Consider the following 57,423-nt stretch of genomic DNA (forward strand, 5'->3'; position numbering starts at 1 on the left):
CCGGCGTGCCGGCATAATGCGATTCCGCGTTCAGACGCATCGAATCCGCTTGCGCCTCGGCCGCGGTCGGTTCGTCGAGCAGAAGTGCTTCCATCGACCGCTCGTCGGCGCGCGCCGGACCGGCAAAACTGAGGAGAATGCTGGCGCCCAAGAGCGCGGCGATCGTGCGTTTGCGCATCAAAGCCCTCCGTGCCTAACCTTCAGCCGCATCGTGCGGCTAGTCCCTGGTCCAGGCGTTCGTGCGCAGGAGCGCCCGAGCCTCGCGCTCCAGGCCTTGCGCCGCGATCTTGGGGTGACTCAAATAGAACAGCGTCATGACGTCGAGCACGAAGCGGTGCGCGCGCTTACCCGGCAACCGGCGCAGTCGCTCGTCGGCTGCTTCGAAGAGCCGGCGTAAACGCGCGCGCAGGGCGGCGGCACCGCCATACACGCGGCTGAAGTTCAGCTCACCGTGCTCACGGTCTTCGGCCTGATCGATAAAAGCATCGAGCAGCACGTGCAGCGCGCTCACGTACGGGAAGTAGGCGTTGTAGGTGCCGGCGATTGCCTGTGGGCGGTTACGAAAGGCTTCGAAGAGCGGGGCGTAGACGTGGAACTGCGAGCCGGCGGCCGAGGCGAACTCGTGCCAGTCGATCTCGCGATAACGTTCGCGATGTTGCTCGTACCAGCCGACACAGCGGCGTTCGCGCTCTCCGGCGGGATAGTGTTTGTGCGTCTGCATCTCGCCGTAGAGCGCCGCGGCGTGCGCGAAATGCGGCAAGAGCAGATCGAGATGCGGAGCGGCGGAAAGTGCGTGCTGCGTGCGCTGCACGAGTTCGCGCAGGTAGCCGCCGTCCTCACCGGCGGGTCCGCACGCATAGTAGTCGCGCGGCGCAGCCGATGGATCCAGCGCATCCGCAATCGCTCGATGCAGCACGGGAAAGGCTTCGACGTCCACGCCGGGATGGCGATCGCAGAGGCTGTCGAGATAATCGTAGATGCTCTCGAGCGGCGCGACGATGGCCACGTAGGCGCGGGCCGCCTCAGCCGGGAGAAATGTCGCGAGAATGCACGCGCCGGCGACATGGTAGGACTTGCCGTCGACGCTCGCCAGCGCTTCAAACCGCAGTCGATCGTCGGGAATCAGCTCGGCTCGCCGGCGAATCTCTGCGAGGGCCGCGGCCGCGAGCGGCACCACCCGCAAGAGGAACCGCAGCAGGCCGTAGACGGTCCCGGCACCACCGGCGAAGAGCGCACGCAAGCGTTCGGGCGTGCGCAGGACCGAGCGCAGCGCAAAGACGATGTCGCCGAACATGGGCTAACGAAGCACTAGAGGCCGGCCACGAAACGGCCGGGATTCAGAATGTTCTCGGGATCGAAGCGGCGTTTGAGTTCGCGCATCCGTTCGAGGCCGTCCGGCGGCTCGCCCCACACGTTGAGCAGCGCGCGGCCGGGATGGTTGCCGGCGATGACCACCGCGCGCGGTTCGCGATCGTGCAGCGCGTCGTCGAACATCTCGATCTTCGCGCCGAACGCGCGCGCGTCCAAATCGCTGACCCGTACGAGCAAGTCACCGTTCATCGCGTCGACGATCGCATCGAAACGCAATTCGAACCGCGCCGCGAGCGCCTTACATTCATCGGCGCGCGGCGGCGCCTCGTCGGGGAACCCCGCGATCCGATAGGTGACCGAGCGCTCGCCCAGGCACGCGATATAGGTGTCGACGATGCGCTCGAACGATTCGCGCGCACCCGCATCGACGACGCGCGTCTCGGGAACGCCGGCGCGGCCCATTGCCGAGCGCAGATCGCGCGTACCGCGTTCGAGCACATCGAGCGAACCCTCGAGCAAGACCGACATGCGTCCTTCTTGCCCGTCCTCGCCGTCGACCGCGCCGCGGTAACCGTCAATCCAAAAAGCCGCCGACGGCGTCACCGCCAGATTCGGCAGTTGCGCCAGTGCGCGTTCGCGCGTGTACTCGGGGAGACGCAGGTGAAACATGCGAGCCGCTGCCGGCGCGGCGATCGTCTTCAAGTTGACTTGAACGAGCACCGCGAGCGTACCAAAAGAGCCGACGTAGAGCCGGCTCAGGTCATAACCGGTGACGTTCTTGACGACCATCCCACCCGCGCGTGCGATCGTGCCGTCGGGCAAGACGGCCACCGTTCCGATCACGAAGTCGCGCGGACGGCCGTAGAGGTGACGGCGCGGGCCAAGCCAGCCGGCGGCAAGCGTTCCTCCAACGGTCGCATCGGCAGGCTGCGGCGCGTCGAAAGGAACGTGCGTGCCGTGTTTGCTCAGCGTCGTCGCGAGCGTGCGCAGCGTGACGCCGCTTTGCGCGGCGATCGTTAGATCGTGCGGTGCGTCCTCGACGATCGCGTTCAAGTCGAGCGTCGAAAGCGTGACGTCGGCACGTAGCGGTGGGCGCCCCATGCCGCGCAGCGTATTGCCCCCGCAGACGAGGACGCTGCGCCCCTCCCGCGTGCACGCGCCGAGCGTCTCGGCGATCGATTGCGCGGTCATGCGACCGACGCAACCTCGGGGCAGCGCGTCCCGGCCGGAAAGATTTTCTCGGGATTGAAGATCCGTGCCGGGTCGAAAACTTCGCGCACGCGGGCCATCGCCGCCAGGTCCGCGCTCGAATATACGGCGGTCATCGCTTCGCGTTTTTCGTAGCCGATGCCGTGCTCGCCCGAGACCGTGCCGCCGAGGTCGACCGCCATCTGCAGGATTTGATTGCCCGATTCGATCACCGCGGCTACCTGTTTGCGATCGCGTTTGTCGTAGCAGAGCAGCGGATGCAGATTGCCGTCGCCGGCGTGAAAAACGTTCGCGACGACGAGCCCGTTTTCGCCGGCGATCGTTTCGACCGCGTGCAGCGCCTTCGGCAACGTGCTGCGGCGGACGCAGACGTCCTGCAGATAATAGTTCGGAGCCAGTCGGCCCATCGCGCCGGCCGCACCTTTGCGTCCCGCCCAGAGCGCATCGCGTTCGCTTTGCGAGCGCGCCGCCCGCCATGAATTTGCGCCGTGCTCGCGCACGATGTGCGCGATCTCCGATTCGTAGGTATCCATGTCGTCGTTCAGGCCGGCGTGTTCGATCAAGAGGACGGCTCCCGCGTCGGTTGGGTACCCGGCCTTGAAAGCGGCTTCGACCGCGCGTGTCGCGACCGCGTCCATCATCTCGAGCGCGGTCGGGACGATACCCGCCGCAATGATCGACGAGACCGCATCGGAGGCGGCTTCGACGTTGGAGAACGTGGCCAGCCAGACGCGCACGGCCTCGGGCATGCGCGCGAGGCGTACCCACGCGGAGGTGACGAGCCCGAGCGTCCCTTCGCTGCCGACCAGTGCAGCGGTCAAATCGTAGCCGGGACGGTCGATGTCGGTCGTGAAGACTTCGCCCCGGTCGTCGACGATCTCGAGGGCGATCACGTGGTTGACGGTCGTGCCGTATGAAAGACAATGAGGGCCGCCCGCGTTGGTGGCGATGTTGCCGCCGATCGTCGCGATACGTTGTGACGAGGGGTCCGGAGCGTAGAACAGGCCGTCGCTTGCGCTCGCCCGCGACAGATCGAGATTGATCAAACCCGGTTGCACGCGTGCACGCCGGCGGGCGGGCTGATAGTCGAGGATGCGATTCATCCGCGCGAACGAGAGCACGATGCCGCCGTCGATCGGAACGGCGCCGCCGCATAGTCCCGTGCCGGCGCCGCGCGGCACGATCGGTTCGCCGCAGTCGCGCGCAATCTTTACGACCGCGCTCACTTCACGCGTGCTTGCGGGAAGCACGACCGCTGCGGGCAGCCGTCCCTCCGTGTAGGCATCGAAAGCGTAAACACGCAAGTCCTCGGGCGCAGTTTTTACGGCATCCGCACCCAGCGCGTCGGCCAAGCGATCGTGGAGAAGCATCCCGCGGTGGTCTTTGGGTGAGCAGGAAGCGAGGCCTGCCCGCGACAACGCCCAACTGCCGTGTTCTTTTTCCGGCGCAAGCCTGCCGATGCGCCCAAGGGCGAGGGCAAGAGCAAAGCCACGACATCGCAGAAGCGGTCGTCATTTCGTATGCCCGTCGAATTCGACGTGCTCTACACGTTACGCGACCGGCCGGGCAGGCGCCACGGACGTGCGAACGATCTTTCAGCCGGCGGCTTGCGTCTCTCGACCGACGAAGATTTCCTCAAAGGCTCGGTGCTCGATTTGGACTTCCGTCTGCCGGACGAGTTCATCAGCGAACTTTCGATCGAAAAGGAAGTTTTCAAACAGACGCCGTTCGGGCTGCGTCCGGAAACGGTCAAATCACAGCCGAACCCATTCTCGCCGATGCGCATGAGCGCCACCGTGCTCTCGACCTTCTACATCCCGGCGACGAAAACGCTGGCACACGGCACGAAGTTCACCGAGATCGATCCCGAAACGCAAGAAGAGTTGCAGCGCTTCATTCACCTTTGGCAGCTGCACCAAATTCGTTTGCGCGCCGAAGCCATGAAATAAGTTGTTTTGCCTTCGCAAACGTAGGCCGCGGCACCGAGGTCGATGGGGAGCGGCAGCGCTTTTAGCGAGAGAATTCGTCGGGTGATCTACATGGCCCATTTACGGCTATATTTTTGGTTGTAGGATAGAAGCGTGGGCAGACCTGCGCTTACCCGGGGCGGCGCATTAGCAGTGGCTGCGGCAGTCGCGGCGATGGCTAGCTTACTGGGGTGTGGAACTGGTGACTCCGCAACGCCGCAGGCGGGTGGCGTTCCAATTTTCAATGATCCCCGACCACTCTCGACGCCGTCCTCCGGGATGGTCTGGACGTATGTCGACAGCATCGTGGAGCCGTCTCGGTGGCCCCTTCCGACAAGCGGAGTCATATCTCTAGAATACCTTGGTCCCGCGACATATAGGGGCTCGGTCTACGACGAAACGCAAGAGATTGATCCGATTTCATCGGACATGATCGTCGTATATTCCATTTGGAGCGACGGATTTGACGAGAAGGCAGCAGCCAACGCGTTATCGCCTCCGATGCCATGTGCATCGCCTCCCCGCAGTGAGACCATTCTCAGCGCTGCCGCCGATTTCTCCCACGCCCATTCCATTGTCCAGGGTACGGCCGAGTATTACTTTTGCGGTTCGCCAGGCGGTACGCTCGACTGGTCTCTCGTGACGACGGCACAGGCCGGAACGTTGGTGATCGGCGTTCCTGCCGGGAGCTTTGTCGTCTCGACCGTGACGGGCGTGTGGAAATATGGAGCCATTGAGCGCGACTACACGGATTATCTCTACGGAAATGCGCTCGTCGAACGGAAGGCCACCCAATACAACAATGGATCGTTTGATGGGTCGTTCTTGATTCAGCTCGCAAGCGGCCCAACGAACGTTGCAATTCCCGGCCCCTCAACCCTCGGCGCAGACTACTGGTAATAGCCGAACGCCCTAGTTAGGGTCGTTCCGAAGGGAGAACTTCCGATGCGCTTTGCCTGTATCTCCATGCTGCTTTGCACTCTGGCACGCCAAATCGCAGTGGCTTAAAGCCTTACGTCGCGGTGGGGCATTCGCCGCCGGCGATGCCAAGGGGATCGTCAGCGATGCTGAACTCGCCGTATAGCGGGGGGCCTCGATGGATGAACCGGCGCACTCCCAGCGGCGGCGGAGCGTGCGGAAAGGCGAGTACAGCGAAAAACATCGTCGCACGGTGACGCTTGTCGTCCCACGCTTCACCGAACGTCCGAACGTGAGCGTCGGACACGATGCCGTCTTGTACGAACTGTACCGAGCGAGCGTGGCCCAGCGTGACGAAGACGATATTCTTCCCAAATTGGTGCCCACCGCACCCGGTTCGCAATAGGTCTGCCTCCGTGCGCGACATGCACTTGTACGCGCGGTAAGGTATCGGCTGGGAAAACAACCGCGCGGCTCGTGAGCCGAAGATTTGCCGGGAACCTGGTCGACACGCGCCGTGATGGGCCGTTGTGATGCCTACCACGAGAAGCGGCGGGGGATCGGAACCGCCGTGGTGCGCCGCGCAGCCCGCCGCGCACAGCAGCACTGCCAGCAGCGTGCGGCGCACGATCGAGAAGTACAGTCGATACTCCATGCGCGCGACTTTGAGGCAGCGCACGCCCGGGCCACCTCGCGGATTACAAAAGTATTTCGGTTCGGGGGAGACGTCGTATCTGTCTTCGCTTGGGTTCGATGGCCTAGCGCGGATCACAACGAGACGACCTTTTCAGGGTCCCTGACAAATTCCGTGGAAGTTGACGATTCTCGATGCGCGCGCATACTGAGCCACAACGCCATAATAGTCATTGTCGAAGCCGCCACTCGTCTGCTGCGGAGTTCTTCAGGGTGTTCACTAGCGGGTCACCTCCCAGATCCTGTCGCTGCATCCATCGAACGGTCCCGCGGGCGATCGCTGCCCAAATTCAGCCAGCGCAAAGGCAGCAAAGGCCACTACTATTTTCGCCGTTCGCGGGGCGGAGTGCAACGGTATTCGCGGATCTTGATTCTGATGCGTTAGTGCGATCCGAGCAGTTCGCCGGTCACCAGGCTGACATAATACCACATAAGACCACTGCCCGACGTGTACTGCTGACACGGAATGGCGGTCGTTGAGGTGCTTGCCATATCCGGAGCGCAATACCCGGTTGTCGTGGCTGGCGCCGATGGGTCGCTTTCAAAAGTCGCGGGAAGTGAAATCATCGAAGCTTTGCCTGGGCTTCCCCCAAGTGTGCGCCACACACGCGAGTACAGCCGGACGCTGGGGCTTGATATCCAGGGCTGGTTATAGTACTTGACAATTTGGTTGCCATAGAACGTCCACGAGCCGGCATCATCTACCATCACCTCTATCTTATCGCCGTCAATAATATCGCTCGCATGGCGCCAGATAAAAACCCACGCACGAACGTTGTTATACGCTGCATACGCCGGGACACCTGAAATAGGAATAACAACCTGATACGGATAGCCTTGCGTGATGATACCGGGATTGGGGTTGCTGATTTCCCCACCGTAGGAGAGGACGGCGTCCGACGGCATGCCTCCGTTGTTCGCGATCCAGGTCTCCGCGTATTGCAAAGCCTGGCTCTCGCTCACCGCACCGGCAGTGCCGGAGGCAGGCGTCAACGCTACCACTCCTCCACTGGCCACGTAATGCCTTACGACAGCTGTTGATGTTTTATATACGTGTTCATTTGCGGACGGATAGGTCATCGTACCCGTGGGATCGCCGTAGGCGCTCAGCCATTGCGATTCGTTCACAGCTTCCGGAACAAGCGTATATTCTGTGCCATCAACTGCGGTTCCGGAGGTTTGAACCGTACTGACGCCACCCCCGACTGCCTCGTAGAACAGTGGGTTTGTCGCTCCGTTAACGCCGAAATTTGCACCTCCACTTAATTCGATCGCGGCGCTGGCATTCGCTTGCGGTACGAGCATCCCGATGTATGGTGTTTGGTCGGCCGTGCCCACTGCGTCCTCCCAATCCTTGATCGCTGGCTGGTAGCTGCCGATGTCGTTGACCAACGTTTCGAGCCCGCTTTGTCCGACAGCGCTGGTACCATCGCCGACCGTATTAACCTCGCCAGAAAAGCCTAGGATCCCGTGAAGGTTCCCGCCAAATTTCGACTCCCAGCCGACATTCTGGTTGACAACCAGGCAGGAATCGATGATCAGCCAGTTCGGGCCTCCCCAGGAGTTTGGGATCACGCCGCCCGCTGCATTTAGATCGGTAGTGATGGCTATGTTGCTACCGGAAGTTTCGCCATCGCACGCGTAGAGACAAAGGTACGCTTGACCATTGTATGGCACGTATGAGTTGCCGTGTGTGCTTATATAAACGAGGTTCGACGTGTCGCCGAGAATTGTGCTGGCATTTGTATACGTGACGTTCCCCTCGTAGTCGCCATCGGTATCACCGTAACCTAAGTGCCAGCTAGAGTTGTCCATCAGTGGTATTCCGAAGTCGTTAGCGACTTGGTAATAACACGCGAAATCTGTCGAGAGGCAAAATGGAATTTGGCTATTCGAGGCAAAGGCGACCTCGTCGTAGTAGGAAAACGAGCCGGGGGATTGGCCAATTGAGCCGCCAAAGAGGGTGCACCCCCATAGAACTAAAGCCGCGACAGTGAAGGCTCCGAAAATCAACAGCTGCTTGCGCACGAGACTACCTCGCCTAAGAGACGGAGTTCAAAAAAGCGTCGATTACAGATAGGGGGGTCCCAGCTGGCACGCGCGCAACGATGATCGTCCCCCCGATCGTCAATTGCACGAGCCAGTTGTTAGCCGACGCCGCAACGATAAAATACGCGCCGCCTATGTTCGTCGTGCCCTGCTGAATGACTGCGTTCGTCTGATTTGTTGCCGCCGGAGAAGGCACGGGCGACAGCGGCGCTTTTGCGCTTTTTTGTTCGGAAATCGTAAGCGGGCCGAGTGGTGTCGAGTATTCCCTCTGATTTACGTATCCGGTCGATGTCTTAAGAAAAATGGACAAGAGTAACTTGGTGCCCGCCATATGGGGCGAGAAAAGGCGCGTACCGTCGGGCGAGAGCGTGCTGGGGTTCTGGATACTGTCTACCAAAAAATTCGAACCATTTCGTAAGGCTGCCGCTGACGAATCTGCGTCGCCGGTTGCGAGCCCAGGCGCGAGACTGTGATGACCGGCGCATGCGACGAGCGCACACGCGAGCGCGATATCTAGTGCGGGGGCAAATCTTTTCATCGGACCTTCTCCATAGCCCACTGTTGTGGAGCTTGAACGAATCGCCGCAAAGCGAGCTGTCGGAACTCGTTCCAGTGACTTTGCCTTCGGACGAGATTTCCGCAATAGGGCGAAGCGCCCGGCGCTATCGGGTGGAGTTGACCCGCTTTCGCGGAGGATTGCGATTTGGACATCAGGCGGCCTGACTCATGCGCCGCTCAAAGTTGTTGGGTGAGAGATAGCCGAGGGCTGAATGCCGTCGGTGCGGGTTGTACCAACCCTCGATGAAGTCAAAGATCGCGAGCGACGCCTCACACTGCGTTTTGAAGCTATGCTGCACGAGCAATTCGCATTCGAGCGTAGCATTGAAGCTTTCGCACATTGCATTATCGTAGGCATCTCCGACCGAACCCATCGAGGGTCGCACACCGGCCTCGCGGCAGCGAGCGCCAAACGCGATAGAGGTGTACTGGCAACCTTGATCGGAATGATGGATAACGTTATCAGGGTGTCGGCGATAGATCGCCATGTTAAGGGCTTCAAGAACGAGCTCCGTCCGCAAATGGTTCGCCATCGCCCAACCGACGACGCGGCGACTGCAAGCATCGAGTACCACGGCGAGATATAGGAAGCCGCCCCAGGTCGGAATGTACGTGATATCGGCAACCCAGAGCTGGTCGGGGCGATCCGTGCGAAAATTACGGTCGACCAGATCTGGCGCTGGCCTGGCATCGCGACTGCGAATCGTTGTCACAGTCGATTTCCGGCGAGAAGCGCCGAAAATTCCGCGTTCCCGCATGAGCCGAGCGACGCGCTTTCCAGAGATCGCAACGCCGTCGGCGCACGCAGTACAAGAAAGAAAGAGGCCGCCAAGGGCGACACTTAAGATGCGCAAGAACGCGAGCGTTAGACGAAGCATAGAACTCCCCACACCGGAAGGGTGAGACTATTGGTCCGCAGGGCCTAATCTTATGCCAAGCATCTCGAAATTAGCAAGCGGGCCAAAAGTCCCAAGACCGAGTGACTGCTCGGACCCCTCGCGTTACGTGGTTCGGCTCGACGGAACCTCGGCGGCGCCGCAGCGTTACCTAGGCTGCGCGCTACGAAAGGCGCGAATCTACGACCTGCCACTCTGCTCGCGCTTCGGCCTACTCCGCAGTTAGTTCGTCGGACAGATCGCGGCGATCTGCTGCATCCACCTACGTTCCAGATACGACGCAGGACTACTACGAATGGGCGGTGACGACCGTTAGCCTACGCCTTCTCCAAGCCCGACCCCGACTCCGACGCCAAGCCCAAGTCCGACTCCTACACCTAAGCAAATTCACTGCATCACGCCTCGATGTCCGTGCGGCGGCGTCGGCTAAGCCTTCGTCCCGATTGCGGCGGCCTCGGCTCCGCGCCTGCGGCGCTACGCTCGGGATGACAAGTGGGTCAAATCGGCTTGATCGCAACGATCGACCCCACTATTTCGCCCCACTGATCGAGCAATCGATTCGAACGCGGACTGTGCGTTGCGTCGGCATGGCCCTCGAGCAATTCACGCACGGTGCGTGCGTCCTCGGATGCAGGATCGAGCGCCATGCACTCGACGGAGTCGGCGTTGTAGCGGCGCTCGCGCACGAACGATCCGTCGGCATCGTACACGTAGGCGACGCCGCCGGTCATGCCGGCGCCGAAATTGCTTCCCGCCCTGCCGAGTACCAGCACCGTTCCGCCGGTCATATACTCACACGCGTGCTGGCCGACGCCTTCCACCACCGCGATCGCGCCGGAATTGCGCACGCCGAAACGTTCGCCCGCGGTTCCCGCGGCATAGAGCGCGCCGCCGGTCGCGCCGTAGAGTGCGACGTTGCCGAGAATGACCTGCGGCTGAGCGGCACGGCCGATCGCGCCGGTCGCACGCAACACGATCACGCCGCCGCACAACCCCTTGCCGACGTAATCGTTCGCGGTACCGTCGAGCTCGAGCCGCATGCCTTCGGTTGCGAACGCGCCGAAGGATTGACCCGCCGTGCCGTGCAGCGCGAAGCGCAGATCCGGCGTGCGCGGCAACGGTTCGAGCGCGAGCCGGCCCGCCAGGCGAGCACCCAGGGTGCGATCGGCGTTGCTCACGCGCTCGCTGCGATGATACGGCGTTCCCGCGCGCGCTGCGGCGAGCGCCGGCTCGATCCAGGCGCGATCGAGCGGAACCCGGTCGACCGGCCGGTCATTGCGTCCGCCCTGATGGCGAATCGGCCCGTCACCGGTGCGGGCAAGCATCGCGTGCAGATCGAGGCCGCCGTCGTCACGCACCTGATCGATCAGGTCGACGCGTCCGATCGCCTCGTCGATGCTGCGCAAGCCCAGTGAGGCGAGCAGCGCGCGCACGTCTTGGGCGAGGTTGGTGAAGAAGCGCACGACGTGCTCGGGTTTGCCGCGGAACTTTGCGCGCAAGTCCGGGTTTTGCGTCGCGATTCCGGCGGGGCACGTGTTCAGGTGACACTGACGGGCCATATCGCAGCCGAGTGAGACGAGCACCGCGGTGCCGAACGCGAACTCGTCGGCGCCGAGCAGCGCCGCGATGACCACGTCACGTGCGGTCGCAATGCCGCCGTCGGTTCGCAATCGCACTCGTCCGCGCAGCCCATGGTGCATCAGCACCTGCTGGGCTTCCGCCAGACCGAGCTCCCAGGGATTGCCCGCGTACTTGATCGAGGAGAGGGGCGAGGCGCCGGTGCCGCCCGCATAGCCGGCGATCGTGATGAAATCCGCATACGCTTTGGCTACGCCGGCGGCAACGGTGCCGACACCGAGTTCGGAGACCAGCTTCACGCCCACTGCCGCGCTCGGGTTCACGCACTTCAGATCCCAAATCAATTGTGCGAGATCTTCGATCGAATAGATATCGTGATGCGGCGGCGGGCTGATCAAGCCGACGCCCGGCTGCGCGTGGCGCAGGCGCGCGATCAACGCCGTGACCTTGTGGCCGGGAATCTGGCCGCCTTCACCGGGTTTGGCACCCTGCGCGATCTTGATTTCGAGTTCTTCGGCGCGCGCGAGATACGCCGCGGTCACGCCGAAGCGCGCCGACGCAACCTGTTTGATTTTGTTCTCGTACGGCGCGTCCTCGCCGCCCTCGCCGGTGTTCGAGCGCGCTCCGAGTTCGTTCATCGCTTGCGCGATCGTGCGATGCGCCTCGGGCCCCAGGCTTCCGAGCGACATTGCACTGGCAACGAAGCGGCGCACGATCGCTTCGACGCTTTCGACCTCGCCGATCGCGACCGTCGCGCCGGCGGGGCGCAGCGTCACCAGGTCGCGCAGCTCGTGCACGCCGCGTTCCGCGACCGCTTCGGTGTATGCGGTCCAGGCGGCCGGAAGATCGGCGACGGCAGCGCCGCGCGCAACGCCGGCGGCGTGCTGAAGGGCGCGAATCGTTTGCGGCTGCCAGCTATGGATTTCCGCGCGCTCGCCGCGGCGGAAACGAATCCAGCCGTAGTCGGGCAACTCGCCGTCACCGTGACTCCAGGTCTCACGCACCTGCTGCTCGATCTGCGCGAAGGTGCGCCCCGAGAGCGGGGAGGACGCGCCGAAGCAGCGTTCCGCGATCGATTCGTGCAAGCCGATGATGTCGAAGAGCTGCGCGCCGCGGTAGCTGTCGACGATCGAGATGCCGCACTTCGACATGATCTTCGAAATGCCCAGATCGAGCGCGGCGATCGCGCGCATCTCTCCCTCCTCGCCCGCGACGGCGCGCACCGTTTCAAGCGCAAGCCACGGACAGACCGCGCCTGCGCCGTAGCCGATCAAGACGGCGACGTGATGCACGTCGCGGCAATCTCCGGCTTCGACCGCGAGCCCGGTGCGCGTACGCACGCCCCATTCGACGAGCGCGCGGTGCACCGCACCCAGTGCGAGCGCCATCGGAATCGCCGGCTTCTCGGGCGTCGCCATGCGATCGGAGAGGAGCAACAGTTTCGCGTCCGAGCGACGCACCAGCTCCACCGCTTCGATGCAGACTCGATCGATGGCGGCTTCGAGCGTTTCGTCGGCTTCGAGGACACAAGCGATGCGGTCGAGCCCGTGCAGCGCCGCGATCTGCCCGAGCGAGAGCACCGGCGATTCCAGCACGAGCCCCGGCAGCGGAGCGTGCTTGTCGAGCAGGTGCGGCCACGGTCCCAGACGCGTGCGCAGCGAGAACACGCAGGCTTCGCGCAGCGAGTCGATCGGCGGATTCGTCACCTGCGAGAAGCGCTGCCGGAAGTAGTTGTAGATCGGGCGCGGCGCGCGGCCGAGCGGCGCGAGCGGCGTATCGTCGCCCATCGACCAGAGCGGCTCCTTCGCATCGGCGGCCATCGGCTCGAGGATCATCTTCACGTCCTCGCGCGAGTAATTGAAGCGATGCTGCAGTTCCACGAGCTGCTCGGGCGAGAGCGTCCGCGCCGGTACGGGTTCGAGCCGTTCGTCGTCGATCAGCTCGCGATAGGGCGTGTCGTCCTCGAACGCACGCGTCAGCTCCGCATCGAAGAGCACGCGGGCGTTGTAAACGTCGAACGCGATCATCTCGCCGGGTCCCAGCCGTCCGCTGTGCACGATGCGCTCGGGATCGAGATCGGCGATTCCGACCTCCGAACCGGCGACGATCAGGCGGTCGTCGATCGTATACCGGCACGGTCGCAGGCCGTTGCGATCGAGTGCCGCACCGACGAAGCGTCCGTCGGCGAAGGCGACGGCCGCCGGGCCGTCCCATGCTTCGATCACGTCGGCGTGATAGCGATGGAAGAGCGATTCGTTGCGGTCGGCGACCGGCGGCATCAGCATCCGCAGCGACTCGCACACCGTGCGTCCGTGACGGGCGAGCAATTCCGCGACCTCGTCGAGATTCGCCGAGTCCGAGACGCCCGGTGTGAGCAGCGGCTCGAACGCCGAAGGGAGCGAGGCGCGCCGCGCATCCATCCGCGCACGATTGCCCCAAATCGTGTTGATCTCGCCGTTGTGCGCGAGCAGCCGGAACGGCTGTGCGAGCGACCAGCGCGGCAGCACGTTGGTCGCATAGCGCTGGTGAAAAACCGCGAAGGCGCACGTGAACGCCGGATCGGCGAGGTCGGGGTAGAAGCCGGCCAGATCGTAACTCGAACAGAGCGCCTTGTAGACGATGGTCTGGCTCGAGAGCGAGCAGACGTACGCGCCGCATTCGCGCTCGAAAGCCTTGCGCAATAACGAACAACGGCGCTCGATTTCGTCGGCGCCGTTGCTGGAGGTGTGCCCCGCGGATGCTGCCGTTCTTAGCAGCGCCTGCCGTATCGTGGGGAGTCCATCTCGAGCTTTGGGGCCGAGGAGCGACGTATCGATCGGTACGTCGCGCCAGGTAATGCTTACGAACCCATGCTCGGTCGTAAGTCGCGCAAAGGTCGCGGCTTCCTCGTCGGCATGCGCCGGGGTGAGGAACAGCATCGCAACCGCATCGGCGCCGCCGAAGAAGCTGTGTGGAAGCTGGGTTAGGATTCCGACTCCGTCGCTGCTACGTCCGTCGGAGGCCACGGCGCCGCGGTGCCCCAGGCGGGTCAACGCCACCAGCGCGCGGTCGAGCACTTCACGGCTTGGACGGGCGTCGAGCGCCGCGACGAACCCCACGCCGCAGGCGTCGGAGTCATGACGGGAGTCGAGGAGCGTTCCAGCCATGCCCAACTATACGACATGGGCGCGGCTCTTGTATAGTCCAGACCCCCGACGCTTTACCGGGTGGCTAATGCCGCACAGGGCGTGGTCATCGTACGATCAGAGCACGATGACACAGCATAACCTCGCGTTCATCACGGGTCATGCACGCGGGAGCGAACCGTTGGAAGCGGTGCTGCTCTCGCAGATCGAGCGTTTCGTGGCGTTGGGCCGGCGCAACATCGTCATCGTCATGGACACGTTCCCCAATCTCGAGGAAGCAACGATCGCGGCGCTGCAGGGGCTGCTGCGCCGCGCATCGGAGCTGGAAGCTCGCGTTACCTGCGTCGCGCTGGAGGAGCGCATTCAGACCGCGCTGCGCGCGATCCCGCTTGCGCAAGCGCTTACGATCATCAGCCGCGTCGACGAGCTGCCCGGCGCGGCTTAGCCCTTAGCCGCATCGCGCGGCTAATACAGAAGATATTTCGCGCGGACGGTACGGAATTCGTCGAGACGCGGAATCCATTCGCCGATGATGTCCTGGGCGCTCTTGCCGCTCGTGAGACCCGTGCGCAGCGAACTCGTGCCCCAATCGCGATCGAGCGCTGCCGGCTGGCGGATATCGATCGCGTGCGGGGCGGTCTCGCGAACGGCGCAGAGCAGTTCCACCGCGCTGCGCACCGCCTGAAACGTGCGCGGATCGAAGACCACCAGCTCGACCCCGCTCAGTTCTTTGTCTTTCCAAAACCCGGCGATCGGCGACCACGATGCTGCGCGGAAATACACGCCGGGTAAGTCGCGCGCATTCAAGTACTCCGCGAGCGCATCACGGTCGAGTTCGTACGCGCCGGCGTAGAAGAAAGGCTTGGTCGTGCCGACGCCGCCGTTGACGCCGGCGTTGTCGATCAGGCCGGTGCACAAGTACACGAACGTCGTTTGCCAGGTCGGAATGTTCGGCGAACTCTGGATCCATTGCAGCCCGGTGTCGGGCCAGGTCATCGAGCGGCCGTACCCGCGCATCGCAATCACCCGCAGCTTTGCGCCGATGCCGAAGCGTTCGTTGAAAAGGCGCGCCAGCTCGCCGACGGTCATGCCGTGGCGCATCGCGATCGGATAGAGCCCGATGAACGATTCCTCGTCGGGTTCGAGCACGGGGCCTTCGACGATCGCGCCGCCGACCGGATTGGGACGGTCGAGCACCCAGAATTCTTTATCCTGCGCGGCTGCGCTCTGCATCGCGTACGCCATCGTGGAGATGAAGGTATACGCGCGCGAACCGACGTCCTGGATGTCGAAGAGCAGCACGTCGACGTCGCGGAGCATCGCTTCGCTGGGGTGACGCGTGGGGCCGTAGAGACTATAGACCGGCAGCCTGGTCGCCGGGTCGACGTATGACGGCACGTAGGCGCCGGCCGTGCGGTCGCCGCGAAAGCCGTGCTCGGGCGCGTAGATCGCGGTGAGGTGAATTGCCGGATTGCGGCGGATCGCGTCGACCAGCGATTGCAAGCGCGACGTAACGCCGGTCTGGTTGGTGATGACGCCGACGCGCCGCGACCCCAGCTCGCGCCAGGCTTGCGAAAGGAACACCTCATCGCCGAGCGTGACGTTCGCGGCCGGCAGCGGTGCGGCGCGCAGCCCGCCGGGAATCGCGCACAGCGCACCCAAGCTAGCGAGAAAAGATCGGCGCCGCATCGGACTCCAGAATTCCCGCCGCACGCGCTCGGGCGAAGAGCTCTCCTACGGCGGCGATGCCGTCGTCTGCGAGATCGTCGCTGTACTCGTTCACGTAGAGGCCGATGTGTTTACGCATCACCGATTCGCTCATTTCAAAAGCGTGCGCGCGTACGAACGGCATGATGGCCGCTTCGTTCGTCCGCGCAAATCGCAGGCTCGCGCGGATCGCCTCGTCGATAGCACGCATGCGCTCCTCGCCCAAGTCGTTACGCGCGAGGATCGCGCCCAGCGGAATCGGCATTCCGGTTGCCGCCTCCCACCATGCGCCGAGATCGGCAACGCTCACCAGACCGGCCTGCGCGTAGGTGAAGCGGGATTCATGAATGATGAGACCCGCATCGACGTCGCCGCGCGCGACTGCCGGAATGATGTGATCGAAGCGCATCTGCGTGGTACGAGGGCGCGTGCCCAGCGCGAGCCGCAGCAGCACGAACGCCGTGGTGCGCTCGCCGGGGATGGCCACGCGAAGCCCGCGCACGGCCTCGAGCGAGCTTGCGACGCCGGGACGCGTCACGACGAGCGGTCCACATCCGCGTCCGAGTGCGCCTCCCGCGCGCAGGATGCGATAGTTGCGCATGAGATAGGGAATCGCGCCGTAACTCACTTTGGTCAGTTCGTGTTCGGCGCGAGCGGCCGCCGCGTTGAGTTCCTCGATGTCGGCAAAATGCACGCGCACCGGCGGCGCGTTCTCCAACAACCCATTGGTGAGCGCAGCAAAAATGTACGTGTCGTTCGGACACGGTGAGTAGGCCAGCGTGTGCGTGCGTATTCCGCTACTCTGCATGCGCCGGTGCGGTATGGAGGAGATCGAGAGTGGCGTTGAGCACGCGGCGCAGGCCGGCGAGGCCGGCTTCGAAGTCCCATTCACCCTTGGACCGATCGCCTACGATGTTTGAGATGCCTCGAACCTCGATCGCCGGAATTCCCGCAAGTTGCGCAGCCCGCAGAACGGCGAAGCCTTCCATCGATTCGATTTCTGCGCCGCGCGCCCGCAAACGCTGTGCCGTCGCGTCGGTGGTGGTGACTTGCGAGACGGTGATGCCGCGCACCAGCGGAAAGCCGAGTCCGCTGATCGCCTCGATGAGCGGCGCGTCCGATGGTATGCGTTCCGCGAGGAGGTTGCCAAACGGCAGCACCAGCGGCGCACCGCTTTCCAGTTGCAACTCGTACAACTCCTCGCCCACGACGACGCCGTCGCCGACGTGTGCCACGCCGGCGAAGGCACCGGCGATGCCGGCGTTGACGAGCATGTCGTACTGCTGCTCCGCGAGTGCGCGCGCAACGCGCGCCGCCGCGTCGACCGGCCCGATACCGCAGGTCAGGGTTTCAACGCCGGCGCGGGGTCCCAGCCAGTCAAGTTCTTGCGCGGTCGCGCTGACCAATAGAATCATCGTACCCCGATCATCTTATGCGTTTGGAGAGAGAGACGAAAGCGCTTCGGATGCGATTTGGCGTATTCGAGCGCGAGCTCGATGTTCTTGCGTTTGTTGCCTTCGGGCTGGAGCAAAATAACGGGCTTATCGGCGAAGAGCGCGAGATGCTCTTCGGGAACGCGCTCGTCGACGATGAGCTTGGCTTCGTCGGCGCGCACCGCCATGCGCGGATCGACGCGCTCCTTCGGGGAGACGCAGAGCCAGACGTCGCTCGGTAATTCGGTGAAGATCGTGCCGTTCGACTCGATGTGCACGCGCCGACCGTCGCGCCGCAGCGCCTCGATCAGCGCGGGGACATCGGCTTGCGCGAGCGGCTCACCGCCGGTGAGGATCACCATCGGGCACTCCCCGCCGGCGTCGCGAACCATCGCGATCACCTCGTCGACGCCGGCCAAGAATTTCAGCGAGTAATCGGTGTCGCAAAAATCGCAGGCGAGGTTGCATCCGGCGAGACGCACGAACACCGCCGGCGTACCGCTCCAGGTCCCTTCTCCTTGGATGCTGTAGAAAATCTCGGAGAGCTGCAGCACGCGACGCTATTCTCCCGGTCCGAAATCGGACCGACGCAGCACCGCGCAGCTCGTCCCGGTCTCCCAAAGCACGAGTTCGTCGAGTCCGCGCAGCTCTGGTTCGAGACGCCGCCAGATCCACATGACGATGCGTTCGGCGGTCGGATTCTCGAGGAAATCGTTGAGATTTTGGTGATCGAGCGGGTCGATCACTTCGCTGCGAACGATGCGTTTGAGGACGTCGAAATCCTCGATCATGCCGCGCCCCGGACCATCCGATTGTAAAGGACCGCGTACGGCGACCTCTAAGCGATAGGAATGTCCGTGCAAACGGGCACATTTACCGGGATGGAACGGAAGTACGTGAGCCGCCTCGAAGCGGAAGTGCTTTCGGATCTGCATAAGAGAAGACGTGATCGGGTGGTTCGCGCCCGCGGGGAGCGAGTCCGTTGACCTTACGCATCAATCGCGAGGAGCTGGTGGTCTGCGCCGTTACCGGCGAGATTGCGCCCATGCTCGTCAATAGCGGGCTCTACGACGTCAGTTTCGAGGGGCAGCCGCTTATCGTGCCCTCGGTCGGGGGCATTACACCGAACGTGCGAATCGGCGATTCCGCCTTCGCCTTCATGGCCGACCACATCGAACCGGCGGTCAGCGTCAAGCATCCGGACGAGCGCCAGAATACCACGCTCAACGTGCTTTCCTGCATCGGAAACGAGGCCGTGGTTACGTCGGGTGACGCCAAAGGCGAACGCGGACGCGTTACCGGTAAACATGGCGGCGTCGAACATTTGATCGTCGATTTCAGCCCCGAGGTGATGCGCCGAATGACGATCGGCGATCGGATCACCGTGTGGTCGTGCGGGCTCGGCATGCGCCTTCTCGATCTTCCCGACGTGCGCGTGTTCAATTTGGATCCCGAGCTCGTGCCGCGTATGGGCATGGAAATCGCCGGCGGGCGGCTGCGGGTGCGTGTGGCGCGCATGGCGCCGGCTGCGGTGATGGGCTCGGGCTTGGGACGTTCGACCGTGGTGCGCGGTGATTACGACATCCAAACGTTCGACGATGAGTCGGCAAAGAAGTACGGGCTGCGCGATCTGCGGCTGGGCGACGTCGTCGCGATCGTCGACGCCGACAACTCGTACGGCCGTATCTACCGGACCGGCGCGATCTCGGTCGGCGTCGTCGCGCACGGAAGGTCGTTCATGGCCGGGCACGGGCCGGGCATTACGACGATTCTCACCTCGTCGAAGGGCGAGATCGACATCGAAGTCGACCAGTCCGCCAATCTTGCAAATTATTTGCGAACATTTTGAGGGCGGCTGGCCCTCTCTAGGATAGAACGATTCCGAGGGAGGGACCTGATGGAGCACTGGGCGCCCGGCGAGATGGTGTCGGCCGCCATGAGCGGCGGTGAAGCCGAGAGAGAACGCCTCATCGCCGCGATCTGGCCGCGCTGCTTTCGCCTCGCGCTCACGGTGATCGGCGATCGCGATCTCGCGCAGGACGCCGCTCAAGAAGCCTGCGTGATCGTCCATCGGAAGCTGCGCGGTCTTCGCAGCGCGCAGTCTTTCGAAAGCTGGCTGTATCGCATCGTGATGCGCGAGGCATCCCGAGCACGCCGGCGGAATCGCCCGGCCGATGTTCGCGGATACGAAGAATTCCGGGGAGAGGAGCCGGCGGCCGCGATCGACGTGTGGAGCGCACTCGCCCGTTTGGCGCCCGAGCTTCGGGACGTGACGGTGCTGTTCTATTTCCGCGATCTAAAGAGCGATGAGATCGCTTCGATCTTGCGTATACCGCACGCCACCGTGCGAACGCGTCTGGGCCGCGCGCGCGAACGGCTGCGGGCGATCCTTGGCAACTACCTGGATGATCCCAACAGCGAAGCCCGAGAGGTAAAGCAGCATGCACTTTGATTTCGGCGCCGCCGGAAAATCGGCGATGGAGCAGATTCGCGTTCCGGAACTCTCGATCGATCTGGTGCGGATGCGTTCCCGCGAGAGATCGCAGCGTGGTCGCATGCGCGCGCTGCTACTGTACGCGCTCGTCAGCGTATCGCTTATCGGTGTGGGGACAGGGCTGGCGGCTCGATTCTACAACGGCGTGCACATGTGGTTCTACGGCGACAAATTCGCAATAGCCGTGAACTCGCTCGTCATCCAACACAATCCGACGCTGGAGGACCTCCGCGCCGTTGTGAATCGGGCAGCATTCCCGGTCGTGTTGCCGGTCGGCATGCCGTCCGGCACGCGCATCGACCGGATCATGTACGCACCGCTCAATCATCCGAATTCGATCACCATCATATATGGCAATGCGCGCATGAACACCCACTTTGGCATTTCGCTCTTCGACTCCGTTGCGGTCACGAATGGCACGACGGGCTTACCTTCAGGCCTGACGAGCATGGTTCATCCCGCGTCGACGCTCCATGTGTGGACCGTGGGAAAGGAGACCGTTGTGGCGGGTAGACAAGCAGCTCAACCAACGCAAATCGATGAAATCGAGGGTTCGATGATGAGGACATCTCCGCGGGCGAGCCTCGAGGCAACGGAGCCGATGCTCCGGAGCATCATCGTGGAAGGCGGACCAGGTGCGGTCGCTGATGCAGTCGAGCGGTATGCTCCCCGAGGGTACCGCAGCGTTCTCCTCGATCGCAAGTATATCGGCTGGATCCCTTGGCTTGCGAAGCGCGAGAAACCCGGACCCGATTCGCGGATGGCGATTCTAACCGCGATTCCGACGGTACACGGTCAGCCGGACTACATGAAGGCCACGGTCCATTGGCCCAACAAGATCATGCCGAAGTTGGGCGTACGAGCCGTCCGGGCATTCCTGCAGGCTACTCATACCGGGCCGGCGTGCCGGTGCGAGTTGCTGTACTACCGTCCGAATCGTGCGACGTTCGCAATCTGGAAGGTCTCCGTTCTCGATCCGAACCGTGTAGCAAAATTCGTCGTCGACGCGAAGACGCTCGCAGTGAGAGCCGAGCGCTGAGCGCCTCGGGCTACCAGTCGAAGTTTGCGATCGCGTTCCATTGATACGGCTGCGTGCCGTCCCAGTCGAAGAAACATTCTCCGATCGCGCCGGCGGCTTTGCTTGCCTCCAGGCTCGCCGTGATCTCATCGGCCGGCGGATATCCGTTGCGGCCGACCGCGGTCGTCTGTCCGCCGATCGAAATCGGAATCGAGCGGCCCGCGTCGGCGAGCAGCGTGGTGTAATCGCGCTCCATCATCGTGCGGATCAGCGCAGGAGAGAAGTCGGCGTGCCGCGTCATCATGCGCCAATAGGCCATCGGCTGCAGGACGCTCGCGTAGCGCGCGATCTCGCGGAACGGATACATCGATTCGTCGAGATGTTCGAAGAACGGATCCTCGACGGTAGCGACGATGAGATAGCGCGGCCCGACCGCTTCGCGTAGATACTTTTCATACATCCAGAGCGCGTCCAATCCGTTGGGATCGCCGCCCATGAAATCATCGCCGCGTTCGAGGTCGAGCGCGATGCCGCGCAGCGGCGTTCCACTCGCGGTTCGATATTCGATACTTCGCATCGAGGCGGAGAGATCTTCGAAGGTCACCTCACGCGGGACGGCCCAGCCGATCGGAACGATGCCGTGTGCGGCCAGGCCGTCGATGATCGCGTCGATCGTCGGCTTGGCGGCCGGCGGAATCAGCCACTGCGCGCCGTACGTGGTGCGCAATTCGACGTAATGCAAGCGCGCTTTGACCGCCTGGTCGACGATCGCGCTCGGATCGAGCTTGGCGTAATAGTTGTCGTCGAGCGGATTGACCGACCAATACAGCCACATTCCTTTGCCCGATGCAAACGCGTCGCCGGTCGGCACGAGCGGCGCGGGAACGGCGACCGCCGGGAGCTTGGAAACGTGCGCGCCTTGTGTCACCACGTAGCGATAGTGGCCGCCGGGGCGCACGGACGCATCGCGGAAGGTCGACGTGCCGGGCGGCAGCGTGGCCATCACGCGGCGCACGTCGCGCCCGTCGACGCGTACGATGCGCACGGCCTGCACCGCGCGCGGAAACCAGCCGATTTGAACCATGTGCGGGCCGAGCGCCGCCGCGACGACGCGCGGCTGCGGCCAGGAGCGCGTGTCGGTGCGCACCGTCACCGTGCCGAGCGCGGGCTCATTCGCGTGGATCCTCGCGACCACGGGACCCTCGGTGTCGACCAGTACGATCGCGGCCGGCGATCCGTAGCGCATGCGATTTTGCCATTGCACCCTACCGCGGTTCGCGCTCCAATCGAAATCGCTGTTCGCCAGGATCGTCGTCGGTTGACTCATCGCGTCGAAGAAGCGAGCAATCAGCAACAACCGTGCGTTACCGTCGGGATCGAAACCCTCGATCCGCGATTCGACGGTGAAGCGCGCCGCCGGGTTTCCGACGTAGACCGGCGTATCCGGCGTGATCGAGGGCGAGGGAGCAGGCTGGGCGGTCGTCTGTGCAACGAGTACGGCGAGCGCCGCAAAAAGCGAGCGAATCATGCCGTCGTATACTCCCGCGCCAGCTCGCAGGCTTGCTGCAAACGCGCGTCCCCGCGTGCGAGCGCGTACTCCAGTGCGAACCCGGCGTGATGCCGGGCGCGGTAGCGTGCGAACCGCCATGCGCGCTCGTCGACCTCGCCGTAGACCGCGAGGAAGTCGTCGTGGAAGCGCGCGGGAACCATCATGTGCACGGCTGCGAGGTCGACCGCGGGCAAACCCTCGTGCACGTCGCTCCAATCGATCACCGCGCACAGCCGGTGATGGTGGTCGAGCAGCAGATGCCGCGCATAGAGATCGCCGTGCACGACGCACGGCTTGCCGTCGAGGGGCGGTTCATCCACCTGCAGACGCGCCGGGTCCAGCCTTCCGATGTCATCACCGGCCAGCCCCAGATCGCGCAGCGGTCCCGGGTCGACGTCGTGGAGCCGGCGTAGAAACACGCCGAGGTCGTGGGCCAGGTGACGGCGGTCATCGTCGGAGAGGTCGCGCGAACACGCACTGGCGCCGAGCAGCAATTCGTATCCCCCGAACTGCCAGGGATACTCATCGCTCGGTGTGCCGGCGTAAACCGGCCGCGGAATCGGGGGCGCGACCTTCGGCGCAAGCACCGGCAAGATCGCCAACTCCTTGGTCATCAGCGGCGCCGCGATCGTGCGCCGCGGAAAACGAAAGACGAGATGCTCTTCGACCAAATACGCGGCATTGTCCCAACCCGAGCCGATGCGACGCATCGAGGCGCGCGCGAGTTGTGGAAACTGCGCGCCGATCAGACGCCGGGCGAGAACTTCGTCGACGTCGATCTCGGCTTCCCAGGGCTTCATCTTTTTTTATGCGCCCTCGAGCGCGTGCTGCAGGTCGGCGATGAGATCCTGCGGACGCTCGACGCCGATCGAGAGGCGCAGGAGCGAGGGAATGATGCCCATTTCGCGCGCATTCTCGGCGTTGCTCGAGCCGGGCCACATTGCCGCCGGCTGCGCGACCAGCGACTCGACTCCGCCCAAGCTCGCCGCCGAGTTGAAGAGCTGCAAGCGGTCGATCACACGTCGTGCGTCGTCGAAGGAACCGTCGATCTCGATGCTGACCAACCCGCCGAAGCCGCGCATCTGCCGTGCGGCGATCGCGTGTCCGGGATGCGACTCCAATCCCGGATAATAGACGCGCACGACGCGCGGATGGGATTCCATCGCGCGCGCGACGGCGAGCGCATTGGCGTTGTGCCGTTCGACACGCATCTCGAGCGTGCGCAGGCCGCGCAGGAGCAGCCATGCCTCGAAAGGGCCGAGCGAAGCTCCCAAGATATGATGCACGTCCCAGATGCGCGCGATCAGCTCGCGCGAAGAGATGACGGCGCCCGCGATCAGGTCGGAGTGACCGCCGAGATATTTCGTCGCACTGTGCAAGACGATGTCGGCGCCGAAGTCGAGCGGCCGAGTGTTGACCGGCGTCGCGATCGTGCTGTCGATGCTCACCAATGCGCCGCCTTCGTGCGCAATGCCGGCGACCGCTGCGACGTCGGTGACGCCGAGGAGGGGATTGCTCGGCGATTCCAGCATGATCAGCCGCGTGTTGGGGCGCATCGCTGCAGCGAACGCCGTCACGTCGTCCTGCGGCACGAACGTCACCGCGACGCCGTAGCGCCCGAGGATATCGCTCAGCAGCGCCCGCGTGCCGTCGTAGATCACGCGCTGGGCGATTACGTGATCGCCGGCGCTGGTCAGAGCAATCGCCGTCGAGGCGATCGCGCCCATACCCGACGCGCTGACCATGGCCGCCTCGCCGCCTTCGATCGAGGCCAGGATGCGTTCGACCGCGCCGTGGTTGGGATTCCCGTACCGCGTATAGAACCGTTCGAACGTCGGCGTGCGAGCTGCCTGCGCCATCGATTCGGCGTCGCCGAACGCGAAGCTCGAGGTTTGGTAGATGGGCGGCGTTACACCCGCGCCGGCAGCCGCGCTGCGGTCGCCGTGGACGAGTTGCGTTTCGATGCCGAGCTCCGGGCGGTCCATGCTCGCGCTATTCGCGGTCGATCGCGATAGCGCCCGTTGCAATCGTGAGGTCGATTGACGCCGTTCCCTTGCCGATCGTTCCCTGCGCGTTCGAACCGACCGTGCTGCGGGTGATCGAAAGCGGAAAATCGGATTTGATCGCGCCGACCGACGTCGAGGCCGTAACGGCGGCGTCAGTGTTACGCGGTAGGTTCAGACGGATCGCGCCGACGCTGACGTCGAGCTTGATGTGCTGTGAGGATCCGGCAGAGGCCATCGAGACTTCCATCGCGCCCGTGCTGGTCGACGCGTCGAGGTTTGCGGCGAAGCCGGAGGATTTGATCGCACCAACGCTTTCGTCGAGATTCAGGTTGGTGTCGGCAGGGGCATGAATCGTGTAGTCGACCTTGCGGCCTCCCGCGTTGCTGCCGAGGTCGGAGGCGATCACCAGCGTCGATCCGCTGTGCGTCACGGTGATGGTAATGGCGTGGACGTCGTCGAGGGTGTTCCCGCGTTTGCTCGCATCGATCTGCACGCCGGGCTTATTCCAAGCGTCGATCGTGATTTGTCCGACCGGATTGTGCACCTCGATCGTAGCCGGAGCCCGGTTAAACGAGGTGTGATAATCCGCGCTCACCTCGTCGCCGAAAACCGCGCCGATGCAGCCGCCGAGCGGCAAGAGGGCAAAGGCCGTCAATGCCGCGTAGATCGTCAAAAACCGTCTTGGCTTCTTCATATCGGAGAATACGTTTGACGGCCCCGGCCTGTTTCATCGTTTAGGGTTGCGCGAAGGCGACGATCTGGTGATTGTCGCGGTGGCTGGTCCAGAAGCGGGTTCCGTCGTAGGTGAGCCCGCGGGCATCGAACGGAATCGACGCGATGACGCTCACGTGCTCTTTTTCGCTGCGGGCGTCGAGCTTCCAAAATTCGAGATCCTCGAACTCTTCATCGCCGGTAATCAGGTAGAAGCAGCCGTCGACGATCGTCATGCCGATCGGCGTGCGCGCGAGTGAAATCTCGCGTAGGATGTTGCCCTGGCCGTCGAGGGCGAGGATCTTGCGATAGTGCGCTTGCGAGAGGAAGAGGGTATCGCCGTCGAAGGCGACGTGCGAGCCGGTGAGATCCGGGCAAGCGATGCGATCGTTCTTGAATCCGTGGCCGGGAACGAAGCGATAGATGTAGCGATCCTGGTCCTTCTTTCCGTCCCGCTCGTTCTGACCGATTACGACCCGCAGCTCGTCGCCGAGCATCGTCATGCCGAACGGTCCGCCCGGCGCGGGCGATTCCTCGAAGACGGTCCACTTCTTCATATCGATTCCGTAGATGCGATGCGTCTCGCGACTTCCCATCCACAGCGTATTGCCGTCGACGGCAAGGCCAAGCGGTAAGGGCGCGGGCGAAGGCAGGCGCAAGAGTTCTTCGATAACGTGGGTCGTTTCCATTATAGTGTTGCTCCCTCGGCGGTCATGCGTTCGAGACGTTTTTTCAAGTCGGCCAGAAAGCCGCTCGCGACGTACCCGTCGACCACGCGGTGGTCGAGCGAAAGACACGAATTCATCACGTATCGCGGCGCGAACGAATCGTCGTCGCGCACGAGCAGGCGCTTTTCGACCGTCTCCATCGTGATGATACCGGCTTGACCTGCGTTTATGATGGGAGCCGACGCCCAAGATCCGTTCGTGCCGTTGTTGTTGACGGTAAAGGTTCCGCCGGCCAAATCGTCCGCGCTCAATTTCCCGCGGCGAGCTTTATCGATCATCGTGCCGGCGGCAAGTGCCAGACCCTTGATCGAAAGCTTGTCGGCGTTCTTGATGACCGGCACCACCAGCGTCGCCGGCAGTCCGATCGCGATCCCGATGTTCACGTCCTTGTTGACGTAGATTCCAGCTTGCCCTGAGCTTGTCGAAGGGGTAAACTTTGCGTTCATCAGCGGGTATGCCGCCAGCGATTCAACGACCGCACGGATGAAGAAGGGCAGTAACGTGAGTTTGTAGCCCGTCTCGCGCTCGAAGCGGTCCTTTTCGCGCGCGCGCCATTTCCACACTCCGGTAACGTCGATCGACGCCATCGTCCATGCGTGGGGCGCCGTTTGAACCGACTCGACCATGCGTTCGGCGATGATGCGACGTGCTTGAGTCAGTGGAACGAGCGTGCCTGGAATCGGTTCGGCATAGGTTGACGTACCGGACGCCGGCGCCGGAACGGTTGCGATCGCGTGACCGACGGCTGCGGAGGGCCCCATCCGCGCCGCGCTGAGCACGTCGTCGGCGGTGACGCGCCCGTTCGCGCCGCTTCCGCGCAACGTGCGAATGTCGATATGATGCTCGCGCGCGAGCTTGCGTACGGCGGGTGAGGCTTTACGCAGCGCGTCCTCTCCGGCCGCGTCGGGCTCGAGTCCGCCGGGCGCTCCGTACGAGCTCGGGATCACGCCTTCGCTGCCGCCGCGCGCCGAACGCCCGTTGGTCTGTGGCGGCGCGCTCGCGGGCTTGGCCGCCGCGGTTTCGAGCTGCGGAATGTTGAAGCCGGGAATCGGATCCTCTTGCACGCTGTTGGCCATCGCGGCGTGGGTCGCGGGAGGAGCGGACGCGGACTCGGGCGCGCGGGCGGCCGCCGCGCCGGCTTCCTCGATCACCGCGATCGCGGTGCCGATCGGCACGGTGTCGCCCTCTTTGACCAAGACTTCCTTGATGACACCGGTAACCGGCGAAGGAACTTCGGCGTTGACTTTATCGGTCGAAACTTCGAGAAAGGCTTCGTATTTCTCGACGGAGTCGCCGACTTTCTTCAGCCACTGCGCGACCGTGCCCTCGGTGACGGTCTCGCCGAGCTGCGGCATCGTAATTGTGGTTGCCATCTAAAACCTTACCATCTCTCGCATCGCGTCGGCCATCTTGGCGGGCGACGACATGAACTCGTGCTCGAGCGGCTCCGCATATCCCATCGCCGGAACGTCGGGCCCACACAGGCGCCGGATGGGAGCATCGAGCGCGAAGAGTGCTTCCTCGGCGACCATCGCCGAAATCTCGGCGCCGATACCGCCGAACTTATTGTCTTCGTGGATGATCAACAACTTGCGCGTCTTCTCCACGCTGTTCAGAATCGTCGCCCTGTCCATTGGCCGAATCGAGCGCAGATCGATCACTTCGACCGATATCCCTTCACTTTCGAGCGCGCTTGCCGCATCGAGTGCCCAGTGCACGTAGAGACCGTACGAGACGACGGTGAGTTGCGCGCCTTCTTTGACGACGTTGGCTTTGCCGATCGGAATGGTGTAATGACCGTCGGGGACCTCGCCCTTGACCAGACGGTAGGTTTTTTTGTGCTCGAGAAAGAGGACGGGATCGGGATCGTCGATGGCTGCGTTGAGCAGACCTTTGATATCGGCGGGGAACGCCGGCGCAACGATCTTCAATCCGGGCACGTGGTAGAAGAGGGCTTCGATCGAAACCGAGTGCGAGAGCGCCCCGCGCACGCCGCCGCCGTACGGCGTGCGGATCACCAGCGGACAGGTATATTCGCCGTTGCTGCGATAGCGCGTCTTGGCCGCCTCGCCCACGATCTGATTGAACGCCGGATAGATGAAGTCGGCGAACTGGATCTCGGCGATCGGGCGCAGGCCCTCCATCGCCATGCCAATTGCGATGCCGACGATCGAGGCTTCGGCGATCGGCGTATCGATCACGCGCTGCGGACCGAACTCGTTGACGAAGTCCTTGGTGATGAGGAACACGTTTCCGCGCGCGCCGACGTCTTCGCCCAGGATGATCGTGCGCTCGTCGTTCTTCATTGCTTCGTACAACGTTTCGCGTACGGCTTCGACGTTGCTCAGGACTTTCGATCCGGCGGTTACTGCCACGGTTGCCACGCTCCTTCGTACACGTTTGTATACAGATCCGAAGGCTCCGGGAACGGCATCGCCTCGGCCTTGTCGGTCGCCTCGTTCGTTTCGCGCAAGACCTCTTTCTTCAGCGTCGCGACGTCGGCTTCGGTTACGACGCCGGCGTCGACTAGCAACGCTTCGAAGCGCGGCACCGGATCGTCCTTTCGGTGCTCGGTGACCTCTTCGCGCGTGCGATACGTCATGTCGTTGTCGTCGGTCGAGTGCGCGAGGAAGCGGTAGCAGGTGCCTTCGAGCAGCGTCGGTCCGCCGCCCGAGCGTGCGCGCTCCATCGCTTCGTGAACGGCGGCGTAGCTCTCGATCGGATCGAAACCGTTGAAGCGCTTGCCCGGCATGCCGTAGCCGGCCGCGCGTTTCCAAATTTCGGGCTGAGCCATCTGCCGGTCCAGTGGCGTCGAGATTGCCCAAAAGTTGTTCTCGACCAGCATCACCAGCGGCAGTTTGTGGACGGCGGAGAAATTCATCGACTCGTGCCACTCGCCTTCGCTCGTCGTGCCGTCACCGCAGGTGACCAGCACGGCGCGTCCGCCCTGGCCGCGATACTGCAGCGCGTAAGCGGCGCCGACCGCGTGCGGGATGTGCGCCGCCAAAATCGACGAGAACGACAACAGGCCGGCGCGTTTGGATGAATAGTGGTTGGGAAATTGACGGCCGCCGTTGTGATCGGCGGCCCTTGCGAAGATCGAGAGCATGATTTCATACGGGCTGAGCCCGATACCGAGCGCCAGGCCGAGATCGCGGTAATAGGGTGCGAGAATGTCTTTGCCGCGCGCGAAGGCCATGGCAGCACCGGCTTGTAACGCTTCATGTCCCTCGCTGCCGAGTGCGAAGGGGACTTTCCCTTGCCGGTTGAGCTGGAAGCCGCGGTTATCGAGTTGCCGCTGCAGGAACATGTTGCGAAGCAGCTGCCGAAGCTGGTCGTCGCTAAGTCCACGACGATCCAGCCCCTTGGCCTTCGTGTCGGTTTTTGCCATGTCGGTGCCTTCGTTTGTCCGGGGAGCGCGCCCCTCCATAGTGCGAGTGGCTCAAGGGAAATCCTCTTGCGCAGGGCGCCCCGGGCGGAGCAGCGGAATCTGCGCCATCGTGAGTCGCTGGTTTCTCGTTCTCGGTTGCTTCGTTGTGCTCGCCGCAGCGTGTGCGGCGCGAGCTCAGGCGAACGTGGTTGAGTTGTGTCCGGCCGAGTTTGCCGGCTCACCGCAGGTCGTAGATGCTTCTGATCTCGGCGTGCAACTCGAGTCCGACGGTCCGCGCAGCGTTTCGGGTTCGCTCTTGATGCTGACGGCCACTGGTTGGTATCAGGCGGATTTTACATCGATCGCGTTGGCGCAGACGTCGGTCAAGGGGAATGACGGCGGCGTCATCTACACGCGCAACCCGTATCGCTCGGTTCCGGTGTATGTCGGTATCCCCAACGCCGCGTCGGTACTCGCGGTCTTCATTGCGCAAGCGCAAGCCGTCGATGATCCCGCTTTCGGCTGGGACAAGCGTGGGATGGTCGCTTGTGACCCGCCGTCCGATCCGCGACCGGGACGTCGCCCGAATCTGCGCGGCGAACCCGTCGTGACGCTTCCCCCGCCGGTCGCGTCGTCGCTCCGAATCGCCGCGCAGCCGATCGCGGCTCCACCGATATTGCGCGTCGACTGCGACAAGCCGTTTGCACCGCCAACCATGACCTCGCACCCGGATCTCGAAGTCGATCCAAACGATATCGGCGTGCGGGGCAGGTTCGTCGTGTATGTGCGCGTCGCGCTCTCCGAACACGGGGACGTGATCGACGCCTGGCCATACGTGAGTTCGGGATACAAGGTGTTTGACGATGGCGTTGTGGCATTCGCGCGGCGTGCCACGTATTCACCTGCACGCTCGTTCTGCATGCCGGTTCGAGGCTTTTATCTTTACCGCATGCAGATGGGAGACTATTACCGCCGGTGAAACGCCTTTGCATCGTCATCGCGTGTGTCCTCGCACTCGGAGCGGCTTGCGGCGCTCGCGCGCTCGCGCTCACGGAGTATTGTCCAGCGAGCGCGGGTGTCTTCACCGCGCTCGGCGGGGGACACGCAGACACGCTTTATTCCTACGACCTCCTTGCCGAAGGCGCCCGTAGCGTTCAGGGGACGGTATTGGTCGATACGAGTTCGGGTTGGTTCAAGGTAGAATTTCCGTCGACCGCTCTGACCGAATGGAAGTTCCACTACCAGGGCGAGTACGTGACGTTTTCGCGGTCGGCGTATGAGTCGGCGCCGCTCTATGTCCGGTTTCCGACACCAGTTACCATCATCTCATTTTTCGTTTCCGACGCGAGATCGGATGGCGATCAAAACTTCGGCTGGGACGAAAAGGGCGACGTTGCGTGTTCGCCGCCAGCCGGGCTCGAGACAGTCCAAAAGTTCCCTCCGATGCCGCTCCCGAAGGTGCTCAATCCGCGGACGGATCTTGCAGCGCCGCCTGCGCCCGATGCCTCGATCGCGATTGCATCGCCGACGACGGTGCCGGGCTCCGAATCCTGTTCTCAGCCGTTCACTGCCGCGACTGTTACAAAGGCCGCCGCCCTCTCCTATCCAGCGGAAGAACAATTCCGCAGCGTGAGCGCGATCGCGGTCGTGAAAGTTGCGGTCAACGGTAACGGTACGCTCGATGATGCATGGATATACTATCCATCGGGGTCACGATGGTTCGACCAGGCTGCGATCGATTCGGCTAGGAGTTCAAAGTACAAGGGTGGTACGGCGTTTTGTGAGCCGGCGAACGGGCTATATTTATTTCGCGCGACGTTCACTCCGAACTAGAAGAGGTAACACCCCGCTCTAGTAGGTAGAAGAGGGCATGATGACCCCTGCGCTCGACGTGCCGGTCGAGGAACTCGTTCGCTACCGCCGCCACTTTCACGCCAACCCGGAGCTTTCGATGGAAGAGCACGAAACGGCCGCGTTCATCGAGCGCGAGCTGCGCGCGTGTTCGTTCGACGAGATTCGCACCGGCGTCGGTAAAACGGGTATCCTCGCGACGCTGAAGGGCGGGCGCCCCGGTCCGGTGACGCTGCTGCGGGCCGACATGGACGGCTTGCCGATGGATGAAGCCGCCGACGTGCCCTACCGGTCCACGCGCAAAGGCGCGATGCACGCGTGCGGACACGACGGGCACATGGCGATTCTGCTGAGCGCCGCCCGCGCGCTGGCGCGTTCGCGCGAATCGGTCGCCGGAACGATCGTCTTCTGCTTTCAACCGGGCGAAGAGGGGCCGGCCGGCAACAAATTGATGATCGAGGACGGGGCGCTGGAGAATCCGCACGTCGATCGCTGCTTCGCGCTGCACCTGTATAGCGGTCTGGACGTCGGAAAGATCGGCGTGCGCGACGGCGCGTTCTTCGCCTCCTCCGATCGCTTCGAGTTGACGATCAAAGGGAGGGGCGGCCACGGTGCGATGCCGCAGACGTCAGTCGACCCGATCGTCGGCGCCGCGCAACTGGTCACGATGCTGCAGACGATTCCGAGCCGTGAGATCGCGCCCAAAGATCCCGTGGTCGTCACGGTGGGAACGCTGCACGCCGGCACGACCTTCAACGTGATACCCGACAATGCCGAACTGCTCGGCACGACGCGCGCCTTCAGCGACGAAGTGCGCCGTTCCATTCCCGAGCGCATGGAGCGGATGATCGAAGGCGTGTGCGATGCGATGCGGCTCGACTACACGTTCGAATATCTTTGGGGTTATCCGCCGACGGTCAACGATCCGGCGATGAACGAGATCGTGCGCGCCGCGGCCGCGCGCGCGATCGGTGCCGAGAACGTCGTCTATCCGCATGACGTCGTGATGTGGGCCGAGGACATGTCGTATATGATGGAAGAGCGGCCCGGGGCGTATTTCATCGTCGGCGTGCGTGGCCCTAAGCTCGGCCTCGAGCCCCAACACTCATCGCGCTATGATATCGACGAACGCGGCCTCGAGGTAGGGTTCAAAATGATGACCGAACTCGCACTGATCGGCTAGATTTGTACATCGCTCGATCATTCGTTTCGGAGGAATTTCTGGAGAAATTCCGAGCCCGATTTCATCGCCGCCTCGAGATTATCGAGCGCGGTTTTGGTTTGCTCGTTGGTCACGTCGGCGCTCTGCCGCGCCTGCTCGATGAGTGTTGCGCGCAGTTTGTCGCTCTCGCCGATCGCCTGCGCGATCTTGGCCTGCAACTCGCGCGCTTGTTCCATCGCTTTGGTCATGAAGTCGTCGGTGCTCATGACGGATCCTCGCTTTCGGTAACGGTCAGCACCCATCGGATTGCCCGCGCGTATTGGTCCAGCTCGCGCAGTGCCCGGTCGAACGCCCGGTAGGCGGCCTCCTCGTTCCACCGTTTACCCGTGCTCCGCGATAAATGTTTCCCGTAGCTGAGCGCCGCCTCCAGCTGCCGTTCGATGGCGGGCCACTCGTCGCGAAGCGCTCGCTCGGATGCGTCGCTCAGGCGATCGATCACCGGCGGCGCCGGGAGACTGGGATCGTGCATCGCGCATTCGAGCCGCACCAGCGCGTACTCGCTGCGCGCGGTGATGAACGAACCAAGGAGTTGCACGAGCCGAACGTCCATATATCTTATTATGCCGGTTTCCGATGTGCGACGCTATGTCATCGTGGGTAACGGCTTTGCCGGGACCACGGCCGCCGAGCAGCTGCGCAAGCACGACGACTCGTGCGAGATTACGCTATTCGGCGACGAGCCCTATCCACTATATAACCGTATCTCGCTGCCGCCGATGCTGCGCCGTCAGCTCCCGGAAGAAAAAGTGATGATGCGCAACCTCGCAGCGCACGAGGAGCACCGCATCGCCTTAAAGCTGGGAACGCGGGTCGAGGCGATCGATACCGAGGGACGCACCGTGCTGGCTGACGGCCACGAGTACCCCTTCGACGCACTGTTGATCGCGACCGGCGGGCGACCGAACCCAGCCCCGGCGCCGGGCGGCACGGGCGCGAGCAACGTTTTCAACTTCCAGTATCTGGACGACACGCGCGCGATCTCCGAGCAGATCGACCGCTCGAAGAGCGCGATCGCGATCGGCGGCTCGTTCATCGCCTACGAGCTTGCCGAGGCCTTCGCCTCGCGTAAGGTCGAGACGCATTGGATCATCCGTGGTCCGCACGTGCTGCACCGCCTGCTCGACGACGTCGCCGGCGAGTTCGTCGATGAAGCCGCGAAGAACGACGGCGTGCAAATGCACTACGGCGAGGAAGTCGAGGAATTCGTTCGCGACAACGGCGTGGTTACCAAAGTGCGGACCAAGAAGGGAACCGAGATCTCAGCCGATTGCTACGGTGTCGGATTCGGTCTGACGATGAACACCGAAATCGTCGATGGAACGCCGATCGAAGTGAGCAGAAACGGTATCCTGTGCAACGACCACCTCGAAACCAATATCCCCGGCATCTATGCCGCCGGAGACATCGCCGACTTCTACGATCCGATCCTCGAGATGCGCTACCGAATGGGTACGTGGAACAACGCCGGCGCGCACGGCAAGGTCGTGGCGCAGAACATGCTTGGCGGCAGCGAAAAATATCACGACGTTCCTGAATATTCATCGCTGCTCTTCAAAGGTCAGACGATCACGCAGTTCGGACTCTCGCCCGACCTGCAGCCGCAGCTCGAGGTCGCCCGCAAAGTCGATCGCGAGAAGCGCTGGTACCGCGCCTTATTCTTCTGGCAGGACCGTCTGGTCGGCGGGATCATGCTCGGCAAAGGCAACCGCGCCGGCAAACGCAAGTACGTCGAGGCGATCAAGAGTAAAGAGCGCTTTCCCAAACCCCAGTGGGAATCCATGCTCGACTGGACGGCCTAACCTTGTCATCCCGGGCCCTTCGACTCGCTGCGCTCGCTCAGGACAGGCTCCGCGAAGCGTAGTCGAGGGACCGCGGAAGCGTCCTCTGGCGGCGTGAACATTACGGCAGCGTTGCTGACTACCGGTTCTACGCGAAGAGATCTTGCCCGATGTATTCGCCCGGCTTCACTCCGCGAGGGCAGGCGAAGATCCCACCGCCCGTGTGCGTGGTGAACTGGTTGAGCATGTCGATCTTCGACATCTTGTCGAATATCGAAATGAACGCCGTTCGTGGATCGCGCTGATAGCACACGAACAATAGGCCGGCGTCATACTCCATGCCTTGGCGCCATGGCGGCCAGCGTTCCGTCGTGAAATCAATGCCGTCGTTGTAAGAGTAACCGCGGCGCAGGATTTCCGCCCCGTTATTCGTCGACGGATCCGCCAAGCGCACGTGCGCGTTCTCGGCGATGACGGGATTTCCGTCCTCATCGGTCGCATCGAGCGGCAACGCATCAAACTCGTTTTTCATGCCGATCGGGGCACCGGAGAGCTTCTGCCGTCCGATCGTCTGCTCTTGAAACGAGAGCTTCATCTTATCCCAATGCTCGAGAACGATGCGGATGCGCCGAGCGACGACGTAGCTGCCGCCCTGCATCCAACGCGGTGCTTCATTGCCCGCCCACACGTACCGATTCGGATCGGTTACGGTTTCCGTTCCGTCTTTGAAACCCATGAGGTTGCGCGGCGTGCCGTGCGCATCCGGCGGAGACAAAAATCCACTTTGCACCCAACGAAGCTGCGCGGCGCCCGAGCCAAGACGTGCGAGTTGCCGAACCGCGTGAAAAGCCACCTGCGGGTCGTCCGCACAGGCTTGTACGCTCAGCTCTCCGCCGGTTTTGCTCGGGATCATTTTATCGCCGACGAACGTCGGTAACGTTACAAGCGCTTCGGGACGGCGCGCAGACAAATTAAACCGATCCTGCCCACCCTTGATGAAAAGCTCGGGACCAAACCCGAACGTGAGCGTGAGCCGCGCCGGCCCGAGGCCGATCGTCTCGCCGCTGTCCGGGATCTGCGCGGAGGCATCGTATCCACCGCCGGACTCCGGTGAGACGAGCTGCCCCGACGTCAACCGCGCTGCGGCCGTCGTCCACGTCTGTAGCAGCGTGACGAGATCTGCGCGGTTCGTCGCAATCACATCGAATGCGGCGAAGTACGTATGACGCTGCTGCTCGGTGAGGATACCGGACTGATGCGGGCCATAGAACGGCTCAGTGTTTACCGTGTCGCTGCCACTCGTCGCCAGCGCCGTCGCCGGGCGACCCAGACCGATGACCGATCCGACTGCCGCCGCCGACGCCAGGAGCGACCGGCGGCTCAAATTGCCGTTGCTCATTTCGTTATCTCGACGAGCGCGTTGATGTCGTCCTCGACGTAATACAGAGCACGCCCATCAGGCGTAACGGCCAATCCAAAGAGATCGCCGTTGCCGGGTGGCGTCTGCGCTTGATCGACATCGAGCCATTGCGCGTAGATCTGCTTTCCCGTAGCGGGATCGATCTCGACGATCTGGCCGTTGAGTCCATTGCACGTGAGCAGATGACCGTTCGGCGCCATGATGAGAGAGAGTGGATTCTTCAGCAGACCATTGATCGTGAGGGTCTCTCCGGTTCCGGCGCTCGTAGTGCGCGTGGGTGCGTCATCGATCTTGATGATCCGATTACCGACGCCGTCGGAGACGTAGAGCGTACCATCCGGCCCGAGCGCGACGCCGGTTGGCCCGAACAAAAAATTGTCGAGATCGGCTCGTTCCGGCAGACCGTTCGCGATGACGGTTTGGCTCTGAATGACCGGTACCTTGCCGTCGGTAATCGCAAGGTCGAGACGAAGCACCTTGGCCTTTCGTACGATCACCGCAGCGCCTGTCGCCGGGTCCTTCACCCGGGGACTCGGAAGATCGAAGCCCGCCATGCTGATGAACAATGACGCCGTCGTGCCGTTGTCGAGCGTCGCCATATTGCCCCACGGATCGTCGATGTTGGGGCCGCTCCACACCGCGGCGACATCGCCGCTGGGATTGAGGACGAAGAGACAGCCGTTACCCTTCGTGGCCGTCGTCCCATCGGTGCTCGGCGTGCTGCCGACGATAATCCACCCGGACTTGAGCATCGTCATCGCCGTTGAAAGACCGACACCGCCCGGGCAGCGCGGGTCCTGCTGCGAGAGCTTTGCGAAGAGCGTCATCTTCTTGGTCGCGGGGTTGTAGTCGACGATCGTCGTGCCGGTGCCTTGCAGGTTCGACACGTTATTGAAGTTGTCGACCAGCACGTCGCCTGCGCTGATGCGGCCGGCCGAAACGGGCGCAATGATGACCGCATAGGGATTCAGATCACCGTTGTTGGCGACGGTCGACGTGAGGATCGCATGCTTGTGCAGCTGCTCGAGAAGGCCTTGCGGTGCCGCAGCGACGCTACCCGCGCCGAAAACGCAGATCGCGAGCACTGCGATGATGGCGCTATAGATGATGGCGCTATAGCTGAATGATCGCACGGATACCGACAACGGCTTCATCTTGCACCTTCTTGAACGGCGGATCGACATTGAGGATCCCCGCCCCGGGATTGAACGTGTACTGGAAGTCGGGTTGCAATTGGATCCACGGATAGAGCTGATATTGATACGTGGATTCGACGTAGGCTTCGCCCGATTGCAACGGTATCGCCGGATTGACGTACTGCTGAGCGTACTCATCCGCCATCAACGCACCGCTGCTGACGTGCGTATAGCCAAAACCGATACCGAGCGTGTCATCGCGCCGGTGTCGAATCGGTTCGTGCAGCGTCAGCCCGGCGTTTGCGCTGAACTCGATCAGGTTGGATGCGCCGAGCGGGTCGCCCATCACACGTGCGAATGCGCTGACCGTGCGGTATGGGTCGTCGGCTTGTTGATAGAGCAATTGATCGATGGTCACATAGGCCGAATAATTGCCTTGATGCAGGCGCGGCACGCCGCTACTCGCCGGGCTCACGAGCGGAATACCGTTCCGATCGATTGCGAGATCGGGAAAATTTTCCGAATCGTACCAGAAGCCCAATTTGATCGTGCGCGCCAGCGGTTCGGGCTTGTCGCTATAAACGATCTGGCCGAGGGCTGGATACGTGTATTGGAGTTCACCGATCGCGAGGACCCCGCCGTTTAGCGGAAAGATCAACCCGTTTGGATTCTCACGTTGCGGATCGCCGACGTTGACGGTGTCGGGACTACCGTTGAACACGCCCGTCAGAACGGTCAGCGAGTTCGTCGGCTCGGCACGCAGGCGGACGCCCAACGCAGAAAGCGGATACGCCGGGCCGCCGCCGGGCAGATTCGCTGACGGGAGCATCGGCCAACCGAACATCGTGTTGACGAACAGCGACGCGTTCTGATTGACGATGAACTCCTGATCGAGGCTCTGTTGCCCTACCTTCACGTCCATGCGTCCGTCGCGCCGTAGCTCCTGTTGATACCACAGCTCCCATAACCGCGACGCGTCGTCGGCTTCGATTCCGCTCGCCGTCTGAAGAGAACCGAGGTTCGACTCACTGAGGTCGCGGCCGTGAATCGACAGAGCGCTGGCGTTAAACGTTCCACCGAACCAACCGAACCCACGTTGCGTATCGAGTTGAAGGTCCATCTGCGTCAGACCATCGTAGTCAAAGCCCTGCTTGTACCCGCCGGTAACATTGCCGAGTTCCTCGCTCGTCTCCGAGGCGGACAAGGTCATCCCGTAACGGCTGAGCCAGGTTCGGGCACCAAACGGGTCGCCTAGCAATTGGGTGCGGCGGCGGAGCCCGGTAAAAAAGCCGGCAGGCTGTGCCGAGGCGCCCGGCGAGGCGCTCGCTACCGGAGCGGGCACGAGTGGCGGCGGAGTAGCCGCGGCGGGACCGCTTGCCAGGACGAGCGCAACCGCCGGCAGGAACAGCATGGCCGCCGCCATCTTCCAGCGATGGCGGTTCCCAATCTGAAGACGCACGCTGAGCTAGTTAGAGGCGAGCCTATGATTTTCATTTTGCTCGCCTAATTTATTACTACGGAATGTCTAACTTCACAAGAGGCTTACCCTCCCTAGGCCGTGGTTCGAACGACTCGATCGCTGTAAACCACTCCTCCACGGTCATGTTGCTTGCGTTACTTCCTCCGCATCAGATACTTCGGGCGGAGCCTCTGCCGGAATCGCCTCCGCCCGGTCCAAAATCTCGACAATCTCAGTCGCGAGAAAATACTGCACGCGGCCGGGAACATCGACACGCTGAACGATCTGGGCATCGACGAGTTTCTGGATATTCTCGCTCGCCGCTTGCCACGAAAAGCCCAAGATCGACTGTGCTCGGCGATTCGTAAGAACGGGAAGCTCGAAAAGGGCATCGACGAGCGTAAGGACGGATGCTGCCGTTCTAGCTGTGCGAAAGCGGTCGCGATATTGCTGCCGTAGTGCCTGCAATTGCCGCGTACGTTGAATCGCGTCCCGCGCTTGTAACGCTACGCCCCGTAGAAAAAATATGATCCAGTCGGTCCAAGCACCACTGCGACTAACCTCTAACATCAGATCGTTGTACTGCTGTCGGCGTCGCTCGAAGTACGCACTGAGATAGAGCATTGGTGCGTTCAGTCGACGTTCTTTGCAAAGCATCAACACAATGAGTAACCGACCAAGACGGCCGTTACCATCAATGAATGGGTGAATTGCCTCGAACTGATAGTGGGTGATTGCGAGCCGTATAAGCAGCGGAAGTTGATTTGGCGCTTGCAAATACGCAGCGAGGTTGTCAAAAAGTGGTTCCACTTCCAGTGCCGGCGGTGGAACGTAGCGTGCGTCGCGAATCGTCAAGCCTTTTTGGGCAATGAACACCTGACGGTCGCGAAATTGACCGCGCCGAACCTTCGCTTCGGCGCTCGCCATGAGCGTGTCATGGATTTCTAGGATCAGTTGCCGACCAAACGGGATTTCCTCGGCGCGGCGGACGCCATATTTGAGCGCAGAAATATAGTTGCGCACCTCGCTTGTATCGCCGGTGTTCGCCGCGATCTCGGCCGCTTCGAAGAGGACGAGATCCGAATAGGTCGTTTGCGTTCCTTCAATGCGGCTGGAAAGCACCGCCTCGCGCCGGAGAAAGGGACCGATCAGTAGCTCGGGGTCGGGAAGGTTCGCCGCCAAACCGTCCAAGCGACCGAGTTCGGCGGTAGCTTCGTCGAGAGCAAGAATGAGGTCGGCGGTGTAGAGGTCGGCGCCGATCGGGAGCGGCGCCGGGATAAAGGCATGGCCGCCTTCGCTGATCTTGACCAGGCGTCCGGGCGCTTGCGGCTGGAATTGGCGGATATCCATCGGTTAGGGGAGATACTTCCCTTCTTATCCACCCTTACCCCCTTATTCGGTGGATAGATGGCGAGGTATCCAACTAGATAGCATCTGTCAATGGGATGGCGTGTCAGGCCCTGGCATTACTCCCGATGTCCAACGCTGAGGGCCGCCACCCCGGGCCCATCGGAAACCAAAGCAACCGTTCGCGCGTCATGCACCTCCTGTAAGGACACCAGAGGAGACAATCCAGGATGGACTTCGCACAGCTATTTGAAGACCCGCGCGCTCGCCGCCAGTTTCTCCAAAGCCCCGAACAGCGAAATACGACGTTGTGGCTCGAGGGCGACGCGCCCCACGCGATCGACTTCGGTAATCTCGGGGCACGTTTCCGGGTCCCCCGAAACAATGATGTCGCCGATCCCTTGACTACGCTTCGCTATGCTCGGGATGACAGAGCAGACTTGACCGCCGCCACGAAGGCGTCGACGTCGGATTCGGTCGTGGCCCAGTGGGTCATCCAGCGCACCTCGGGGAGCGCTTCGTCGAAGCAGTAGAAGAAGAACTGCTCCTGTACGCGCGCGATTGCTTCGCGTGAGAGCGTAGCGAAGATCGCGTTGGCGCGGACCGGCCGCGTGATGCGCACGCCGGGAATATCGCGCACACTTGCGAGCAGACGCCGTGCCATCGCGTTGGCATGCGTCGCATAGCGCAGCCAGCGATCGTTGGTCAGCAGCGCCTCGAATTGCGCCGAGATAAAGCGCATCTTCGAAGCGAGCTGCATCGCCTGTTTGCGCACGTACGGCGCGACCTGCGAACTCAGCTGTGGATCGAAGAAACAAATCGCTTCGCCACCCATGAGCCCGTTTTTCGTGCCGCCGTAGCTAAGGATGTCGACGCCCAGCTCTTTGGTGAGCGATCGCGGGGTCGTGCCGAGCGCGGCCGCGGCGTTCGCGATGCGAGCCCCGTCGACGTGAACGATCAATCCGCGATCGTGCGCGAAGGCGCATAGCTCGCGCACTTCGTCCGGCTCGTACACGTCGCCGTACTCGGTCGTGTTCGAGATCGAGATGGCGCGGGGTTGTGGATGATGTTCGGCATGGCCGACGCGCAGATGCGGCTCGAGGTCGGCGATTCGCACCTTGCCGTCCTCGGTCACGATCGGAATGACTTTCGCGCCGGCAAAGCGCTCGAATGCGCTGCACTCGTCGACCTGCAGATGCGCGCTTGCCGGCGTGAGCACGGCTTCCCATGGCCGCACCACGCAGCTGAGGGCGACGACGTTGGCGCCCGTGCCGTTGAACGCAAAATACACATCGGTATCCTCGCCGAAGTGCGCGCGAAAGCGCGCGATCGCGCGCGCCGTCCAGGGATCGTCACCGTATCCAACCGCGTCGCCCTCGTTCGCATCGAGAATCGCCTGAAGAATCTCGGGTGCGACCGGCGCGTTGTTGTCGCTGGCGAAGCTGCGTTGCCTCATAGCGTCACCGTGGTTCCTCGATGGGCGACGTCGGCCTGCCAGCCGAATGCAGCGCGGCCCATCGCCGCGAGTGCGGCCGCCGATGGCGCTTCGCCGTGCACGGCGTACAGATGCGGCGTCGCCGTGCAGGTTTGCAGCCAGCGATGGAGTTCGTTGCGATCGGCGTGGGCACTGAAGCCCGAAAGGTGTACGAGCCTCGCGTGAATCGGAATCACGTCGTTGAAAAGCGTCACGTGCTTCGCGCCGTGGGTCAAAATGTAGCCGAGCGTTCCGAGCGATTGGTATCCGGGGAAGATGATCGTGGCCTTGGGGTCGCCGATGTGGTTGTGCAAGTGGTGCAACACGCGGCCGCCCGAAGCCATGCCGCTGGCCGAGAGAATCAAATGCGGGCCCTGCACGTCGTTGAGCTCCTTCGAGCTTTGTGTGGTTACGTGCTCGGTGAAGTTTCGCACGCCGAACGGTGTCGAGAGCGAGTCGTTGGCGATCGGTCTGTGCGCGTCGGGGAAGTGTTCGAAGACCGCGTCGACTTTCTCGGCCATCGGGCTATCGAGGTGGACCGGCAACGTTGCTATGTGCGGATCGTTCGTTTGCAGGGTCGCGACCGCGAGGAGGATGTCTTGCGAGCGTTCGACCGCGAACGCCGGAATCACGATCGCGCCGCCGCGCGCGATGCCGGCAAGTATCGCTCGGCGCAAGTCTTCAAGCGGCTGCGGCGGATGGACCTGGTTGGCATAGGTCGATTCGCAGATGAGATCGGTCGCCGCGCCCATCGGCTCGGGCCCGAAGAGCAATGGCCGGTCGTAGCGCCCGATGTCGCCGGAGAATACGACGCGCTTGCCATCGAATTCGAGCGCAACGAAAGCCGAACCGATGATGTGGCCGGCGTCGTAATACGTCGCCTGCATGACGCCCGCGACGGTGAAGGCCTGATGTAGCGGAATCGGCTGCACGTGTTTCATCGTGCGCTCGACGTCCTGCGGATCGTAGTACATCGGCGGTGAGTACGGGCGCTGATGCTGATACCCGCGTTCCTGCAGCTCCTGCTGCAGATTGGCCGAGTCGTCGAGCACGATCTGCATGACCGCTCGCGTAGGGGGCGTGCAATAGATCGGCCCCGAGAAGCCGTCGTGGACCAGTTTGGGCAGATACCCGACGTGATCGAGATGACCGTGCGTGACGATTACCGCGTCGATATCGCCGGCGGCGATCGGCAGCGGGATACCGTTGAGCGCAACGACGTCTTTCGTGCCTTGAAACATGCCGCAATCGACGAGCACGTGCTTCGTTCCGACCGTCAAAAGATGCTTGCTTCCGGTGACGATGCCGGCCGCGCCGATAAACGTGAGCTCAGCCACGATCGAAGACCACCGATGAGGGGAGATCCAAGCGCAAGTACTCCTCCAAGCAGCGATCGACGAGCTTCTCCGGATCGTCATCGGTCAGGATGATCGAGCCGGTCTCTTTTTTCACGAGCCCGGCGATGTTGGTAAATTCGTTCGAGATGCCGCCGGAGTTGGTCAGGATGCCGATCAGTTTGCCTTCGTCGTAGGCAATCGCGAACTCGCCGAGCGTGCCGCTGCGGCCGCCGACGAAGAGAACGAAGTCCGAGCTATGAATGTTGTGTGTCTCGCGGCCCATCAGCCCGGATCCGGTGAAGACCATCGTGGTATAGGGTTGCAGCGGTGAGTCGTAAACCTTGACGTGCTCCTCGCGCGAGAGCGCCGGTGAGACGCCGAGGCTGACGCCGCCCCCTGCGTGCGCTCCGAGCACGGCGGCGTGCGGCAGACCAGGGCACGCCCCGGTAACGATCGTCGCGTCGCGCTGCGCGATCCGCCGGCCCATACGGCGCGCAAGCTCAAGCTGCGGCTTGGTGATGATGCCTCCAGCGGAGCCCATCACGCCGATTTGGATTTTCATGAGAGACTAGAGTTTATGACGAAGCAAGAAGCCACCTACCAGGCGATCGCGGCGCGGTGGAAGGCGCTGCGCGCTGCGCACGACGTGCGCGTGCGCGAGGTTGCATGTGTCGGTGCGGCGCGTACGCTGCTCTGCGTCGAGTACGGCGATCAGTCCCTTCCGGCCGTTCATATCGCTGCCGGAGTTCACGGCGATGAGCCCGCCGGGCCGCACGCCCTGCTCGTGCTGGTCGAGAGCAACGGACTCGATTCGCGTTTTTCGTATCGCATCTGGCCCTGTACGAATCCAAGCGGCTACGACGCGCGCACGCGCGAGAGCATCGACGGGCTCGACGTCAATCGCACGTTCGGTCGCGGCGGCTCGTCGCCCGAAGCTCGCGCGATCATCACCGCCAATCGCGACCGAAAGTTCGAACTCGCGATCGATTTGCATGAAGACGACGAGGCGAGCGGGTTCTATTGTTACGAGTACGGTGGTGCCGGCATCGGGCGGCCGCTCGTCGAGCGTCTTGCCAGCGAAGGCACGCCGCTCGATCCGCGCGAGGTGCTCACGCCCGATCCCGATGCGGAAGCCGAAAAGATCGGCGGCCGCACCCTCACGCAGCTGTTGATGCGTAACGCGGCGCGGCTCGGGCTCACGCTCGAAACGCCGTCGGCTATCCTTCCGTTCGCCGCGCGCGTTGCGATCCACGTCGCTGCGGTAAAATTCGCACTTTCTCAGATTGCCGTGAAATGATCATTTCTTCAAAAGATCGAAGTGCTCGCCTCATGGCGCAGCGCGATCAATTGGAAGTCGACGTCCTCTTCGTCGGGGCAGGGCCTGCCTCGTTGGCCGGTGCGATTCGTTTGGGTCAACTCGCGAAGGAGGCGGGAGTCCAGCTCGAGATCCTCGTCATCGAGAAAGCCGCGGAGATCGGCAATCACGGTCTTTCGGGGCTCGTGCTCGATCCGCGCGCGATTAGCGAGTTGCTTCCCAATTGGCTCGAACTCGGCGCACCGGTCGAAGCGCCGGTCGGCCGCGACGAACTGTGGTTCCTGACCAAGAACGGAAAGATCAAAGCGCCGTTCACGCCGCCCTCGTTGAACAATCACGGCAAGTTCGTTTCGTCACTGCAGCGCCTCACCAAATGGATGGCGACGCAGGCGGAAGAGTTTGGCGTGCAAGTCTTTGGCGAGTTTCCGGGCCAGGAACTCCTGTGGGACGGGGACCGCGTCGTCGGCGTGCGCACCGGCGACAAAGGGGTCGATCACGACGGCAAGCCCAAAGCCAATTACGAACCGGGCGCGGATCTGCTCGCGAAGATCGTCATTCTGGGTGAAGGCCCGCGCGGCACGCTCGCCAAGCAGGCGATCCCGCGGCTCGGTCTGGACGACGGCAAAGAGCCGCAAGTCTACGCCGCCGGCGTCAAGGAACTTTGGCAGCTTCCCGACGACCGATTTCCCGCGGGCACCGTGATTCACACACTGGGTTATCCGCTTCCGCCCGAGACGTTCGGCGGCGGATTCATCTACGGCATGAAAGACCGCGTGCTCGACATCGGTCACGTCACCGGGCTCGATTACAAAAATCCGACGACCGATCCGCACAACGAACTGCAGCGCATGAAAGAGCATCCCGAGATTCGCAAGATGCTCGAAGGGGCGAAGCTGATTCGCTACGGCGCGAAAGCGATTCCGGAGGGTGGACTCTTTGCCATGATCCGCCCCTACGGCGACGGACTGATGATTACCGGCGATTCGGCCGGATTCCTCAACGGCATGCGCCTCAAGGGCGTGCATCTCGCGATGAAGTCGGGCATGATGGCCGCCGATACGGCGTGGGACGCGCTGCAAGCGAAGAGCTACGACGCTAAGCAACTTTCGGTCTACGAAGAACGCTTCCGCAATTCGTGGGCCTACCAAGAAATGCGCAGCGCGCGCAACTTCCACCAAGGCTTCGAGCACGGCATGTGGGCCGGCATGTTCAACGCGGGTCTCGCGCCGCTCGCCGGCGGGCGCGGCTTCGGCATCATCGAGAAGCTCCCGGGCAAGCCGGGATACGAGAACATGGTGAAGGCGGGTTACCGTCCCAAGGAAACGCCGCGCGCCAAGATCGACAACGTGCTCACGTTCGATAAGCTCACCGACGTGTATAATTCAGGGACGGTTCACGAAGAGAATCAGCCAAGCCATCTGAAGGTCGCCGACACCAACATCTGCCGCGATCGCTGTACTGTGGAATACGGCAACCCGTGCGCATATTTTTGTCCGGCGGCGGTCTACGAGCCGATGTTCGAACGCGACGGCGACGAAGGCGCGGTGCACGGCCGGCTGCAGATCAACTTCACGAATTGCGTGCATTGCAAGACGTGCGACATCGCCGATCCGTATCAGATCATCACCTGGGTGCCGCCGCAGGGCGGCGAGGGCCCCGTGTACACCGGGATGTAGACGGTTCGGCCGGCCCGATACGCGGTTGAGAGGAAATGAGAGGGATTTCCCCGTCATCTCTTCTTCATCGAGATGAAGTCTGAGGATACGCTTTCCGGAACCGACATCACGGTCGTCGGCGCCGGACTCATCGGGTTGGCCGTTGCGTTCGAACTTGCCGAGCGCGGCGCGAACGTGCGCGTGTACGATCGCGGCGAGCCGGGCCGCGGCGCATCCTGGGCCGGTGCCGGCATGCTCGCTCCGTACAGCGAGCACATCGCGGATCTGCCGCTGCTCGAGTTATGCGCGCGTTCCCTCGACCGCTACCCGCGCTTCGTCCAGCGCGTCGCTGCAGCCGGTGGTGTGGCCGTCGATCTTGCGCTCGACGGCATCGTCGAAGCTGCTTTCGATTCCATTCGTCTGGAGCAGCTCGCCTCGTTCGGACGCGATCTGCAGGCACGCGGTATCCGCGCCGAGTTGCTCGACCGGCGCGAAGCGCTCTTGGCCGAGCCGGCGCTCGGCAAACACGTGGCTGGCGCCCTGTTGATTCGCGGCCAGGGCTATGTCGACAACCGGCGACTCGGGCGCGCGCTGCTCGCTGCGATACGCGCTCGCGGCGTCACGGTCCAAGCACCGGTCGAGGGCCTCGTTATCGAATGCGATGCGCGCCGGGTTCTCGGCATCCGCACGGAGCTTGGGTTTACGCCGGCCGACTGGGTGGTCAACGCGGCCGGAGCCTGGGCGGCCGGCGTCGCCGGCCTGCCGGCCGAGGCACGTCCCGCCGTCCGGCCGGTCAAGGGGCAGATGCTGGCGCTCGCCGCGCCGGCCGGCCTCCTGCGCCGTCCGGTCTGGGTGCCGGGCGCCTACCTCGTGCCGCGGACCGACGGACGGCTGCTTGTCGGCGCGACCAGCGAAGAAGCCGGTTTCGATCAGCGCGTCACCGCCGAAGCGATCTCCTCGCTGCTGCAGGCCGCGTTAGCGGCTGCCCCGGCGCTCGGATCGTTCACGATGACGGAATCGTGGGCGGGCCTTCGCCCGGCCACGCCGGACGGTCGCCCGTTCATCGGCCCAACCGCGATCGACGGGTTGATCGTTGCGGCCGGGCACTATCGCAACGGCATCTTGCTTTCGCCCGAAACCGCCGAACTCGTTGCGAGTTTTGTCGAAAGCGGTGACGACGCGCCGCTGCAGCCGTGGCTTCCGGTCAGGATGAGCGCGAACGCAAGCCGAATCATGCACGCGTGAAGGCGACGATCAACGGCGAACTGCGCGAGCTTCCCGACGGAACGACCATCGCAAACCTGCTGGAATCGCTGGGGATTGCACGCAGCGGCATCGCGATTGCAAAAAACGACAAAGTCATCCGCCGCTCTCACTACGAGGACATCCCGATCGCAGACGGAGACAATGTCGAAATAATCAAAGCGGTTGCCGGCGGATGACGTCTGGACGACGTTCGCCCGAACGGGTTAGCCGAAGCGGCGAGGACCCTGACATTCATTGTCCGAGACGCGAGGCGTTAAGAGAGGGCGAATGTCGTCCAGATTTCATCCGCCCGCGACAACAGGTATGAATATATGAGCAGTGACACACTCAAGATCGGGAAGTACGAGTTCACTTCGCGGTTGATCGTCGGAACGGGAAAGTATCCTTCGATGGAGGTGATGCAGCAAGCGCACGCGGCAAGCGGGGCGCAGATGGTGACGGTTGCGATCCGGCGCATCAACATCGACGATCCCAGCGGCAGAACGCTGCTCGACTACATCGACCGGTCCGCGCTGCGCATTCTCCCCAACACGGCGGGATGCTACAACGCCAAGGACGCCGTTCTGACCGCGCAACTCGCGCGCGAGCTGCTCGAGACGGATTTGATCAAACTCGAAGTGATCGGGGATTCGCAGACGCTGCATCCGGACGCGCGCGGAACGCTCGAAGCCGCCGAGCAGTTGGTGAACGATGGTTTCACGGTGCTGCCCTATGTCGGCGACGATCCGGTCGTGTGCAAGCAACTCGAAGAGCTGGGCTGCGCCGCGGTCATGCCGCTGGCCGCGCCGATCGGAAGCGGTTTGGGCGTCTGCAATCCGTACACGATCGCGATCATCAAGGAGCGAGCCAACGTGCCGGTGATCGTCGATGCGGGCGTGGGCACTGCGAGCGACGCGGCAATCGCGATGGAGCTCGGCGTCGACGCGCTACTGATGAATACCGGCATCGCCGCGGCGCGCGAACCCGTGCTCATGGCGGATGCGATGAGACACGCGGTCATTGCCGGACGCGAAGCGTTTCTCGCCGGCCGGATGGAGAAGCGACTCTATGCGAACGCCTCGAGCCCGATGCGCGATTTGATCGCCACGAAGAACACGTGATCGGCGAAATCAGCGTCGACGAGTTGGCGCGCTGGCGGCGCGAGGGCAAAGCGTTCGTGCTGCTCGACGTGCGCGAACCGGACGAAATCGCGATTGCGCGCATCGCAGATTCGGTCTGGATCCCGATGCGCGAAATTCCGGCGCGGATCCGTGAACTCGACCCGGCCGTTCCGGTGGCGGTGTACTGTCACCACGGCGGCCGCAGCGAGCGGGTAGCTGCGTTTCTGGCAGCGCAAGGATTTTCCGACGTGGTCAACGTCGACGGCGGCATCGACGCCTACGCGGAGCGGATCGAACCGGCGCTCGCCCGATACTAACCGGTGCGCCGTGCGGTCACGAACCAATGCACGGCGCCGCGCAGCGGCGCGGTCGGGTGCGCCCAGCGTCCCGCGATATCGTCGACCCCCACTTCGCGCATCGACTCGATCGTAAAGCGCGGCGCAAGCAGCCGCCGCAGCCGCGCCTCGTCGAAATAGACGTGCGCGACGCCGGCCTCGTCGCCGTCCGCAGGCGCATAGACGTGAGGCTCTTGAGCTGCGCCGGTGCCGTACCGCGCATCACGGATTGATCCGAAGGTCCCAAAGAGTGGCGCTCCCGGCTCGAGTCCGTCTGCAATCTCTCCGAGCACAAAGGCGAGGACCGACGGTGTTCCGTGCAGGAGCGCGTGGGTCGAAAGCGCAGCCGCGCACGGGCGCTCGACCGGCAGGGAGCAGACGCGAAACCCTGCGCCTTCCAAGGCGCGCGTATTGCGGCCGGCGCCCGATCCGATTTCGAGCACGCATGCGCCGGAGCGGCCCTCGAGCCGCCCGATCAGGGCGAGTGCCAGCGGATGCGGCGGACGGTGCGGGCCTTGCGGCGAATCGGGAGACATCTATGGCAACCGAGACGCTGATTATCGTCGTCGGCGGTGACTACCTGGCATACGAGATCTGCCGCGAGATTTTGAAGACGGCCGGGCAGCGCGTTGCCTTGGTATGGAAGCACGAGGAAGAGCGTGCCGCGAACCTGCTCGCGCAAACCGTCGCGCGGTTCCGCGCGGAATTTCCGGCCACGTTCGCGCACTTCGCGCTCGATCCGGCCGAAAGCGCGAGCCTCCGCGAGGCCGGATTGGAGCCGCCCGGCGCACATCCGGATCAGCCCAATTATTGCATCGTCGCCGTCTCTCAGGACGATCGTCTGAACCTGCGCGTGGCGCTAATCGCTCGCGACATCAACGAACGCACGCGCGTGACGATCCGTCAGTTCAATCCGGTGCTCGGCCACAAGATCCAAGAAGGTCTCAAGTACAATTGCACCGCGATCTCGCCCGCAGCGCACGCCGCGGCGACGTACGCCGCTTCTGCCGTCGATCGCTCTTGTTACTACGCGCTTCCCTTTCCAACGCTGGAGACGCTCGTCGCCAAAGCCGTTCGCCGCCACGATCAGCACGATGACGACGAGGGCGACGGGGTGGGAAGTCTCTTCGGGTTTTGCGAACGCGATGCGCGAGAATTCGGGATCGCCGGACTCGACGTCGTCGCAGCGGAAGCGCATCTGAACGCCCGCATCGTCGCGATCGACGGCCGCGCACCGTACATCCTCCACGGCAATGAGGATCATGCGGACGAGGGCGCGCTCGGGACTCCCATCGCCGAGGATGCGCGGGTGTGCGTGTTCGGACCGATACGGCACATCAAGCGAACCTGGCCGCAGGGAGAGGCCCGGCGCGAAACGTCTTGGCGCAGCCGCGCGAGGGCCACGCTGCGCGACCTGCGCGTTGCGGTGCGCCGCACCGAGCCGATTTTGCGGATGGTCTTCAGCGTCGCGGTCGTACTGTATCTCGTCTTCGCGTTCTACTTCGCGGTGATGCTCCACCTCAATCCCATCGCGGCCCTGTATTTCGTGATGGCGACGATGACGACCGTCGGATACGGCGATATAACGCCTTGTACGAATTGCACGACCCATGCAATCGGGCTCGCCGAAGGCGCCTCGATGCTGGTCGATATGCTCACGATGCTCGTGGGCGTCACGATTTTCGCGGTGTTCACCGCAACCGTGACCTCCGCGCTCAACGCGGCGACGACGCGGCGCACGCGCGGCTTGCGGCGCATCCATCGGGCAGGACACGTGATCGTGTGCGGTGCGGGAAACGTCGGATCGCTGGTCATCGACTATCTGCGCGAACAGGGCGAAGATCTCGTCGTCGTCGAGCGCGATCCGGACGCGCTCTTGATCGAGCTCGCGCGCGACCGCAAGATCGATTTGCTGACCGGAGATGCGACGAACGACGAGACGATTGCGTACTGCTCGCCCGAGCGGGCGAAGGCGCTCGTCGGCGTTACCAACAGCGATACCGCAAATCTCGAGGTCGCGCTCGGAGCGCGAACGCGCACGCGCGAACACGCCCGGTCCGAAATGCACGTCGTCTTACGAATCGACGACCTGGCTTTTGGTGCGTCGATCAAGCGCCACTTCGGCATCACCTCCTTTTCGACCACCGAATTGACGGCGCCGACGATCGCCGGTCTCGCGCGCTTTGAAAGCACTCGCGGACGGTTTGCAATCTTCGGCGATCGGCCCTATGCGCGCGTCTTTCAGCTCGCCGAACGTTTTCAAGGCGTCGAAAACGCTCCACCCCCGGCGCCGCCGGAACGGCCCGGCTACAAGGTGCGTTGGGTCCCGCTCTACGCGTGGCGCGAGACCGGGGCCGGCAAAGGGGTTGCCGTGCCGGTACACAAGTTTGACGAGGACGTGCGATCGGGCGATCGCCTGTTGTTCATGGTGCCTCTGGATCAGTTCAGCGAATGAGAAAGGACGGCGATGCTGGCGGAAGGCGATAAACTTCCGAAGATCACGGTCGAAGACGACGCGGGGAAGCCGATCAAGACGGCCGATTTGCTCGGCGGTCCGCTGATCATCTATTTCTATCCGAAGGACGACACGCCGGGCTGCACCAGCGAGGCCTCGCAATTTCGCGATCTATACGCGAAGTTCCAAAAGAAGGGCGCACGAATCGTCGGAGTGAGCCGCGACACGCCCGAGTCACATCGGAAATTCAAAGCCAAATTCGCGATTCCATTCACGTTGCTCGCGGATACGAAATCCGAGCTGTGCGACGCGTTCGGCGTTATCGTCGAGAAGAATATGTACGGAAAAAAATCGCTGGGCGTACAGCGCGCGACGTTTCTGATCGACGGAAACGGTGTGATCGTCAAAGCATGGCCAAAAGTCAAAGTCGACGATCACGCCGATGAGGTGCTCGCATCGCTACCGTAATGGCCGCGGCGATGCGGGTGCGCGTCGTCGGCTCGAGTGCGTCGGTCCCGCGTCCCGGTCGCGCGTGCAGCTGCCACCTCGTCCGCGCGCGCGGTACGAACCTTTTGCTCGACATCGGTACGGGCGCGCTCGCGAACCTGCGCATCGTGATGGACTATCCCGACCTCGACGCGATCGTCATCACGCACATGCACGCCGATCACTTCCTCGACCTGATCCCGCTGCGCTACGGGCTGAAGTACGGCCCACTGCTTCGCGACGATCGAATGCCGGTCTGGTTGCCGCCCGGCGGCGAGGCACAGTTGCGCGCCTTAGCCGAAACCTTTGCGAGCGAAGGTCCGAGCAATTTTCTCGATGAGGTCTTCGAAATTTCCGAATACGACCCGGGCGCGCCGCTGACGATTGGACGGCTCGAGGTGACGTTCGCCAAAACGATCCACTATATCGACGCGTACGCGGTTCGGGTGGAACGCGACGGTGCGAGCGTGTGCTACTCGAGCGATACCGCGCCGTGCGAGCGGGTGGAAGAGCTGGCGCGCGGCTGCAGCATTTTTTTGTGCGAAGCCGCGCTCGGGCTGGCGGCGGAAAGCGGTCCGGTGCGTGGACATCTTTCGGCGGTGGAAGCCGGCGAGATGGCGCAGCGCGCGGGCGCGCGGCGGCTCGTGCTGACGCATTACGGCACCGAGTTTGCGCCCGGCGAGTTGGAAGACGCCGCCCGCAGCGTCTATCACGGACCGTGCGCTATTGCCGACGACGGTACCGAGCTGACCATCTAGGGAAGCTCTTCATAGCTTCCCTAGATGGCGGTGGAGGTGCGCCGTGCTGCGTACCTCCACCTAGCGTTGATCGGACACGTCGGAGGATGCCTATTGTCCGATCAGCGCGTTCGTAACGGCGACGTCGAAGCTGCCCAAGCCGGTCGTATAGTCGTAGCCCGGAAGCGCGCTGTAGGCGCCGTTCGCGCCGACGAGGATGTCGTGGAACCCGCCGTACGGACGCGTCACCGGCTCGTTGCTCGAATCCGAGCCGGCAGTGTTGTTCGCATACTCCGCGTAGAGCAGCGGCGCGGCGAAGCCGAGCTTGGAATGCGATTCCAGCATGCGCGCCCAGACGCCGGCCGAGAGCGGTGACGACAGGCTCGTGCCGCCGATCGTCGTCCAGCCGCCGGCGTCGGTGAGATAGAGGGTCATACCGGTCGTGAGGTCACCGTCCATCGCCACGTCGGGAACGCCGCGATCGCCAGCCTCGGACCCGACGGATTGCGCGGAGTCCTCCCACGCCGGCATGTACTCGAACTGGCTCACGCCGCCGCCGCCGGAGAACCACGACGCTTCGCCCTGATACGAGCCGTCGCTCATCGTCGCCAGCGTCGTGCCGCCGACCGCGACCACGTACGGTGACGACGCGGGGTAGTTGACGAACGGAGCGCCGGCGGGAATGCCGTTGGGTGCGCCGACGGAGCAGAACGATCCCGAATCCCCCGCCGAGGCGAACATCGTTTGACCTTGGGCCGCACCCTCGAGCAGGATCTCGTCGTCGACGACCATCGAGCCGTCGAGATACGGGCCGTACTCGCACCCGCCGAACGACGAGTTTCCAACCCGGGCCAGATCGTCGGTCACCCACTGATTGTATTCGAGCGCGATGTCGCTGTCGGTGAGCGCGGTGGTGACGTAGAGGTAGATCGTCTTGACGTCGCGCGCCATTCCGCTCGAAGCGGTCATGTCGAGCGTCCACTCGTCGTCGCCCGACGTATCGGTGCTGGCGACGCCGACGGTTTTTTGCACGACCGGAACTTGGATCAATCCGAATCCGGATTCGTTGGTGCGGAAGTCGCTGATCGATTGGGTGACGCTGCCTTCAGCCATGATCGCGATGTTCACGTTGGTCGCGGCCGGAACGTTCATCGCGTCGTACGCGCGCCAGTAGTCCGACGGCGTGTAGTTGCGCAGACAGCCGACTTCGCTTGCGGCGGCCGAAGGTTCCGGTTCGGGCGAGGGCAGGCCGACGATGTCGAGGTTGGAGACGTCGCACGGCGTTTCCGGCTGCGCGGTCGGCGTCGGTTCGGGAGTCGGCGCGGGAACGGGGCCGCCGCGGTGCGGATTGGTCTTGAAGGTTTGTGCGTCGTTGAGTCCGAGCACCGCGACGACGATTCCGCCGAGCGCGCTCGGCACGAATGCCGGGTTCGTATTGGCATAGACGGTCGTGCCGCCTTGCGAGAACGAATGCAGCGTCGTGTGAAACGCGGTTTGGACGTTGGAGGCGGGAGCGGTTGCGCTTACCAAGAGATCATTCGGCGTCACGGTGATGCCGGTGAAGCCTTCGGACTGGAGATACGAGGTCACGCTCTTTACGCTCGCCGCACTCGGTGCATACGTCGAATCGAACGAGCTTTGCGAAATCGTTTGGCCGGATGCGACCAAACTCTGCAGTTGCGCTGCATTCTGCAATTGCAGTCCCAGGACCACGGTCACCGATTGCGTCGCCGGGACCGCACCGAGATCGGTCGCGTTCACGAGCGACATGACTCCGGTCGCGGTGGCGGCCCATCCGGCCGGTGCGGTAATCGCCTGCGCTCGTGCGGACTTTGTTCCCATCGAACTGGATTGTGCGGCCGCGCCGCCTTGGGGTACGACCGATGCGCCATGTTGCCCCGAGCAAGCAACCGTAGCGACGCTGATCGCGAGTGCGAGGGCCGCGAACTTCTTCATTATGTGCATCCTCCTGCACACTGAAGATAGGGCCGGCGTGTAGCACCGGCCCATACCCAAAACTTGGTAGAGAGGTCCCGATTTAGCTCAGGTCTTCGTCAGCTCAGCCCTCATTTGCCATAGCAAACTTCGGACTTCGCTTCCTCAACCCGAGCTAAATCTGAACCTCTCTAGTCTAGAAGGCTGCGAGGCCGTCAGGCGAGCCCAAGCCGGTGTACGTTCCGTACGCGGCGCCGTCGATGCGATGCAGACTGGCTGCGTGCGCGTACGTGTAGGGTGCCTGCTTGCCGTTGTCCGCGAGCGCGTACGCAGCGGCCACGATCGGTGCGCCGACACTGGTGCCGCCCGCAACGAGCCATCCGCCCGCAAGCGAGTCGTAGATCGAAACCCCGGTTTGCGGATCCGCGACCGCGGCAACGTCGACTGCGCTGCGGGTGGTGCATCCGGTAAGACCATCCTGCCAGCGTACGCGCGGCTCGTAGGCGCTGCAGCCGTGACCGCTATAGGTCCAGGGCACTTCGACCCCGTTCTGCAGCGACGTTCCACCGACGGCAATGACGTCGGGTGAAGCGGCCGGATACGACGGGTAATTCTGATCGCCCGAACTCGCGGTCATGAGCACGCCCGCATGATCGTAGTGCGCATCCTCGCTCGTCTCACCATTCCATTCGGCGCTGTAGTAGCTGTTGCTGACGACGCGCGCACCGCTTGCGGCCGCGGTGTCGGCCGCAGCACCTAGATCTTCGATCGAGGGTGAATTGGCTTCTACCAAGAGAATCGGGCAGTTCGGGCAGATTGCCGAAACCATGTCGAGATCGAGTGAAATTTCTTCCGACCAGGCGGAATTCGCGCTCGGATAGGCGCCCTGCGTTCCGCTCTGGTTGACGCGCGTGAAGCATCCGCTTGCGCTCGTGCATGCCGGCAGCCCGTATGCGGCACGATAGACGCTCATGTCGGCCTCGGCGCTCGGATCGTCGTAGGCATCGACGAGCGCGATTCGCTCGCCCGCTGCCTGAACGGGTAGGGCATAAAGGCTTTCCAGGTCCGAAGGATGCAAGCCGGGGATCATCGAGGCCGGTGTGTTCGGCGATTCGATCGGTGCGATGTTGATGTTGATCGCGACGCCGCAGCTCGCCGTTCCCGCCGCGATGTCGGGTGCGCACGCCATCTGCGCTCCGGGTAATGCGGTTCCCGAGTCCCCCGGTAACGCCGTTCCCGAATCGCCAGGCAACTCGGTGCCGCCGTCCAGCGGGCGAGCACTCGATTGCGAGGCTCGGTAGAGCGGCGGTTGCGTACCCTGCATCTGAGCACCGCACGCGGTGATCAGGCTGCTGCAAACCAGGATGGCAAGCGTTCGTCGCATCGGTGGCTAGCTCTTTACCCACCCCGACCGGAGCGCTAACGTCACCGCTTCGCGCCGGCCGCGGCAATTCAATTTGCGGCAGATCGAGCGAATATGCGTGTCGATCGTTTGCGCGCTGCGCCCGCTTTCGGCGGCAATTTCCTTTGAGCTGGCACCGCGCGCGAGTTCCACCAAGATCGTGCGTTCGGCGAAGGTGAGCATGGTGTAGTTGCATGCTTCGGGTGCGGCGAACGGCAACGCGGAGAGAAGCCGGGCGATGCCGCCGAAATGATGTGCGCGCAAACGTTCGAGGCCGGCTTCGAATGCGGCCGGCTCGTTCTCACCCAGCGTACGGCGGTAAAGAACGCCCAACACTTGCGCGAGTGCGCGCAGATGGCGCGAACGAGGAGGCAAGATGCGTTCTGCTTCGGCGATCGTGCGGTACGCCGCCGCGCCGCGTCCGCGTAAGAGATCGCATAAGGCAAGCATCAGCTTGGTCCGAGCCACCCGCCGCGCCGTGCCGGTGTCGGTCTCGAGAAGCTGCTGCGCTTCGCGCATCCGCGCCTCGCCCTCCCCCGCGCGGCCGGAGGCGAGCGCATAGAGCGCGATCTCCGCGGCGCGCAGGGCTTTCCGATCGCTTCCGGTTTGATGTTCCACGGTACCGGCGAGCGTCCGGTACGCAGCGTCGAACTCGCCCTCCCAGGCCTTGCGCAGCGCGAGGGCCGGCAAGAGCGCTTCCTCGCGCGTCTGGGGCAGCGGCACCATCATTTGGGCGATCTCGGTCTCGAGTTGTTCGATGCCGGCGTCGTTGCCGCGATCGACCTCGATATCGTATGACACAAAAAGGCCATAGAGGCGCGTTTGCTGACTTGCGCTCTTGCGCGCGGATTCGATCAAGCGATCCAAAATGGCGAGGCTTTCGATCGGGTCGTCTTCGTCGTCATAGACGATCACGTAGAGCACGCTATAGGCACGGGCGGCAACATCGTAGAGTCCACGCGCTTGGGCGAGATCGATCGCAATTTTCGCAAATTTCCACGCGTCGCCGCGCGCCGGCAAGAGGTGATGAACGAAGGCCGCCTGCTGATAGAAGCGCGCGCGAGCTTCGTCGCTCACGCTGGCGTCGATGATACTGCTTGCCGCGGCAATCGTCTTCAAGGCGTCCTCGAGGTGTCCACCACGAGCGAGGGCGGTCGCGTAGGTCCCGAGGATCGGCACGCGCAGCGCGGGCGCGAGCGCCGCGTCGTCGGCATACGGGGAGAGCAGGTCGCCGGCATCGCGGCCGTGGCGGATCAACTCGATTGCGTAGCGATGCACGAGCATCGCGCGGACGCCCGCTTCTCGAGCGCCGTCGATCGCGTCGACGAAGTCGCGCTCGGCCAGTTCAAAGGCGCCTCGCCCCGCTTCGAGCATTGCCTTGAGGCCAACGATCCGTGCGTCGCTGCGCTGGTCGCTCGCGGTCAGCGTGTCCAGCGCAGCTTGGAGTGTTTCGTTTTCGCCGTGCTCGAAAAGCGGAATTCCTTCGCGGACGAGCAGGTCGACGATCTGTTCCCGCGCCTGCGCGCGGGTAAAGAGCGCAAGCGCGCGTGCGTGGTTCCGGTTCAGCTCGAGCAGCGAGCCCGCCCGGATCAGGATTTCGCGGCGATGCCGCGGGTCTTCGCGCGCCAGTTCGTTTTCGAGAAAATCGCGAAAGAGGTCGTGGTAGCGATAGACGCCGGCCGGCTCCTCGCTCAAGAAGCCGGCGCCGCGCTTGAGCTGTGCGAGCAGTTCCGAATCCGCGCCGAGCTTGCTTGCCATCTCGAGATCGAAACTGGGAAGCGCGCTGGTGTTCAGAAGAAACCGCCGCTGTTGCGGATCGAGGCTTGCGTAGATCTGCTCGGTCAGATAGCGGTAGAGCATTTCGCGCGCGCCCGCCGTTGCCGCGCGCAGATCGACCGCGTGACTGCGCGTCCGCAGCGCGATGTTCAGCGCGACGGGCCAACCGGCTACGAGCTCTCGCAGCGCTTCGATCTCGCTTGGAGCGATTTCGTCGGGCGCCTCGGTAGCCGCGGCCAGCGCCTCTTGCGGCGTAAAGCGCAGGTCGTCCTCGCCGATCGGGACGTCGATGCGTCCGTAGCCGACCCAGCTGGCGACCGGCAGCCCGACGTCGCTGCGCGAGGCGACGATCCACTTGACCCGTCCCGTCGTGCGCTCGATGAGGTCGACGATCAGCGGGACGCAGTTCCGGTCTACCGCGGCGTGATGAAGATCGTCGATCACGACGGTCGCAACGACGCGGCGCAGGTGCTCTGCGAACCAGTCACCGACTTCGGTGAGGGGAGCGCGAGCGTGCGCGAAGCGCTGCTGCATCGCGGGCCAGGTCGCGGCGATGTCGGGCACGAGCGGCTCGAACGCGCCGGCGAGGCCGCGTGCGAAAGCCACCAGCGAGTCGT

The 57,423-nt window shown here is 63.2% G+C and carries 53 protein-coding genes and 1 pseudogene (2 of these 54 running past the window's edge); 19 read left to right on the plus strand and 35 right to left on the minus strand.

Translation table 11 applies throughout. The annotated features are described in order from the left end of the window. The 4 genes in view from VMF11_12795 to VMF11_12810 are tightly spaced (at most 39 nt apart) and all read right to left on the minus strand, a layout consistent with a single transcriptional unit that may run on beyond the window. On the minus strand, nt 1–178 hold the 5' end (the start) of the coding sequence (locus tag VMF11_12795) for a M28 family peptidase (GenBank protein HTU71181.1). The gene continues 1,649 nt to the left of window position 1, outside the view; the window shows 178 of its 1,827 coding nt (coding positions 1–178); the start codon lies at nt 176–178; its stop codon lies beyond the left edge, outside the window. Between the two features lie 39 nt (nt 179–217). Continuing rightward, nucleotides 218–1,294, minus strand: a complete 1,077-nt coding sequence (locus VMF11_12800) for a DUF2600 family protein (protein HTU71182.1) — start codon at nt 1,292–1,294, stop codon at nt 218–220. Nucleotides 1,295–1,308: 14 nt separating this feature from the next. Then, nucleotides 1,309–2,502, minus strand: a complete 1,194-nt coding sequence (locus tag VMF11_12805; protein ID HTU71183.1) for an FAD-binding oxidoreductase — start codon at nt 2,500–2,502, stop codon at nt 1,309–1,311. Continuing rightward, on the minus strand, nt 2,499–3,890 hold the full coding sequence (locus VMF11_12810; protein HTU71184.1) for an FAD-linked oxidase C-terminal domain-containing protein: 1,392 nt from the start codon (nt 3,888–3,890) through the stop codon (nt 2,499–2,501). The genes VMF11_12805 and VMF11_12810 overlap by 4 nt, the downstream gene beginning before the upstream one ends. 60 nt (nt 3,891–3,950) lie before the next feature. Between VMF11_12810 and VMF11_12815 the strand changes: the two genes are divergently transcribed. Both VMF11_12815 and VMF11_12820 read left to right on the plus strand, forming a co-directional pair. Next, nucleotides 3,951–4,469 carry a PilZ domain-containing protein gene (locus tag VMF11_12815; protein ID HTU71185.1) on the plus strand — a complete coding sequence of 173 codons (519 nt, stop codon included), beginning with the start codon at nt 3,951–3,953 and terminating at the stop codon, nt 4,467–4,469. Between the two features lie 447 nt (nt 4,470–4,916). Beyond that, nucleotides 4,917–5,387 (plus strand): hypothetical protein, encoded by a 471-nt coding sequence (locus VMF11_12820; GenBank protein ID HTU71186.1) that lies wholly within the window; start codon nt 4,917–4,919, stop codon nt 5,385–5,387. A 112-nt stretch (nt 5,388–5,499) separates the two neighbouring features. Here VMF11_12820 and VMF11_12825 read toward each other — a convergent pair whose 3' ends face one another. From VMF11_12825 to gltB, 5 genes and pseudogenes are all read right to left on the minus strand, one after another. Next, nucleotides 5,500–6,060 carry a hypothetical protein gene (locus tag VMF11_12825; GenBank protein HTU71187.1) on the minus strand — a complete coding sequence of 187 codons (561 nt, stop codon included), beginning with the start codon at nt 6,058–6,060 and terminating at the stop codon, nt 5,500–5,502. A gap of 419 nt (nt 6,061–6,479) precedes the next feature. Then, nucleotides 6,480–8,126 (minus strand): hypothetical protein, encoded by a 1,647-nt coding sequence (locus VMF11_12830; GenBank protein HTU71188.1) that lies wholly within the window; start codon nt 8,124–8,126, stop codon nt 6,480–6,482. Between the two features lie 13 nt (nt 8,127–8,139). Then, complete coding sequence (locus VMF11_12835; protein ID HTU71189.1) at nt 8,140–8,685, minus strand: hypothetical protein; 546 nt, start codon at nt 8,683–8,685, stop codon at nt 8,140–8,142. 172 nt (nt 8,686–8,857) lie between these two features. Beyond that, nucleotides 8,858–9,505 (minus strand): annotated as a pseudogene (locus tag VMF11_12840) (IS3 family transposase). 593 nt (nt 9,506–10,098) lie between these two features. Then, nucleotides 10,099–14,325, minus strand: coding sequence for a glutamate synthase large subunit (gene gltB, locus VMF11_12845; protein ID HTU71190.1), 4,227 nt, complete (start codon nt 14,323–14,325; stop codon nt 10,099–10,101). Between the two features lie 106 nt (nt 14,326–14,431). Here gltB and VMF11_12850 point away from each other — a divergent pair, with 106 nt between their 5' ends. Beyond that, nucleotides 14,432–14,749 (plus strand): hypothetical protein, encoded by a 318-nt coding sequence (locus tag VMF11_12850; GenBank protein ID HTU71191.1) that lies wholly within the window; start codon nt 14,432–14,434, stop codon nt 14,747–14,749. A 20-nt stretch (nt 14,750–14,769) separates the two neighbouring features. On the opposite strand, the gene VMF11_12855 is transcribed toward VMF11_12850, so the two are convergent. The 5 genes from VMF11_12855 to queD are packed head-to-tail and all read right to left on the minus strand — an operon-like array spanning nt 14,770 to nt 18,379. Beyond that, a complete protein-coding gene (locus tag VMF11_12855) occupies nt 14,770–15,993 on the minus strand; it encodes a DUF1343 domain-containing protein (GenBank protein ID HTU71192.1) in 1,224 nt (407 codons plus the stop codon). Further along, nucleotides 15,968–16,819, minus strand: a complete 852-nt coding sequence (locus VMF11_12860; protein HTU71193.1) for a 1,4-dihydroxy-6-naphthoate synthase — start codon at nt 16,817–16,819, stop codon at nt 15,968–15,970. The genes VMF11_12855 and VMF11_12860 overlap by 26 nt, the downstream gene beginning before the upstream one ends. Continuing rightward, the gene (gene mqnB, locus VMF11_12865) at nt 16,809–17,426 is read right to left on the minus strand and encodes a futalosine hydrolase (GenBank protein ID HTU71194.1); all 618 of its coding nucleotides are present in this window, start codon (nt 17,424–17,426) and stop codon (nt 16,809–16,811) included. Before mqnB ends, VMF11_12860 begins: the two co-directional genes overlap by 11 nt. Beyond that, complete coding sequence (locus tag VMF11_12870; protein ID HTU71195.1) at nt 17,423–17,998, minus strand: 7-carboxy-7-deazaguanine synthase QueE; 576 nt, start codon at nt 17,996–17,998, stop codon at nt 17,423–17,425. Before VMF11_12870 ends, mqnB begins: the two co-directional genes overlap by 4 nt. A gap of 6 nt (nt 17,999–18,004) precedes the next feature. Next, the gene (gene queD / locus VMF11_12875; GenBank protein ID HTU71196.1) at nt 18,005–18,379 is read right to left on the minus strand and encodes a 6-carboxytetrahydropterin synthase QueD; all 375 of its coding nucleotides are present in this window, start codon (nt 18,377–18,379) and stop codon (nt 18,005–18,007) included. A 47-nt stretch (nt 18,380–18,426) separates the two neighbouring features. Here queD and VMF11_12880 point away from each other — a divergent pair, with 47 nt between their 5' ends. Genes VMF11_12880 through VMF11_12890 form a run of 3 tightly spaced genes read left to right on the plus strand, consistent with a single transcriptional unit; the run spans nt 18,427 to nt 20,977 of the window. After that, nucleotides 18,427–19,293 (plus strand): DUF4438 domain-containing protein, encoded by an 867-nt coding sequence (locus tag VMF11_12880; protein HTU71197.1) that lies wholly within the window; start codon nt 18,427–18,429, stop codon nt 19,291–19,293. A gap of 48 nt (nt 19,294–19,341) precedes the next feature. After that, a complete protein-coding gene (locus VMF11_12885; protein ID HTU71198.1) occupies nt 19,342–19,896 on the plus strand; it encodes a sigma-70 family RNA polymerase sigma factor in 555 nt (184 codons plus the stop codon). Next, complete coding sequence (locus VMF11_12890; protein HTU71199.1) at nt 19,886–20,977, plus strand: hypothetical protein; 1,092 nt, start codon at nt 19,886–19,888, stop codon at nt 20,975–20,977. The genes VMF11_12885 and VMF11_12890 overlap by 11 nt, the downstream gene beginning before the upstream one ends. A 10-nt stretch (nt 20,978–20,987) precedes the next feature. Here the strand turns inward: VMF11_12890 and VMF11_12895 are convergent, their stop codons facing one another. From VMF11_12895 to VMF11_12930, 8 genes are read right to left on the minus strand one after another with little or no spacing between them, the layout of a single operon-like run. Further along, nucleotides 20,988–22,484 carry a hypothetical protein gene (locus tag VMF11_12895; GenBank protein ID HTU71200.1) on the minus strand — a complete coding sequence of 499 codons (1,497 nt, stop codon included), beginning with the start codon at nt 22,482–22,484 and terminating at the stop codon, nt 20,988–20,990. Continuing rightward, complete coding sequence (locus VMF11_12900; protein HTU71201.1) at nt 22,481–23,305, minus strand: phosphotransferase; 825 nt, start codon at nt 23,303–23,305, stop codon at nt 22,481–22,483. The genes VMF11_12895 and VMF11_12900 overlap by 4 nt, the downstream gene beginning before the upstream one ends. A gap of 6 nt (nt 23,306–23,311) precedes the next feature. After that, nucleotides 23,312–24,490, minus strand: coding sequence for an aminotransferase class I/II-fold pyridoxal phosphate-dependent enzyme (locus VMF11_12905; protein HTU71202.1), 1,179 nt, complete (start codon nt 24,488–24,490; stop codon nt 23,312–23,314). A 7-nt stretch (nt 24,491–24,497) separates the two neighbouring features. Further along, nucleotides 24,498–25,205 (minus strand): DUF4097 family beta strand repeat-containing protein, encoded by a 708-nt coding sequence (locus tag VMF11_12910; protein ID HTU71203.1) that lies wholly within the window; start codon nt 25,203–25,205, stop codon nt 24,498–24,500. Nucleotides 25,206–25,245: 40 nt separating this feature from the next. Continuing rightward, a complete protein-coding gene (locus VMF11_12915; protein HTU71204.1) occupies nt 25,246–25,911 on the minus strand; it encodes a hypothetical protein in 666 nt (221 codons plus the stop codon). Further along, a complete protein-coding gene (locus VMF11_12920) occupies nt 25,911–27,323 on the minus strand; it encodes a dihydrolipoamide acetyltransferase family protein (protein ID HTU71205.1) in 1,413 nt (470 codons plus the stop codon). Before VMF11_12920 ends, VMF11_12915 begins: the two co-directional genes overlap by 1 nt. After that, the gene (locus VMF11_12925; GenBank protein HTU71206.1) at nt 27,324–28,334 is read right to left on the minus strand and encodes an alpha-ketoacid dehydrogenase subunit beta; all 1,011 of its coding nucleotides are present in this window, start codon (nt 28,332–28,334) and stop codon (nt 27,324–27,326) included. Then, on the minus strand, nt 28,316–29,341 hold the full coding sequence (locus tag VMF11_12930) for a thiamine pyrophosphate-dependent dehydrogenase E1 component subunit alpha (GenBank protein ID HTU71207.1): 1,026 nt from the start codon (nt 29,339–29,341) through the stop codon (nt 28,316–28,318). The genes VMF11_12925 and VMF11_12930 overlap by 19 nt, the downstream gene beginning before the upstream one ends. Nucleotides 29,342–29,450: 109 nt before the next feature. Here VMF11_12930 and VMF11_12935 point away from each other — a divergent pair, with 109 nt between their 5' ends. The 3 genes from VMF11_12935 to VMF11_12945 are packed head-to-tail and all read left to right on the plus strand — an operon-like array spanning nt 29,451 to nt 32,354. Further along, nucleotides 29,451–30,299, plus strand: a complete 849-nt coding sequence (locus VMF11_12935; GenBank protein ID HTU71208.1) for a hypothetical protein — start codon at nt 29,451–29,453, stop codon at nt 30,297–30,299. Continuing rightward, nucleotides 30,296–31,153, plus strand: coding sequence for an energy transducer TonB (locus VMF11_12940; GenBank protein ID HTU71209.1), 858 nt, complete (start codon nt 30,296–30,298; stop codon nt 31,151–31,153). Before VMF11_12935 ends, VMF11_12940 begins: the two co-directional genes overlap by 4 nt. A 37-nt stretch (nt 31,154–31,190) precedes the next feature. Next, nucleotides 31,191–32,354: a M20 family metallopeptidase gene (locus VMF11_12945; GenBank protein HTU71210.1), complete on the plus strand. Its 1,164-nt coding sequence runs from the start codon at nt 31,191–31,193 to the stop codon at nt 32,352–32,354. A gap of 17 nt (nt 32,355–32,371) precedes the next feature. Here the strand turns inward: VMF11_12945 and VMF11_12950 are convergent, their stop codons facing one another. Then, on the minus strand, nt 32,372–32,599 hold the full coding sequence (locus VMF11_12950; protein ID HTU71211.1) for a hypothetical protein: 228 nt from the start codon (nt 32,597–32,599) through the stop codon (nt 32,372–32,374). After that, nucleotides 32,596–32,943 carry a hypothetical protein gene (locus VMF11_12955; protein ID HTU71212.1) on the minus strand — a complete coding sequence of 116 codons (348 nt, stop codon included), beginning with the start codon at nt 32,941–32,943 and terminating at the stop codon, nt 32,596–32,598. Before VMF11_12955 ends, VMF11_12950 begins: the two co-directional genes overlap by 4 nt. Nucleotides 32,944–32,953: 10 nt before the next feature. Between VMF11_12955 and VMF11_12960 the strand changes: the two genes are divergently transcribed. Then, complete coding sequence (locus VMF11_12960; protein HTU71213.1) at nt 32,954–34,192, plus strand: FAD-dependent oxidoreductase; 1,239 nt, start codon at nt 32,954–32,956, stop codon at nt 34,190–34,192. Between the two features lie 127 nt (nt 34,193–34,319). On the opposite strand, the gene VMF11_12965 is transcribed toward VMF11_12960, so the two are convergent. From VMF11_12965 to VMF11_12995, 7 genes are all read right to left on the minus strand, one after another. Continuing rightward, complete coding sequence (locus tag VMF11_12965) at nt 34,320–35,570, minus strand: Dyp-type peroxidase (protein ID HTU71214.1); 1,251 nt, start codon at nt 35,568–35,570, stop codon at nt 34,320–34,322. Next, a complete protein-coding gene (locus VMF11_12970; GenBank protein ID HTU71215.1) occupies nt 35,567–36,724 on the minus strand; it encodes a hypothetical protein in 1,158 nt (385 codons plus the stop codon). Before VMF11_12970 ends, VMF11_12965 begins: the two co-directional genes overlap by 4 nt. After that, complete coding sequence (locus tag VMF11_12975; GenBank protein ID HTU71216.1) at nt 36,705–38,186, minus strand: carbohydrate porin; 1,482 nt, start codon at nt 38,184–38,186, stop codon at nt 36,705–36,707. The genes VMF11_12970 and VMF11_12975 overlap by 20 nt, the downstream gene beginning before the upstream one ends. 141 nt (nt 38,187–38,327) lie before the next feature. Then, nucleotides 38,328–39,536 (minus strand): Fic family protein, encoded by a 1,209-nt coding sequence (locus tag VMF11_12980; protein HTU71217.1) that lies wholly within the window; start codon nt 39,534–39,536, stop codon nt 38,328–38,330. Between the two features lie 412 nt (nt 39,537–39,948). Then, nucleotides 39,949–40,989 carry an aminotransferase class I/II-fold pyridoxal phosphate-dependent enzyme gene (locus VMF11_12985; protein HTU71218.1) on the minus strand — a complete coding sequence of 347 codons (1,041 nt, stop codon included), beginning with the start codon at nt 40,987–40,989 and terminating at the stop codon, nt 39,949–39,951. Beyond that, a complete protein-coding gene (locus VMF11_12990) occupies nt 40,986–42,344 on the minus strand; it encodes an MBL fold metallo-hydrolase (GenBank protein ID HTU71219.1) in 1,359 nt (452 codons plus the stop codon). Before VMF11_12990 ends, VMF11_12985 begins: the two co-directional genes overlap by 4 nt. Continuing rightward, nucleotides 42,337–42,906 carry a hypothetical protein gene (locus VMF11_12995; protein ID HTU71220.1) on the minus strand — a complete coding sequence of 190 codons (570 nt, stop codon included), beginning with the start codon at nt 42,904–42,906 and terminating at the stop codon, nt 42,337–42,339. Before VMF11_12995 ends, VMF11_12990 begins: the two co-directional genes overlap by 8 nt. 15 nt (nt 42,907–42,921) lie before the next feature. On the opposite strand from VMF11_12995, the gene VMF11_13000 reads away from it, so the two are divergent. From VMF11_13000 to VMF11_13025, 6 genes are all read left to right on the plus strand, one after another. Further along, nucleotides 42,922–43,641 carry a succinylglutamate desuccinylase/aspartoacylase family protein gene (locus VMF11_13000; protein HTU71221.1) on the plus strand — a complete coding sequence of 240 codons (720 nt, stop codon included), beginning with the start codon at nt 42,922–42,924 and terminating at the stop codon, nt 43,639–43,641. Nucleotides 43,642–43,673: 32 nt separating this feature from the next. Next, nucleotides 43,674–45,335 (plus strand): electron transfer flavoprotein-ubiquinone oxidoreductase, encoded by a 1,662-nt coding sequence (locus tag VMF11_13005; GenBank protein ID HTU71222.1) that lies wholly within the window; start codon nt 43,674–43,676, stop codon nt 45,333–45,335. A 72-nt stretch (nt 45,336–45,407) separates the two neighbouring features. Further along, entirely contained in the window at nt 45,408–46,559 is a 1,152-nt protein-coding gene (thiO, locus tag VMF11_13010) for a glycine oxidase ThiO (GenBank protein ID HTU71223.1), read from the plus strand. Further along, nucleotides 46,556–46,756 carry a sulfur carrier protein ThiS gene (gene thiS / locus VMF11_13015; GenBank protein HTU71224.1) on the plus strand — a complete coding sequence of 67 codons (201 nt, stop codon included), beginning with the start codon at nt 46,556–46,558 and terminating at the stop codon, nt 46,754–46,756. The genes thiO and thiS overlap by 4 nt, the downstream gene beginning before the upstream one ends. A gap of 135 nt (nt 46,757–46,891) precedes the next feature. Continuing rightward, nucleotides 46,892–47,680, plus strand: a complete 789-nt coding sequence (locus VMF11_13020; protein ID HTU71225.1) for a thiazole synthase — start codon at nt 46,892–46,894, stop codon at nt 47,678–47,680. Beyond that, nucleotides 47,677–47,997 (plus strand): rhodanese-like domain-containing protein, encoded by a 321-nt coding sequence (locus VMF11_13025; GenBank protein HTU71226.1) that lies wholly within the window; start codon nt 47,677–47,679, stop codon nt 47,995–47,997. The genes VMF11_13020 and VMF11_13025 overlap by 4 nt, the downstream gene beginning before the upstream one ends. Here VMF11_13025 and VMF11_13030 read toward each other — a convergent pair. Next, nucleotides 47,994–48,551, minus strand: coding sequence for a hypothetical protein (locus VMF11_13030; protein HTU71227.1), 558 nt, complete (start codon nt 48,549–48,551; stop codon nt 47,994–47,996). The genes VMF11_13025 and VMF11_13030 overlap by 4 nt on opposite strands. Before the next feature lie 2 nt (nt 48,552–48,553). On the opposite strand from VMF11_13030, the gene VMF11_13035 reads away from it, so the two are divergent. From VMF11_13035 to VMF11_13045, 3 genes are read left to right on the plus strand one after another with little or no spacing between them, the layout of a single operon-like run. Then, on the plus strand, nt 48,554–50,470 hold the full coding sequence (locus VMF11_13035) for an NAD-binding protein (GenBank protein ID HTU71228.1): 1,917 nt from the start codon (nt 48,554–48,556) through the stop codon (nt 50,468–50,470). Between the two features lie 12 nt (nt 50,471–50,482). Continuing rightward, a complete protein-coding gene (locus VMF11_13040) occupies nt 50,483–50,938 on the plus strand; it encodes a peroxiredoxin (protein ID HTU71229.1) in 456 nt (151 codons plus the stop codon). Between the two features lie 11 nt (nt 50,939–50,949). Further along, entirely contained in the window at nt 50,950–51,714 is a 765-nt protein-coding gene (locus VMF11_13045; protein HTU71230.1) for an MBL fold metallo-hydrolase, read from the plus strand. A 90-nt stretch (nt 51,715–51,804) separates the two neighbouring features. Here VMF11_13045 and VMF11_13050 read toward each other — a convergent pair whose 3' ends face one another. The 3 genes from VMF11_13050 to VMF11_13060 form a co-directional block, all read right to left on the minus strand. Beyond that, nucleotides 51,805–53,649, minus strand: a complete 1,845-nt coding sequence (locus tag VMF11_13050) for a S53 family peptidase (GenBank protein HTU71231.1) — start codon at nt 53,647–53,649, stop codon at nt 51,805–51,807. Nucleotides 53,650–53,824: 175 nt separating this feature from the next. Further along, nucleotides 53,825–55,012, minus strand: a complete 1,188-nt coding sequence (locus VMF11_13055) for a hypothetical protein (protein HTU71232.1) — start codon at nt 55,010–55,012, stop codon at nt 53,825–53,827. Nucleotides 55,013–55,018: 6 nt separating this feature from the next. After that, nucleotides 55,019–57,423, minus strand: the 3' portion of a protein-coding gene (locus VMF11_13060) for a LuxR C-terminal-related transcriptional regulator (protein ID HTU71233.1). 169 nt of this gene lie beyond the right edge of the window; only the last 2,405 of its 2,574 coding nucleotides appear in the window; the start codon falls outside the window, past its right edge; the stop codon is at nt 55,019–55,021.

The organism is Candidatus Baltobacteraceae bacterium, from assembly GCA_035502855.1.
In the GTDB taxonomy this organism is placed as follows: domain Bacteria; phylum Vulcanimicrobiota; class Vulcanimicrobiia; order Vulcanimicrobiales; family Vulcanimicrobiaceae; genus Aquilonibacter.

Bases quoted from the DNA above. Each gene is read 5' to 3' on its own strand.
- VMF11_12800 (HTU71182.1), bottom strand. From the start codon at position 1,294: ATGTTCGGCGACATCGTCTTTGCGCTGCGCTCGGTCCTGCGCACGCCC.
- VMF11_12805 (HTU71183.1), bottom strand. From the start codon at position 2,502: ATGACCGCGCAATCGATCGCCGAGACGCTCGGCGCGTGCACGCGGGAG.
- VMF11_12810 (HTU71184.1), bottom strand. From the start codon at position 3,890: ATGCTTCTCCACGATCGCTTGGCCGACGCGCTGGGTGCGGATGCCGTA.
- VMF11_12820 (HTU71186.1), top strand. From the start codon at position 4,917: ATGATCGTCGTATATTCCATTTGGAGCGACGGATTTGACGAGAAGGCA.
- VMF11_12825 (HTU71187.1), bottom strand. From the start codon at position 6,060: ATGGAGTATCGACTGTACTTCTCGATCGTGCGCCGCACGCTGCTGGCA.
- VMF11_12835 (HTU71189.1), bottom strand. From the start codon at position 8,685: ATGAAAAGATTTGCCCCCGCACTAGATATCGCGCTCGCGTGTGCGCTC.
- gltB (HTU71190.1), bottom strand. From the start codon at position 14,325: ATGGCTGGAACGCTCCTCGACTCCCGTCATGACTCCGACGCCTGCGGC.
- VMF11_12850 (HTU71191.1), top strand. From the start codon at position 14,432: ATGACACAGCATAACCTCGCGTTCATCACGGGTCATGCACGCGGGAGC.
- VMF11_12855 (HTU71192.1), bottom strand. From the start codon at position 15,993: ATGCGGCGCCGATCTTTTCTCGCTAGCTTGGGTGCGCTGTGCGCGATT.
- VMF11_12860 (HTU71193.1), bottom strand. From the start codon at position 16,819: ATGCAGAGTAGCGGAATACGCACGCACACGCTGGCCTACTCACCGTGT.
- mqnB (HTU71194.1), bottom strand. From the start codon at position 17,426: ATGATTCTATTGGTCAGCGCGACCGCGCAAGAACTTGACTGGCTGGGA.
- queD (HTU71196.1), bottom strand. From the start codon at position 18,379: ATGCAGATCCGAAAGCACTTCCGCTTCGAGGCGGCTCACGTACTTCCG.
- VMF11_12885 (HTU71198.1), top strand. From the start codon at position 19,342: ATGGAGCACTGGGCGCCCGGCGAGATGGTGTCGGCCGCCATGAGCGGC.
- VMF11_12890 (HTU71199.1), top strand. From the start codon at position 19,886: ATGCACTTTGATTTCGGCGCCGCCGGAAAATCGGCGATGGAGCAGATT.
- VMF11_12895 (HTU71200.1), bottom strand. From the start codon at position 22,484: ATGATTCGCTCGCTTTTTGCGGCGCTCGCCGTACTCGTTGCACAGACG.
- VMF11_12900 (HTU71201.1), bottom strand. From the start codon at position 23,305: ATGAAGCCCTGGGAAGCCGAGATCGACGTCGACGAAGTTCTCGCCCGG.
- VMF11_12905 (HTU71202.1), bottom strand. From the start codon at position 24,490: ATGGACCGCCCGGAGCTCGGCATCGAAACGCAACTCGTCCACGGCGAC.
- VMF11_12910 (HTU71203.1), bottom strand. From the start codon at position 25,205: ATGAAGAAGCCAAGACGGTTTTTGACGATCTACGCGGCATTGACGGCC.
- VMF11_12915 (HTU71204.1), bottom strand. From the start codon at position 25,911: ATGGAAACGACCCACGTTATCGAAGAACTCTTGCGCCTGCCTTCGCCC.
- VMF11_12920 (HTU71205.1), bottom strand. From the start codon at position 27,323: ATGGCAACCACAATTACGATGCCGCAGCTCGGCGAGACCGTCACCGAG.
- VMF11_12930 (HTU71207.1), bottom strand. From the start codon at position 29,341: ATGGCAAAAACCGACACGAAGGCCAAGGGGCTGGATCGTCGTGGACTT.
- VMF11_12945 (HTU71210.1), top strand. From the start codon at position 31,191: ATGATGACCCCTGCGCTCGACGTGCCGGTCGAGGAACTCGTTCGCTAC.
- VMF11_12950 (HTU71211.1), bottom strand. From the start codon at position 32,599: ATGAGCACCGACGACTTCATGACCAAAGCGATGGAACAAGCGCGCGAG.
- VMF11_12955 (HTU71212.1), bottom strand. From the start codon at position 32,943: ATGGACGTTCGGCTCGTGCAACTCCTTGGTTCGTTCATCACCGCGCGC.
- VMF11_12960 (HTU71213.1), top strand. From the start codon at position 32,954: ATGCCGGTTTCCGATGTGCGACGCTATGTCATCGTGGGTAACGGCTTT.
- VMF11_12965 (HTU71214.1), bottom strand. From the start codon at position 35,570: ATGAGCAACGGCAATTTGAGCCGCCGGTCGCTCCTGGCGTCGGCGGCG.
- VMF11_12980 (HTU71217.1), bottom strand. From the start codon at position 39,536: ATGGATATCCGCCAATTCCAGCCGCAAGCGCCCGGACGCCTGGTCAAG.
- VMF11_12985 (HTU71218.1), bottom strand. From the start codon at position 40,989: ATGAGGCAACGCAGCTTCGCCAGCGACAACAACGCGCCGGTCGCACCC.
- VMF11_12995 (HTU71220.1), bottom strand. From the start codon at position 42,906: ATGAAAATCCAAATCGGCGTGATGGGCTCCGCTGGAGGCATCATCACC.
- VMF11_13000 (HTU71221.1), top strand. From the start codon at position 42,922: ATGACGAAGCAAGAAGCCACCTACCAGGCGATCGCGGCGCGGTGGAAG.
- VMF11_13005 (HTU71222.1), top strand. From the start codon at position 43,674: ATGGCGCAGCGCGATCAATTGGAAGTCGACGTCCTCTTCGTCGGGGCA.
- thiO (HTU71223.1), top strand. From the start codon at position 45,408: ATGAAGTCTGAGGATACGCTTTCCGGAACCGACATCACGGTCGTCGGC.
- VMF11_13020 (HTU71225.1), top strand. From the start codon at position 46,892: ATGAGCAGTGACACACTCAAGATCGGGAAGTACGAGTTCACTTCGCGG.
- VMF11_13030 (HTU71227.1), bottom strand. From the start codon at position 48,551: ATGTCTCCCGATTCGCCGCAAGGCCCGCACCGTCCGCCGCATCCGCTG.
- VMF11_13035 (HTU71228.1), top strand. From the start codon at position 48,554: ATGGCAACCGAGACGCTGATTATCGTCGTCGGCGGTGACTACCTGGCA.
- VMF11_13040 (HTU71229.1), top strand. From the start codon at position 50,483: ATGCTGGCGGAAGGCGATAAACTTCCGAAGATCACGGTCGAAGACGAC.
- VMF11_13045 (HTU71230.1), top strand. From the start codon at position 50,950: ATGCGGGTGCGCGTCGTCGGCTCGAGTGCGTCGGTCCCGCGTCCCGGT.
- VMF11_13050 (HTU71231.1), bottom strand. From the start codon at position 53,649: ATGAAGAAGTTCGCGGCCCTCGCACTCGCGATCAGCGTCGCTACGGTT.
- VMF11_13055 (HTU71232.1), bottom strand. From the start codon at position 55,012: ATGCGACGAACGCTTGCCATCCTGGTTTGCAGCAGCCTGATCACCGCG.